The organism is Thermosynechococcus sp. GLH187, from assembly GCF_031583395.1.
In the GTDB taxonomy this organism is placed as follows: Bacteria; Cyanobacteriota; Cyanobacteriia; order Thermosynechococcales; family Thermosynechococcaceae; genus Thermosynechococcus.
On sequence record NZ_CP134175.1, the window covers coordinates 56,042 to 113,564 of the forward strand.

Sequence of the window (57,523 nt, forward strand, 5' to 3'; positions counted from 1 at the left end):
AACAGGAGGGTCAGGCCAAACTCCGCCTCTAGTTGCCGCAGCTCTTGGACGAGGCGATCGCGCTCTTGATCTAGGGCAGCCTGATTACGTCCTTTTAACCGTGCTTGGGTGGCTTTGATCTGCTCGTACTCACGGTAAAGCTCTGCCATCCGTGTTTGCGTCTCTTCATAAACCTGACGCACCTCATCTTGGGGTTCCACAACCTAGCCCCCATGACTGCGGGGATCATCACTGCGTTGGCGGGCGAGGGGACTCGTGAGTTGGGACATTTCACCCGTCAGTTGACCGTAGGGCAAGGGGAGGTTATTGCTGAGGGCTTCAAGATTTTTGGCCATCACTTCCTTGGGTTGCAGGCCGATCGCCACTGCTTGGGGTTCCAAGTGCCGATTCAGAAAGACAAAATGGGGAATGCCATCCACATTAAAGCGCTCAATTTCCGGTAGCCACTTGGTGTTGTCCACATTCAGCATGACGAAGTTCAGGCGATCGCGATATTGCGCCTTTAATTCCGCCAAATCCTTGGCCATGGCGCGACAGGTGCTACACCAGTTGGCGTAAAACTCCAAAAGTGTCGGCTTGCCATTGACTTGAGCCTCCTCCCAAGGGGTGGCTTGGCGGGCTTGCTCGGCGAGGGTGAGGGGTTGATTGCTACTGCGCAGACCCGCCAATAGGGCAAGACTAATGAGAATGGCGACAACAGCAATCACAAAATTCCGTAACCGTTGACCACTGGCTGCCGTTGCTGCTCCCATAGGGCATTCCTTGCACGTCTTAACACGTTGATCCTAGCGGATTTTCTTCCCAAGAGTTGCCCCATGTTGACGTAACACAGCGCTTTTCACAGGGATTGAACGGCTTTGAAAGGTTCAAACTTCTTTGACACTCATCCCGCTAACGCTAGGCGTATAGCAGGAGATTCCCCGTTCACAGAGTCATAGAACAAGCTCCTATCCGCTTTGTGTACCGTTTTTTAGAAACAGGCTATACCTTTGCTATGATAGATATTCTGGAACTTGGGCGGTTAACTCAGTTGGTAGAGTATCTCGTTTACACCGAGGCTGTCGGGGGTTCGAGTCCCTCACCGCCCATCCTAAAATCAATGCCTCAGGAATCTTCGCTATCTTTGATCTGAGATTGCCGCTGCTGGCGTAACCATGTGGCTTCATCCAAGCTGTCTTTGGCCACGACGATGTACTCATTCTCTTGGTGATCAATAATTAAAATCTCCTGACCATGCTGGGGGGTGACCGTTGCCCAAGGGGGGAGCACTGCCGGCAGAATCAGCCGATTGCGATTGGCATCCAAAACACTCACTTGGCCAATACCAGTACCACTGTGGGGAATATGGGCAGAACTGACGTGGCCACTGCACCCCAGCAGGCGATCGCGACTGGTATCTTCACTAAACTGCGCAAAAATTTGCCCCAAAGGCCGTGAACACAGCCCCCCAATTGTTAGCGCCAACAGCAGTGCCGCGATCGCAATCACCCCAGACCACACCACCCCCGGCCAACTGCCACTCAGGGTGTAAAAGAGAACATTAAAAAACCAGCCCAGCACGCCCAAAAGGCTAAAGTCTAAGGCGAGCAAGAGAATGAGGGGCGCTCTCCCCACCCCCAACCAATGCAAAATTGTCAGAAATGAGATGCCCTCCTCTAGATCGACCTCCACTTCCAAGGGATCGGCATCTCCCTCTAGCTCGACCTCTTCAGCGCCCACATCGCCAAAGATCACCGTCAAAAAGAGCAAGACCCCCATGCCCAAGACAATCCAGTAGGGAGTGTGAATCAAGTGAAATAGCATTGCCTTAGTACATAAAGGGATTTTCAGGCTCAGGAATCGGCGTTATCGTCTCAGCAACCAATACCAATTGGCGGCGGTCGTTGAGGGTTTCTGTGGTCATCCGACCTTCAACGCGAAACCACTGATCTTGGGGATAGGCTTGGCGCGATCGCCCCAATTTCACGGGCAGTCCCACAGGATAGGCATCCGCTGCACAACAGGTAATGACAAAACGGGTGAGCGTGAGATAAGTCTCTGGCAGTTGGGGACTATGAACCGCAAATCCCTCAATGCGAGCGGGCAACCCCCTATAGGCATCGGGTTCGGGATAGACATCAAGGGTGCGAATCCAGTCAATGAGCGTCCGCTCCTCAGGCCGTTGATTGAGGCGAAAGGCCACTGGACTATTGCGGGTCACTGTCAAGCCATCCTCGAGACCGCGATGAATGGCCGTGGCACTATTGAAAGGACGGGGCGTCATCACCAAACCCACGACTGCCGCGAAAATCAGAATACTGAGCGTCCAACGAGCCGGTAAGAGGGCAACATGCTGCACAGGTGTCACTCGCCCCCGCCATAACCGCCACCCTTGCCAACCACTCACAGCAACTAAAAGAAACCCAGCGGCGATCGCCAGCGCAAAATAGTTGGGGTGAATTAGTAACCCCAGTCGCCCCTGCCACCAATATCGAAGAAACAACATTCCCCAGAGGAGAAGTGCCCCAACCGTCCACCACTCTTGCTGTAGCCAGCGACGGCGCATCATCATGCGTTGGACACGCGGAGAATAGTGATTGGAGGAGCTAGAAAACATCGGGCGGTGGAAAATTCGCCATCCCTAAACATTCTAGGGGGAATCCTGCCACTGCGGGCTTAGCTCACGAAAGTTAAAGAGGGTGGCCTTGGGATGACATTGGGCACAACCATCGAGGGTGACGGGCTGCGGCACCGCAACACGGGGATGGAGGATACGAAAGAAGGGCGATCGCCCGACGCGAAAGGGAATTTGGGCATCGTTGGGCAGGGGTCGCGAATAGGTGCGCAAATAGTTCCACAGGGGAACCAGCTCTGGGCGGGGAATGGGTTCGAGGGTTGCGCCGTAGTGATTGGTATCTTGAATCAGTACCTGCCATGCCGGAGTGGGCAATGTTTCCGGGGGGACTGCGAGGTGACAACTGCCACAGCGCCGCAGATAGATTTGCGCTCCCAACTGGGCATTCAAGGGCAAAACATCGACGGTACCGCTCCAGTCGGGGGTGGCGATCGCTGCTAAGGCTGTACCCACTAGGGCACAGAGCATCAAAAGAACTGCCCCTACCCGCCAACGCCAGTGGTGTCTAATCTTGGATATACTCAAGCCCTTCATCCAAACAAAACTGTGCCCGCATCAGTTCTCGGCCGAGATAGGCCGCATGGTCAAACATCGTCACCAGTTGGCGATCCTTTTCAAAGAGTTCAATGCACAACTCCTTGGCTGTTCGACCGCTAAGTACTAGATCGGGTTCCCGCGTTACTTTCCCTTTGGTGGGAATGGGTTCTCCCGTATCGGGATCCACCGCTAAGCCCTTCTCATTGATGTCATTGGGATAGTGTTTCATCCAGATCAGTTCTTGCGCAGGGTCAATGTAGATAATGAAATACCCTGCCGGATCGAGATGAATAAATCGCTGCGATAGCTTGTTGTCAAGCGCCGTGCGTTCTGCTTTGCTCAACGCCTATCTTTCCTCTAATGGATCCACTCTATTATTGTACGGCGAACTCGACTGGAATCTGCGGGCCGAGCCTTGAGTTTTGGGACATTCGCGTTATAATGAGAATTGCGCAAAAATTTCGGCTCAGTAGCTCAGTGGTTAGAGCAGGGGACTCATAAGCCCAAGGTCGCAGGTTCAAATCCCGCCTGAGCCACTTCTTATGACGATTCAAACTATACGGTTGCTGCCTCTAGCTCGACTCCTTCTAGCAAGTCATTCACGGGGAAGCGATCGAGGAGGTAGCGTGCCTGCTGGGCGCTTTGGCGGAGTTGGGGACTGGTGTGGGGCGCATGGGGAATCTGGGAAAGAAAATCGAGGGTGCGCCGCAGCAACCGCACAATATCGCCGGCATCGAGATTGGTTTCAGTGCACAATTCATGCCACGGCGTGCCCAAGGCCCACTGCTCTACCAAGCCAATGAGATCCCACTCGTACCAGAGGGGAAAGATGATGTGATGGCGACGCTGCACCTGAAACAGTCGGCGGCGAATCGGACTAAGGGCGGCAAGGCGTTCTTCCACTTCACTGGGAATGGGGTAGTTGCACCAACTGTCGGAACGGGGCGTTTCAGTCACTAGAGCTGCGATCGCTGCCGCCAAGAGGTGGGGGGGCAAGTCATCGAGTTCACCAGAGGCCAAGGCCAGAGCCAACCACAGTTCATTTTCGCCGCGCAGAGCAGCGGCCATTTCCCCAAGGGGGGTGGGGGTTAGGTCGTTGAGGCCACCAAAGTCCTGCAGGGCAGCAATGAGGGCAAGAAATTGCTCCCAGTGGCGTTGGGACTGTTGCTGGAGCTTGTGCTGGCGATCGCGCAGTTCCGTTTGTAGCCGTTCTTCGCGACGAACTAAGCGTAGCAGCGAATGGACATTTTGCGGCAGACTGGCTTGGAGTTGCGTGAGTTTGGCCTCAAGGTCAGCGATTTTAGCGGCTTGAGCCGCCACTTCCGGCGCGGCTAAGACAGGTGGCAGATCCGGGAGGGTACCGAGGTAGTGATTCGCCTCATTGCAGGGATAACTTTCCCCTAGGCGCAGTTTCATTGCCTCTGGGGGCGGGGGGAGATTGCTACAGGGGGGGCGATCGGGATAGACAGCCAAAATGTCATCAATGCCAACGACCCGAAAGCGACCATCAGCCGCAAGGCACAGCCAGTGGGGCAACTGCCCGGAACCAGCAACGGGTTGACAGAGGACGGCGGCTAAGGGGGGATGGTCTCGCAGGGGGGATTTGATATGGAGCCATGTCCCCGGCGGCACCGCCATCATAAAGGGGAGGAGTTCTTGGGCACGTTCCTGCTCCGCCTGCTGTTCGAGGATTTTCAGGAGGCGTTGATCCTGTCGTAGCCGTTCCCGCAGCTTTTGATACTGCGCTAGTTGCTGCCGATCAATGCCTGTGAGGCGTTGTTGCACGGTTTGCAATTCCGTTTCCAGTTGGGCGATCGCCTGCCGTTGGGGCGTGAGTTGCAATGTGGCCAAGTATTGACCAAAACTGCGCTCCACCAATTCCCGCGCTTCTTCAAGGGTGTGGCGTTGGAGCAGGTTCAAGACCATGCCATAGCTGGGGGTAAATTGGCTAATGAGGGGATCCGGGGCGGCGGTGGCCAAAAATGCTGCTTCATGGGCGCCCTCAAAGGGGGTTTGCAGCGTCACCACATGACCCACGGTATCCATACCGCGGCGGCCGGCTCGCCCTGCCATTTGCAAAAATTCAGAGGCCGTCAGGAGGCGATGACCGCTGTCGGTGCGCTTCGAAAGGGTGGAAATGACGGTGGTGCGCGCGGGCATATTGATCCCTGCGGCCAGCGTTTCCGTGGCAAAGACGAGTTTGATCAGGCCTTCTTGAAAGAGGGTTTCCACAAGGGTTTTCACCACGGGTAGCACCCCGGCATGGTGAGCGGCAATCCCTTGGTAGAGGGGGGCAATCATTTGCGGGGCAACAATGTCCTGATGTTGTGCCAAAAAGGCCTCGACCCGCTCCGCTAGTGCTTGCTGTTCTGCCTTGGTGAGGAGATTCATGCCCAGGACCTCTTGAACCGCTTGGTCACAGCCGCGCCGACTAAAGATAAAGTAAATGGCCGGCAGCATCTCCCGCTGTTGCAGTTGGCTGACCACGTAGCGGATGCTCAAAAAGTCCCGCTTGCCGCCGCGTCGCCGCAGTTCGGGCTGGCCGTGGAGCTTCGGGTTGAGGCGTTTGCGTTGGCCGTCCAAGAGGGGGAAGAGTCCCTTGCTGTTGCAAAAGTAAAAGTGCAGCGGTATCGGTCGCCAGTCGGAGTAGATCAGTTCAGCATCCCCATGGACGGATTGAATCCAGTCGGTGAGTTGTTCGCCGTTGGCGATCGTGGCGGAGAGGGCGACTAGTTGAATTTCCTTGGGGCAGTAGATGATCGATTCTTCCCAAACGGTGCCCCGCTGGCGATCGTTCATGTAGTGGCATTCATCGAGCACCACCACTTCAACCCCCGCAAGGGAGGTACCCACTTCGCCAATGGGAGTGCCGTAGAGCATATTGCGGAAAATTTCCGTCGTCATCACCAGAATCGGGGCATCGCGGTTAATCGAGACATCCCCGGTCAAGAGGCCGACCTGCTCTGCACCAAACTGCTGCTGAAAGTCACGCCACTTCTGGTTTGAGAGTGCCTTGAGGGGGGTGGTGTAAAAAACCCGCTGCTGCCGCGTCAGGGCACGGTGAATCGCATACTCACCAATGAGGGTTTTACCTGACCCCGTAGGAGCACAGACCACCACAGAGCGACCGGCATCAAGGGCAGCGATCGCCGCTTCTTGAAAGGCATCCAGTTCAAAGGGGAGTTGGGCAAGGAAGTCTGCTAGGGCCGGCGATCGCTCACTCATGGGGTAGGTGTCGGCTCCTGCTGCACCAGAACTTCACCCCTGAGGAGCCGTGCCGCCGCATCCAGTAATTGCTCCTCGAGATAGGGCTTGGTAAAGTAGCCCCGTGCCCCCAGTTGTGCGGCCATCTTGCGGTGGCGATCGGCGCCCCGTGAGGTCAGCATGGCGATCGGCAGATGGTTGAGTTTGGGATCTTTTTGAATCCGCGAGAGCAACTCCAAGCCATCCATGCGTGGCATCTCAATGTCACAAAAGACTAAGTCACAGGGCAAGCCAGAGCGCAGTTTTTCCCACGCATCTTGACCATCCCGTGCCTGCTCAACGCGGTAGCCTGCCCGCGTAAAGGTCATTGAGAGCAACTCCCGCACTGTAATCGAGTCGTCGATAATCAGCACCAAGGGTTCGGAGGCTTCCTCGGGTTCCGCAACATCCATGGTGTGACCAAAGCCACGCCAGTCGCGATCCATGCGTCCTAGGGACAGGTCAATAATTTCCAGCACGTCGGCGATCGCCATCGCGCGACCATCCCCTTGAACTGTGACGCCCGCTACCCCCACCGGCTTCGGCACCGGTCCAGACAACTGCTTAATCACGATTTCCTGTTCGCCGATGACCTGATCCACCTCCATGGCCACGAGATCATCGCCGCTGCGCAGCACAACAATTGAGACCATGCCATCGTCTTGGCTGCTCCCGCCATAGACATTGCTGCGGCTAATATTGCGGCTGTACTTGAGCAAGTCCCCAAGTTTACGCACTGGCAGCAGGCGATCGTGCCACGAGAGGACACGTTGACCATCTTCTAGGGTTTGGATGCGCTCTTGGGGAATATCCAGCATATCCTCCACACCGTCAATGGGGAAAGCAATGCGGCAGTGGTTATCAATGCAGCAGAGGGCTTTGGTAATGCTCAGCGTCAGCGGCAAGCGGATCGTAAAGGTGGTGCCTTTGCCCACCGTAGAGTCAATGTTAATCGTGCCGCGAATGTCCTCCAGATTTTTGCGCACCACATCCATCCCCACACCGCGACCGGCAAGGGCATCGGCTTGATCTTTGGTGCTAAATCCCGACTGAAAGAGGAAGGCATAGACCTCTTGGCGCGACAGGTTGGGGGCATCCGCCTCCTTCAGGAGACCCTTCTCGATTGCCTTGCGTTTTACCCGTTCTGGGTCAATCCCCGCCCCATCGTCACTGACGGAGATAATCGCTTGACTGCCTTGATAGAAGGCTCGCACGCGAATCAGGCCTTTTTCAGGTTTGCCCAATCGCCGCCGCTCTTCGGGGGGTTCAATACCGTGATAGACGGCGTTATTGATCAGGTGGGTCATCGGGTCAAAGAGCTTTTCGAGAATGCCCTTGTCAATGAGGGTATCTTCCCCTTCAATCTTCAGTTCCACCTGTTTGCCAATGGTACTGGCAACGCGGCGCACGGCACCCGGCAAGCGGACAGACATTTCACGGAAGGGCACCATTCGTGAGCGGCTCAACCCCTCTTGAACTTGGGTAGTGACTTGACGAAACTGCCGTGCCACCTGCTCCACTTCATCAATCACGTACTGGATGTCATCCGCTGCCTCCCGCACCCGCACGATCCGCTCAATCACCTCCTGAGAGAGGGTGTGGAAACCGGTAAAGCGATCCATTTCCAAGGCATCAAACTCGACCCCCGTGGCGTGGGTTCCCCGTTCCCCTTGGCCATTGGCTGCCCGTGCTGTCGTTACGCCCAACAGTGAACTCTCAAGGAGCGATCGCTCGTAGAGGTCTTGCATTTGTTGGCTGACATCCCCAAGTTGTTGGACTTGGTAGAGCAAGTTATCAAGAAACTGCCGCAGGCGTTCTTGGGTGTCTTCGAGGCTATTGCGGTTGACCACCAACTCCCCAACGAGGTTACTCAAGGTATCGAGGTGGCGTACGGGTACCCGCATGGTTTGCTCCACCAAGGCGCTACCTTTTGGCCCTGCCCCGGCTCGGCGAGGAGTGGCCGCCTTCGCACTACTCCCTGCGGGTTGGGGAATTAATTTCTCTAAATCGGCAAAACTATCATCCGCAGTCGAGGGGGCTGTTGTGGCCGGCGGTGGGGTGGGTGCCGTAGGGGTGGCTTGACCCAAGAGTTGCTCGAGATCCTCAAAGGCCGGTGGCGCCACCGTCTCTAAAAGCTGATCCAATTCGTTGAACGTGGCAGCCTCAGCTGGGGTTGTACTCGTTGCACTTTGCTCAATCAACCCCTCCAATTCCTCTAGGACGCTTTCGGGGGTGGCAGGCACAGTGGCATCATTCATCAGTGCCTCCAGTTCAGCCATGCTGGCAGCTTCAGGGGAGGGAATGGATTCCTCCACCACCGCTTCGGGTTCCGTCATGCCTGCAGCTTCAGGAGAGGTGAAGGAGGCTTCCATGAGGGATTCTCGCTCGGTAATGCTACTAGCAGTCTCAGGAGCGGGTACAATCTCCTCCACTAGGGGTTCGGGTTCAGCAATATTTGCCGCTGTGACTTCAGGCATACTTGGCTCAGCGATCGCCGGTGCCTCGGATAGCGTTTCTGCCCAAGGATCATCAGGGCTTGGCGGAGCAATAAATTCCGCGAGGGCTTCTTCCGCCGCATTATCCACAACCAAGTTTTCTAGGACATCGTTGAGACCCGGCACCTCTTCGAGGAACTCAGCCACATCCTCAGCAACATCACTGAGAGCAGGGATCTCAAAGTCCTCTTCTAAGGGAAGCAGATCGGGAGCCTCAGTGGTTTCCACCTCACCCAAAAAGTCTTCTAGGGAAGCAACTGCCTCATCAAGAGCGGCCATCTCTGAGGGGGCTTCCTCGGCGAATTGTTCAAGAAATGCATCCAGACCAAGTTCGGCGGGTTCTGCGGCTGCACTCTCCTCAAGAGGACGGTCAAGTGTCAAGGGCGCCTCAAGGGCCTCAGCCATACTTTCGGCGATCGCTGGCGGCGTGAGGTCATCGAGGGGGGCTTCCTCCACCTCCGCAGAGACCAGCTCACCCGAGAGTTCTTCAATTTCATCGAGAATGGCATCAAGGCGGGGTTCTGCCTCAGGCAACTCCTCAGCAGCGGTTATGTTCAAAAAGTCGGAAATCTCCTCATCAAAGGCCGCTTCATCCCCCAGCTCTAAACTGGCCAAATCCCCCTCAAGGGTGTCCTCCAGCCAGGCCGTCGGCAGCGCTGTGGCATCACTAAAAATGTCACTCAATTCTTGGAAATCAGTCCCACTCTCCTCACCAAAAACAGTGACACCATCGCCACCGCTGCTCATTGGCTCCATTGGCTCGGAAATCTCTTCTTCAGGCACCCTCACCTCTAGCGGAGCAACCTCAGAGGCCATTTCAAGGGGTTGCAGTGGTTCCTCAAGGGTGACGGGAGCTGATTCTAAGACCACAGGCTCTGGCGCTTCTGGAACAACAGCCGGCGCTTCCTCAATCACAGGGGGCTGAAGCGCCACTAAACTGTCACTGGGACGAATCGCACTGCCTTGACCATTGAGCACCAAGTCGCGAGCCGCCATAATCTCTTTAATCACCACGGGTGCCAAGGCCGTGAGGGGCTGAGCTGTGTTACTCACCGCCTGTTGGGCGATCGCCAGCAGTTCAACCCACTGGGGCAGCGCAAAGGTTTCCCCCAATTGACCCAAATTAGAACAGGCCTCCGCCAATTCTTGCCGCACTTGGGGCGAATCGGGTTGCTTAAAGAGTTGCAACATTGCCCGCAAGCGATCGGGCACCTCCGTTTGAAAGACTAAGCGGTAGCTGGAGTCAGCAACGGGTTGCACCGGCGGCTTAACGGGTTCGGCCACAGGGGGAGAAGGCGCAGCTACAGGGGGCGCCACCTCTGCTCCTTGGGTCAGGTGGCTCAAGTGGGCTTGCAGTTGATTGAAGACTGGCTCCACCCGATTCAGCGTTGCCGTTGCTGTCTCCTCTGTCAAACCAAAGGGGCCTTGCAATTCATCGAGGAGTTCCCGCAGCGCATCAAAGGCTTGCAAAAAGAGTTGCTCTAGGGTTTCATCCACCGTTACGGGGTGTTCCCGCAGAATTTTGAAGTAGTCCTCCAGCTTGTGGGCGGTGTGCTGAATGCTATGGAGTCCGAGCATAGCCGCTCCCCCTTTGACGGAGTGGGCTGCCCGAAACATTTCACTCATCGCCTCGGGGTCATTGACCACCTGCTGGAGATTCATCAAACTGTCTTCAATGGTGGTCAGGTGTTCCTGCGCCTCCTCAATGAAGTAGCCAAGAATGCGCTTTTGTTGATCGCTTTGCATAGCCCCCTCCCGGATTGCTTAGGCTTGATCTTCAGTATTTTCAACGCGGAACCGTTCCACCGATGCCTGCAAGTTGCGCGCCACACTCACGAGACCTTGCAACGAGTCAGACACCCGCTGTGCCTCCTGAGAGGTGGCCTGCGCTGTCAACTCAATGGATTGCATCACCTGAGCCATGGCTCGCGCCGATTCTGTTTGCTCGACCGTAGCGTTGGTAATCGAGCGCACAAGGGTATCAATTTGCGAGGACACTTGGATGATGTCCTCAAGAGCATGCTTGGCCTGTTCTGCTCGCTTGGTGCCCTCAATCACCTGCTGTGTGCCCTCTTCCATGGCGGTCATCACCGCGCCGGTTTCACTTTGAATTTGCAACACAATCTGCTCAATTTCTTTCGAGGCTTTGGCTGAGCGGTCTGCCAGTTGGCGCACCTCATCGGCGACCACCGCAAACCCCCGACCTGCTTCCCCAGCTCGTGCGGCCTCAATACTGGCGTTCAAGGCCAACAGGTTCGTGCGGTTGGCGATCGACGAGATCACACCGACAATCTTGGCAATCTCTTGGGAAGATTCCGCTAGGCGCTTCACCTTGCGGGTGGTCTCGGCCACCGTTTCCCGAATTTGCAAAATACCCGCCACTGTGCGTTCCACCGCCTCACCACCACGGAGGGCTGTTTCTGAAGCATTGCGTGCCACCTCATTGGCTTCTTGGGCACTTTCGGCCACCCGCTGAATCGCATTGGTCATCATCTGCACCGAGTTCAGGGTGACGGCTAGCTCCTCCGCTTGCCGCAGAGCATCTGCTGAGAGACTACGGGCAAAAGTTTCGTTTTCTGCCGCACCGCGACTCACCTGCTGGGCGGCAATTTTCACCTGTTGCACAATCGTCCGCAGGTTGTGAATTGTCAGGTTAAAGGAGTCGGCCACTGCGCCGAGCACGTCCGCTGTCACTTCCGCTTGTACGGTCAGGTCACCGCGGGCAGCCCCCTCCACATCATCGAGGAGTCGGATCACTTGGCGCTGTAAATCATCCCGCTGCCGTTCGTTTTCCTCTGCTTTTTTCTGGGCATCAGCAGTAATTTGCTGGATGGTATCCGTCATTTGGTTAAAGCTTTGTGCCAAGAGTCCCAGTTCATCGTTACTGGTGACCGGCACCCGCGCCGTCATATCACCGGCAATCACGGCATTACACTGTGCCTGCAAATCCGTACAGAAGCGCTTGATGCGGCTGACACTGCGCTGCCCCATGGCATAGACGGCCACCCCGGCGGTGAGACCAGCAGCAGTACCACTCACTAAAGGCGCAGGGCCGGAGGCACTAAAGCCTAAACTAACGGCACCCGCAGCCAAGGCGGAAAGGACACCACTGGTTACGGCTGAGGTAATGTTTTGCTGGCCAAAGGAACTCGTGGCCGTTGAGGTTGCTGGGACTGTTCTAGCCACAGGACTAGGACTACGGGAAGGTGTTGGCGCAGTAGCCGCTGGTGCTGCAACGGGTACTTGCTCGGTAAAGGCTGACAGATCCTGACTTGCTGCAGGGGGTGGGGTTTCAGCGCGGCTAGCAGTGCTTTGACTCAGGTCGAGGCTAAAATCGGCCAAGTCCTCAAGACTTTGCTGGCTGAGATCAAATTCATCCGGTAAAACTGCAAAGGTCTCGGTGCCGGCATCGGCCATCACGGTGGCATCTGAGCCAACAGCCCCCATACCATGCACTTGAGGATTGGCAATGGTCATTTCATCATCAAATCCCGCACCGGAGAGATCTGCATTGCCAAAGGAGAGATCCTCTAGGTTAAAGTCGGCAATGGATTCAAAGGGTTCAGCACCACCAGAGCTCGCTTCCTCTTGCGCGATCGCTGGTGCCTCTGGCTCCCTAACGGTTTCACGTGCGGGAAACTCAGACATGGCGATCGTTTGCTCATCCTCAAAGGTAGCGGGGTCAAAGGCCTCAGGAGACAGGGGTTCTGCCACAATATCTGGGGCTTCAAAAGCCTCAAGGGAAGCTGAAAAGTCGCCAAAGAGATCGTCTTCCTCCTCGGCTGCATCAGAGGAACTTAATTCCGGCTGCGGCAACAATTCAATGGCATCTGCCGCCTCATTGGTCAACAAATCACTGATACCAGCGGCAGAGGTAGAGACTTCAGGAACATTGGTCTCAACGGATTCCGTCAGATTTGGCAAGAGGCTCTCTTCAGAAATGCTGGCTGCTGGGGCTTCCTCAATATCGCCAAAGAGACTTTCTGCCGACATATTTGCCGCTGGGGATTCCTCAAGACCGGGAAAAAGGCTCTCTTCAGAAGCGTTGGCTTCTCCCGATTCTGTAAGCCCCCCAAAGAGACTCTCTTCAGATACAGCTACTTCAGCAGCAAAGGCATCATCAAATGTTTCGAGGGCGGGGGGTGTCATTTCTTGAAACGGAGCCGCAGTACTTTCTGATGTCTCACCATCAAAAATAGGTCTGGCCGGTTCGGACGGGGTCAAAGGAGAACTTCCCATGAGCATTGTGACATCATCATCACTGATGGACTCTGTACCTAGGGGCTGCACGGATTCGCCGATGGGAATTTCTGGAATGTCCGCGACTGGCTCCTCCAAAGAATTGGCCGAAAAGGCAAAGGGATCCTGAACCGCCGCATCTTCGTCGAAGGGATTAAAGGCACCCTGTTCTAAACTGGCGCCAAATTCTTCCTCAATGCCGCCCACCTCAAGATCGTCAAAGGGGTTACTTGTCCCTAAATCGCTACCAAAGTCATCAAAGTGATCAAGACTCAATTCCTCTGAAGGGTTTGCGGCTTGGGGTTCCACAATGGGTGGCGTGGTTTGCAAAAAGGTATTGTCCCCCTGCAGTTGGGTGTGATCTCCTTGCAGGGGGGGGTGGTGTTCGCCGCCGTTTTTGGCAGGTTCAGCAGCGGGAATCAAATCCTTAATCTTGGCAAGGCTCTCGTTGGCCAAGTTGATCAATTCTGGATCCGTTGTGGCATTGAGAACCGCATGGTACTGCTCTTGAGCCTCGCTGTAGCGTTGTTGACAGCAGTAAATGTGCCCCCGCAGCAGCCGCAGGTTTGGATCGCCCGGTCGGGTGCCCACCAACTGGTCAGTGATTTTGGCTGCTTCTTCATAGTTGCCTTGCACATAAGCGGCAACCGCTTTTTGATATTCTTGGGTGTGTTGGGTGCTGCTGGATGCCATGGGCTTACTCCCAGAATGGACGATGACGAGGGGCAGAGAATTCTTAGGGACTACATCAAGGAAGCTTTAATTACTAAAGTATGCGCCAATCCTTGGGAAAGATAGCACGGGGGTGTTAATTTTCCTAAAGTGACTGGTGTTGATGGGTTCCATCGTGACACTTGCGGGCGAGTGTCATTGAGATTCTACTTTTTCTAGTTTAGAGTCCCCAACGAGCACTGCGTAAAATGGCGAGGGGATCCAAGAGCTTAACAATGTCCTGTTGCTCGGCATCAAAAACCCATTCGCCACGGACAAAGGGAGCCATCTGATCGCTGACATGGGTCGCGGGCTTAATGGTGTCATTGTTGAGCCACTCCATGCCTCGGACTTGATGAACTGCTAGCCCTACCATTAACTCATCATCTTCAATGGCAATAATCGATAGCTCAGAGCGATCGGTATTCAAGGGGGTGTCATCGCCAAGAAACTTACCGGTATCCGCGACCCAAATCACCTGCCCCCGCAAGTTCAAAATCCCCAGTAGCAGATTGGAGGTATTGGGCACTGGCGTAATGCGATCGGGAGTCACGGCCACAACTTCGCGTACCCCAATAGCCGGTAGGGCTAGGGTATCACCGCTAGGGATGGTAAAGAGGATATGTAAATCCCCCTCTGGGGTTCTGAGGTCATCGATATTGCCACTTTCGATGGGGGCATTGGTTGCGAGTAAGTCTGAGCTACTAAACATTTTTTTAGCCTCGCAAGAGTTGCTTGATGGTGCCAACCAATTCTTTGGGGTCAAAGGGCTTCGTAATATACGCATCAGCCCCCTGTTTCATGCCCCAATAGCGATCAAACTCCTCACCTTTGGAGCTACAGATCACCACGGGAATGGATTGGGTGCGGGGGTCGGACTTAATTTGGCGACAGACTTCATACCCATTCATGCGGGGCATGACAATGTCGAGGACAACCACATCGGGCGTGCTCTGCTGCAATTGCTCCATTGCCTCGACACCATCGGTGGCAACGGTTACTTCAAAGCCTGTTTTCGCCAGCAATTCGCTGATCATTTCCCGCTGGGGTGGACTATCTTCGACAACTAAGACTTTACTCATAGGGGGTTACACGTAGAATTCAGGGTTTGCTTTATATTCTAAAAGCCTAAGAGGTTGACAGGTTGATGATAGCTAACCTGCTAACGGGGCGTCTCAAGGCCTGATTTTGGTTCTAGCACGTCGCCAAAGGACTCGTCTGTTAAGGAGGTCACAGGTGGCGCTGCACCAATGTAATGGTGCGTAATTGTTAACAATTCTTGAGTTGAAAAGGGCTTGCTGAGGTAATCAGTGGCACCGGCCACTTTGGCGCGCAGGCGATCGCTCCAACCAACGAGGCTAGTCAGCATAATAATCGGCGTATAACGGAAGCGAGGGGTGTGCCGTAGAAGGGTGCAAAATTCGTAGCCATCCAATTCGGGCATGGCAATATCGAGGAAAATCAGGTCGGGGTTGAGTTGGAAAATGAGACTCAAGGCCGTTAAGGGGTGGGCGATCGCCGTGGCTTCATAACCTGCGGCTTGCAGGGTGGATTCAACCACTTGACGGACAGTGGCGGCATCATCCACACACACGACCCGGGGCGATCGCCGCCAAGAGAGGGGGGGAAATGTACGGGTGTGGCCATTGGTTCCCCAAGAACTGACTTGTAAGTACCCTTGATGGAGATAGGGCAGCAGGAGTTTGCCCACCGTCACGCCATCTCGTCCCAGTTGCCGACTCAGACGGCGCAAGGTGATCCGCTCGCGCACGAAGGGTTCCAGTTGGCGAAACCACTGATCCGCTGGATCGTTGCCTGTGGGTTTAATATCCGTCAGTTCGAGGGATTGATCAAGGGAACGCAACTCTGGATGCAGTTTTTTCCATTCCCGCAGATGACTCAGGCTGTCATTGAGCAGCATTGTCAGGGAGAGATTGTGCCATTGGGGGGTGAGGGGACTCGCACTATAAAACTTGAACCAAGCGCGATTGAGGCTAACAACGTCAAAGAGACTCTCCCGCAGCAGCGCCCGCCACACGCTATGGATTTGATTGAGCTTGCAGTGATCGAGGAGCCACCACAGGCATTCGTATTCCAGCCAACTGGCACCGGCTTTGCTTTCGATGAAGCTATCGGGACTCGGCCAAGGAATGCCCTGCCCATAGAGCAGATCCTGCAACCGCTCTAAACTGTGGCTGTGGCGATCGGCAATATAAACCAAGTGACCATGACTCAAAAAGAGAAGCCACGTATGACCGGCATCATCTTCGAGGTAGAGTTCCCCGGTGCGCTGGCCAAGGGCAAGGGTTTGGCACAGCGTGTAAATATCCGTATCGTTGAGGCATCCTTCCATGGCGCTATTATAGCGATCGCCAGCGGGCTGACCGCGACACCGGATAGTTCAGTCTCAGTTAGCGCTGGGTATAGCTAGAGAGCAATTGCACCAGTTGCTTCACAAGGGCTTCCTGATCGCGATTGATCTGGGGAAAGTTAAAGTCATCGCGAATATGAACCTCAAAGCCCGGCACCACCTCAATGCGCTTCCAAGATTCTGGTTGCGGTGAATGGCTCGGGGGCGGTACCTCGCGGCGGCTGACACTGGGACTGACGCGCATGGGTTCCCCATAGCGATGCTCAGAGCGGTCTTGTACCTGTTGCAAAAAGGCCAAAGCTGGGTTGATCGGGGGTGGATTCAATTGCAGATGAACCCCTTGCTCAAGGAGTGCCCGCAGTTCTGGGGTGCTCATGCGATACACCAGCTTGTAAATGGCACCTGCGGTATAGCCCTCCATCAACAGCCGCCGCACCACCAGCAATTGCACTAGGTGGCGATAGCCGTAGCGCCCTTCGCGGCCAATGCGAGCGGGACGGTCAATCAATTTGCAGGAGGTGTAATGGCGCACCAGACGCGGGTTGACCTCTTCCAAAACACGGTTTTTGGAATCCTCCTGGGGGAGGTGCTGGGGTAAGAGTTCGTTGGCGATTTCCACCAACTCATCTAATGACCATTGATCCTGAACGTGGATGAAATCTTGAATTGTTGCCATGATGAACAAACACAGCCTTTTTTGAACGAAAAAACAAAGAAGTCAGTTAGAGAGGGGTTTTCCTGTCCCAGATAGAGCGCAAGGGCGCCCCTAGAGCAGGAGTGAAACTATATTATCGTATTTTTTTGGTTCTGTATCATTTTGGGTCTAATTTAGTCTTACAATTATCAAGGAAAGTAAACACCTGAATATTACAAGTCTACAGAGAGTTCAACGCAACGCGAAGCTGCATTGTGACACCAAAACAATTTATTTGATGCTAGCATACAGCGTTTGGTGTTGAGTGAAGTTGTCCCAAAAATTACTGGGATTTTTGTGTTGTCAAGCAATTTGTTGCAGAGTTGTTACAAATTCAGGATAGGAGACGGCTGCCGCACTGGCGTTGTGAATGTGGCTGGTTCCTGTGGCATTGAGGGCAGCGATCGCCAGACTCATGGCCATGCGATGATCGCCGTAGGTTTCCACATGGGTGCCTTGCAAGGGTACGCCCCCCTGAATATCGAGGCCATCACTGAGTTCAGTGACCTTAGCGCCCATTTTTTGCAATTCTGTGGCTACGGCCTTGAGGCGATCGCTCTCCTTCACCCGCAGTTCTGCTGCATCCCGAATTTCGGTGATCCCCTCGGCAAAGGCAGCAGCTACAGCCAAAATCGGAATCTCATCAATCAAGCGGGGAATCAATTCACCGCCAATACGGGTTCCCTTGAGGGCTGCCGATCGCACCCGCAGATCTGCAACGGGTTCGCCTGTGACGAGCCGCTCATTTTCAAGGGTAATCTCGGCCCCCATTGCCCAAAGCACGTCGAGAATGCCGGTGCGGGTGGGGTTAACTCCCACATTGGTCAGTACTAGTTCTGAATCAGGGGTAATGGAGGCTGCCACCAACCAAAAGGCGGCTGAACTGATGTCGCCGGGCACAATCACCTTCTGACCCTTTAAGACCGCAGGTCCTTCAAGACTCACCGTACAGGTGGCCTCATCCACGCTCAAACAGGCACCAAAGGCCTGAAGCATACGTTCACTGTGATCCCGTGAGCGGTGGGGTTCGCGAATAATGGTGGTGCCTTCGGTGTGGAGGGCGGCGAGCAATAGCGCTGATTTCACCTGAGCGGAGGCAATGGGACTGTAGTAGGTGATTGGCTCTAAGGGCTGCCCCAAAACGGCCAAGGGGGCACGGCTGTGGTGTTGACGCCCCCAAATCTGGGCACCCATCTGCATCAAGGGTGTGACGACCCGTGCCATGGGGCGCGATCGCAATGAGGCATCCCCAGTCATCGTAAAAAAGCGACCTGTTTGCGCTGCCAATACCCCCAACAACAACCGCATCGTTGTACCAGAGTTGCCGGCATTCAGGACATCCACGGGTTCTTGGAGATGGCCAATTCCCAAGCCTTGAACTGTGACTGCTGTGGCATTGAGATCTGAAATCTCGGCACCAAGGGCACGAAAACAGGCGGCGGTACTACAGGTATCTTCACCCACGAGCAGGCCTTCAATATGGGTAGTGCCCTCTGCCATTGCTCCCAACATCAGGGCACGGTGGGAAATGGATTTATCTCCCGGTACTTGGAGGGTGCCCTGCAGGGGATGGCCATCGGCCTGAATTTGCCAAGTGTCGTCGGATGTAATCTGAATAACCGCCATGGGATATTTGGATAAAACCGCGTTCTCGATTGTCCCACGTCTGTTGCGCTATAGCCCCATTGAGCGCTTCAGTTCCTCAAGGGCAGTTTGCAGTTCCAAGCGGCGAAACTCAGCTTCAATTGGGTCATTGAGGTCACTGGTCATGCGTGGTGGCGGTGGGGGCGGTGGTGGGGGCGCACTGGCGGTAGGCACACGGTTCATGATTTCTCGCCGGCGATCGCGAATCTTTTGCAGCAGCTGCTGGGTAACGGGGATTTGATTGAGGGCGTCGAGGCGTTGCGTCCACAATTGTTCCCCCCGTTGGCGCAATTCGGCCTCCCGTTGTCGTGCCAATTCGGCCAGATCAGGACGCTGAGCGGCCGTAGCGGTGTGGGTACGATCGCGCCAGCGGCGAATCTCGGAAACAAGGCCTAAAATTTGCTGTTCGCAGGTATTGACTTCCTGTTGCAGCCGCAGTAGCCGCTCTTGGGTTTCCCGTTCTTGATCCTCTAGCTCAAGGAGCAGTAGATTGAGTTCAAGCTGCGGATTGGCACGAATAAAGTCCTCGAGTTTTTGCTCTAGGAATGCATTCAAGTCGCGGAAAAAGCTCATGAGTGCCCCTTTTTTTAAAAACTTTGGCCAACAGTGAGGGAGCGCACTTCCCCTTGACGCCGTAGCACCGCCCGCTGATTTTGAATCTGTACCAGTTGCCAGCCGTCGTTGCCAATTGTATCGCCCACACTCAAGCGCAGTGTTTGGCCATTGCTTTGAAAAAGAGCCACTGAGCGATCGCCCAGTTCGAGGATGCCAACTAAGGTATGTTGGGGGGGCGCCGGTGTAGGGGCAGGGGGTACCGGTGTGGCTGCCGGCGTAGGAGCTGTCACCGTTGGTAAATTGGGCAGGGTCACCGTTGGCGCGCTGGGGGCTTGGTAGACGGGAACGTAAATGCGTTCAACCGTCGGGGTGGGGGTTGAGGGGGTGGGAACCGAATTGCTGGCGATCGCTGGCGATGCAGGGGTTGGGGGGGCGGCCCGTTGGCTGAGCAGCTGAAGGGAGGTTTGCAGATACTCAGCGAAGGCAATGTCCGCAGGGCTGGTGGTTGTGGTCACCGTAGCGTCAGGGGCAACTGCAACTGGTTGGCGATTCAGACTGATCCAAAGGCCAACTCCTAGGACAAAGGAGGCAATGCCAACCCCCATCAAAAAGCGATCGCCCCAAGAAAAGGTCTGCTCTGGTTCCGATCGGTGCAGCCAGCGAGAAGGTTCCGCCGGTGGTGGGGGCGGAGGAGGAGTTGTCGCTTCAAAGGGGACGAGGAGGGAAGGTTCCGGTTCTAAAACCGCTGCTAGGGATTCTGGCTCATTGAGGTCGGCCTCCACAGCGGCAAAGACTTCATCCAGCAAGCGGTTGGCTTGGACATCTGTCAGACAGGTTTCCATGGTATAGGGGTCTGTCCTCTGCGGATCATCGCTCCGTGTCATCACCCATGCCTCACAATAATCACCAAAAACGCCCAACCTTGCCTATTTCTTTTACGATGGATGACTAAATTCTATGCAATCCCTCTCCTATTGGCCACCACTGCCGCTGCACTCTGGCGTGATCCACACGGTCTTTACTGCCTATGTCCAACGCTGGGGGTGCCTCTACCCTTGGCAACCGCAAACCAGCCATGTTTTCCATGGGGCGGCGGGCGTGCCCCTGTACGGTGAGGGGTATCGGCTTGGCCAAGCACGCGGAACCATCATTGCCACCTACGGCATTACGGGTGATCTCAAGAATCAATGGTACTTGCATACCCTTGCCCATTGGGCGATCGCCCGCCGCTTTGATGTGGTGCTCTTCGACTGGCGTGCCCATGGCCGCAGTGCTGAACTTTCTCCGGCGTTGACCAGTGATGGGCTTTACGAAGGCCAAGACTTTGTCGCGATCGCCCAACAGTGCCAAGAACTGGGCTATAGGCCGCCCTACTGGTTTGTTGGCTATTCCTTGGGGGGGCAGTTAGCCCTTTGGGGGGCGTGGTATGCCCAACAGCAAGGGACAAAAGAGATTGGGGGGGCGGCTGTGATTTGCCCCAACCTTGACTCCAACCGCTCCCTTGCCCACCTCGGCACGACTTTTTGGGGACGGCAATTTGAACGCGCCATCAGCCGTCAACTCCAACACTTAGCTCGCCACCTGCATCGCCTTCATCCTCAAATCTTTGATCTCAACACCGTTGCCCAGATTGACACCATTGCCGGTTTTGATGCCGCCCTCGTCATTGACCGCCTTGGCTTTGGCAGTGTGGCCGAGTATTACGCTGCCAGCAGTCCCTTGCCGCTGCTGCCGCAACTGACAATACCCCTATGGATTCTCTATGCCGCCGATGATCCCCTATTTGATCCCAATCTGGTGCCAGAACTCCTAGCCATTGCCGAGGCCAACCCTGCCCTCACCCTGCTGATGACAGAGCAAGGGGGTCACGTGGGCTTTACCAGCGATCGCAAGTGTCAACGCCTCTGGAGCGATCCCGACTACTGCTGGGGGATTCATCGGCTCTTGGATTGGCTAGGGCAGCAACCTAGATAACCTACGAAAGTATAAAGGCGGCACCCGGATTCGAACCGGGGGATAAAGGTTTTGCAGACCTCTGCCTTACCACTTGGCTATGCCGCCCTATTTGGCAATTTCCCATTATAGCCGATAGCGCTCTTCCCATCCTTGATTGTTTTAGCTTACTGACCAGATTGCTCAAGGTAACGCTGGATGGCTTCACGGGTCACTGCCGCCAGAGACATGCCCTTGGCCGCTGCTAATTCCTTAAGCTGCTGGTATTGATCGGCACGCACATCCACGCGGTAGCGCTTTGTCGCGGTAGCTGGAATATAGGTAGCGGCAAATTCCCGCAAGGCAGCCAAGCCGACGCGGTGGCAAAAGTCCCCAAAGGATTCGCCCTTGTGCCGGCGATCGCGATAAAAAACTAGCAATGGCTCTAGGGCTGTTTCCAGTTCGGCAATCGGTAACCGCTCAATATAGACCTCTGCTAAGCGGGTTTGATCGGGACTCCCCCCCAACCAAGTCTGATAGGCGCCGGGGACAATGCCAACAAAGCCCAATTCCGCCAAGTAGGGGCGGGCACAGCCATTGGGGCACCCCGTCATCCGAATCACAAAGTGCTCTTCTTGGAGTCCCAGCCGATCCATGAGGCGACGAATCCGCTCCAGTACCCCCGGAATTGCCCGTTCCGACTCGGTAATGGCCAAGCCACAGGTAGGCAACGCCGGGCAGGCCATGCTATAGCGTTCGAGGGGATCAATGGCATTGACATCACGCACCCCGTGCTGCTCAAGGATGTGCTGAATTGCATCCTGTTGATCGGGAGAAACATCACACAGGAGCAGATTTTGGTGAGGCGTGACCCGCAGGGGGAGCTGAAAGTCTTGGACGATTTTCTTGAGGGCCGACTTGAGTTTGAAGTTCCCCTGATCAAGGATGCGGCCATTGGCAATGGAGAGGCCATAGAAGAATTTGCCATCTCCTTGGGGGTGCCAGCCCAAAAAGTCCTGATAGCGCCACGGCGGCAGCGGGCGAAAGGGTTCGAGGGGTTTGCCAAAGTATTCTTCCACCTTGGCCTTGAATTTTTCGACTCCCCAATCGTGGATCAGGTATTTCAAACGGGCGTGGCGCCGATTATAGCGATCGCCATAGTCCCGCTGGGTGGCCACGATCGCCTTCACCGCCTCATAGACATCTGCCGCTCGGACAAAGCCAATTTCATCAGCCATGCGGGCAAAGGTTTCTTCTTTGTTGTGGGTGCGCCCCAAACCACCACCAGCATAGATATTGAAGCCCTCAAGATGGCCTTGGGCATCTGTAATCACCACCAGTGTCAAATCTTGGGAGAAGAGATCTACGGAGTTATCCCCCGGCACCGTGACACAGCACTTAAATTTGCGGGGCATATAGTGATCGCCGTAGATCGGCTCTTCGTTATTGGGAAAGATCGTGCCATTGCCATTGCGCTGCCGTGCCGCCTTGACATCGGGGTGCTCTTCGGCGGAGATCACCTTTTCACCATCGAGCCAAATCTCGTAGTAGGCACCGGTTTGTGGGGTCAGCAGATCGGCAATGCGGTGGGCATACTCATAGGCAAGGGCATATTCCGGGCGATCGCGAAAGGGGGCGGGTGGCGCCATGACATTGCGGTTCAAATCACCGCAGGCGCCCAATGTGGATCCCATGCTGCGAATAATGGCTGCGATCGCTGCTTTCAGATTCTTCTTGAGAATGCCGTGCAACTGGAATCCTTGCCGCGTTGTTGCCCGCAGGGTGTGGTTGCCATACTCATCCGCCAAGCGATCCAAGGTTAAATAGAGCTGCGGCGGAATATACCCTCCTGGACTGCGGGTACGCAGCATGAACTGGTAGTCTTTCTCCTGACCCTTGACGCGGTTATCGCGGTTGTCCTGCTGATAGGAGCCGTGGAACTTGAGGATCTGCACCCCCTCTTCGCTAAAACGATTCGTTGGTTCTAGCAGTTCTGTGGCTAGGGGTTCCCGCAGATGTTGGCTTTGTTCCTTGAGAGCCTCAATTTTTGAGCGTTTCAGGGCAGCATCAGCAGAGGGGGGCGAAGCAACCATAGTGTTCTTTTTTCCAGCAGGTGAAAGTAACTAAAATGACGACAGCCAAAAGTCCCTAATCTTGATCGGGAAAGTGAGCTATCTCATTTTAGCGAACCTGTGGAACGATTAACAGGAGGGTTCTTCCTTGGAGGCACAGTCCTTTTGCCAGCAGCGTTCGAGGTAAGCATCGTAATACTGCCGCCAGAACCGTTTGGGATTGAGGGTAAAGCCCGGACTAAATAGCCGTTGGTTCAAATACTGCCAGAGGGGAAAGGCGAGGACACGACGCGTAGCCATAAGCACACCGTGAGCGTGAGCGATTCAAAAACTTCAACTTACCTTGATCATAGACGAGGGTTCTGGGGGGCAAGGGTCTCTGCCAAGTTTCTTAACGCGCGAGAAACCGTCCGAGGGGCGGAAAATGTTAAAATCTGTAAAGTTTTCTGGGATCACCGATGCGGGTTGTCATTGTTGGTGCAGGATTAGCCGGCTTAGCCGCCGCAGTGGATTTGGTGGATGCCGGTCACAGTGTTGAAATCTATGAATCCCGTCCCTTTGTGGGGGGCAAAGTCAGCAGTTGGCAAGATGCCGATGGAAACCACATTGAGATGGGGCTGCATGTCTTCTTTTACAACTACGCCAATCTCTTCGAACTGATGACCAAGGTGGGGGCGATCGCCAACCTACTACCTAAGGAACATACCCACACCTTTATTAATCGCGGTGGTCAGGTGGGAGAACTGGATTTTCGCTTTCCCTTGGGTGCCCCCTTCAACGGTCTCAAGGCCTTCTTTACCACCAATCAACTCTCTGCTGCCGATAAATTCTTTAATGCCATTGCCCTTGGCACCAGTCCTGTGGTGCGGGGTCTGGTGGATTATGAAGGGGCAATGCGCCAAATTCGCGCCTTAGATCGGGTCAGTTTTGCGGAGTGGTTTCGCCGCCATGGCGGTTCAGAAAACAGTCTCAAGCGCCTTTGGAATCCCATTTCCTATGCCCTTGGCTTCATTGATACCGAGCAGATGTCCGCTCGCTGTATGCTGACGATCTTTATGATGTTTGCCGCCAAAACCACTGCCTCACGGCTCAATATGCTCAAGGGATCACCGGCAGAATACCTGCTCAAACCCTTGGTGAACTACATTGAAGCGCGGGGGGCTAAGATTCATCTGCGGCGACGGGTGAAGGAAATTCGCTTTCGCGGCGAGGATCCGAGCACTTGGCAGGTGGAAGGGTTGGTGATTCCCCTAGGCGAAAAACTAGAAACAGTTACAGCGGATGCCTATCTGTGTGCCTGTGATGTGCCGGGGATTCAGCGCCTGATTCCGGCGGCGTGGCGATCGCACCCAACCTTTGACAACATCTTTAAGCTCGAGGCCGTGCCTGTGGCCACGGTACAACTGCGATTTGATGGCTGGGTTACGGAACTGCAAGACCCCAGTAAGCAAAAACAGGTGGCGGCAACGGGTATTGATAACCTGCTCTACACTGCCGATGCTGACTTTTCCTGCTTTGCGGATCTGGCCCTCACTAGTCCAGCGGACTACTATCGCGAAGGTCAAGGCTCCTTACTGCAAGTGGTGCTTACTCCCGGTGATCCCTTCATCAAAGCCAGCAATGAAGAAATTGCCCAACATGTGCTGCGCCAAGTCCATGAACTTTTCCCCTCGTCGCGCCATCTGAACATGACATGGTACAGTGTCGTCAAATTAGCGCAGTCCCTCTATCGCGAAGCCCCCGGCATGGATCCCTATCGTCCGCCCCAAAAAACACCCGTTCCTAACTTTTACTTGGCGGGCAGCTATACGCAGCAGGACTACATTGACAGCATGGAGGGCGCGACAATGTCCGGACGACAAGCCGCCCAAGCGATTTTGGCAGGAGGTCATGGATGAGTTGGTTAGAGCATACGGTTCAGATTGAAGTGGCAGCCGATGTCGATCGCGTCTGGGCACTGTGGTCGGATCTGGAGAAAATGCCCCTGTGGATGAAGTGGATTGAATCTGTGGTCATCACTGAAGAAGACCCTACCCTATCGCGCTGGACATTGACCACGGGCAACTGGCACTTTAGCTGGCGATCGCGCATTTGCCGCCAAGTGAAGCACCAAATGATTCAGTGGGAGTCCGTGGATGGGCTGCCCAATCGGGGTGCAATTCGCTTTTACGATCGCCATGGCAGCACCATTGTGAAGCTGTCGGTGTCCTATGCCATTCCGGGAATTTTGGGACAAATGATGGATCGCCTTTTCCTTGGCCGCGTAGTTGAAAGTACATTGCAAGCAGATCTCGAACGCTTTCGTGAATATGCCCAACAAATGCAGCCCACACAGGTTTCCTGAGGTTGACTCAAAGTTGGGATAGACCAAAAGAGATCGCGATCGCCAGCAGGGCTGCACCGGGAAACGTGAGTACCCATGCCATGAAAATTTGCGCCCACACTTGCCAGTTCACTTCCCCTTGATGGCGATAGCCAGCACCCGTAATCGCACCCACCACGACTTGTGTCGTACTGACGGGAAAGCCCACCAGACTTGCGGCTCCCACAGTCAAGGCGGCACTGAGATTCGCTAAGCAGCCACTCACAGGGTCAAGGGGTGTAATTTTCTCCCCCGTAGTGCGGATAATGCGTTCGCCGCCGCCATAGGTACCGATCGCGATCGCCAAGGCACAGGCAGCCATCACCCAGAAGGGCACACCCGCCTCCGGTGACAGTTGTCCCCAACTCACAAGGGCAAGGGTGATCACCCCCATTGTTTTCTGGGCATCGTTGGCACCGTGGGCAACGGCCATCAATGTTCCGGAGAGAATCTGCAACCGTTGCCAGTGCTCTGGGGGGAGTTCTCCTTGCCATTGCAACCACTTTTCGACTAGGGTCATCAAACCAAGGCCGATGGCGATCGCCACCAAGGGGGACACGACCATGGGAATCACCACCGCCTCAACAATCCCCTGCCAATAGATGATTTGTGGTGACACTTGAAAGAGGGCTGCCCCCACCAAGCCACCAATGAGGGCATGGGAAGAACTACTGGGTAAACCCCAATACCAAGTGAGCAAATTCCAGCCCATCGCGCCGAGGAGTGCGGCACTAATCACGCCAAACCAATGGGCACCCAAGGCACTGCTGTTGAGAATGCCGGCTTCAATTGTTAGCGCCACCCGCGTACTCAAGAAGGCACCACCAAAATTAGCCGCAGCAGCAAGGATGAGCGCCGATCGCAGGGAAAGGGCACGGGTGGCCACCACCGTTGCAATGGCATTGGCGGCATCATGGAAGCCATTGGTGACATCAAAAAGGAGGGCGATCGCAATCAACCCCCCCTTGAAATCAATGGCCATGCCCTAGGCAGAGGCACTCACTTGATCTTTGTCCTTGGCGAGGAATTTCTCCAGTTCGGCAAGGGCGTCGGCATCTACCTTCGTTTGCATGGGGCAGAACTTCGGCCCGCACATGGAGCAAAACTCAGCCGTTTTATAGATATCTGCCGGTAGGGTTTCGTCGTGGTATTCCCGTGCCCGATCCGGATCGAGAGCCAGTTCAAATTGGCGGTTCCAGTCAAAGTTATACCGTGCCCGCGACAGTTCATCATCGCGATCGCGCGCCCCCGGACGATGACGGGCAATATCCGCTGCGTGAGCCGCAATTTTGTAGGCAATCAAGCCATTGCGCACATCTTCAGCATTGGGTAAGCCAAGGTGCTCTTTGGGGGTCACATAGCAAAGCATGGCCGTGCCGTACCAACCCGCCATCGCCGCGCCAATGGCACTGGTAATGTGGTCATAGCCGGGGGCAATATCCGTGACCAAGGGCCCAAGGACATAGAAAGGAGCCTCAGAGCATTCTTCCATCTGCTTGCGCACATTGAATTCAATTTGATCCATGGGCACGTGGCCGGGGCCTTCCACCATCACTTGGACATCGTGTTCCCAAGCCTTGCGGGTGAGTTGACCGAGGGTTTTCAATTCCGCCAATTGAGCTTCATCAGAGGCATCATGGAGACACCCTGGCCGCAGCGAGTCCCCGAGGGAGAAGGAAACATCGTATTTTTTGAAGATCTCAATAATGTCGCGGAAGTGGGTGTAGAGGGGATTTTGTTTGTGGTGATACAGCATCCACTTGGCGAGAATGCCGCCGCCGCGCGACACAATTCCAGTGATGCGGTTTTTCACCAAAGGCAGATATTCAATGAGAATCCCCGCATGGATCGTCATGTAGTCCACCCCCTGCTGGGCGTGCTTTTCAATCACATGCAGAAAGTCATCGGGGGTAAGCCGCTCAACGCTACCGTGGACGCTTTCAAGGGCTTGATAGACGGGCACCGTTCCAATGGGCACGGGTGAGGCATTAATAATGGCGGTGCGAATGGCATCCAAATCCCCCCCACCCGTGGACAGATCCATCACCGTGTCGGCGCCGTATTTAATCGCTAGCCGTAGCTTTTCGAGTTCCTCCTCTAGACTGGAGGAGTTGGGAGAGGCACCAATGTTGGCATTGACTTTGCACTTGGCAGCAATCCCGATCGCCATCGGCTCGAGGTTGGGGTGATTGATATTGGCGGGAATAATCATCCGCCCACGGGCGACCTCATCGCGAATCAATTCCGCAGGTAGGTTTTCCCGCCGCGCCACATAGTGCATTTCTTCGGTGATAATCCCTTGGCGGGCATAATGCATTTGGGTAACATTGTCATGCCCTTTGCGGGCAGCAATCCATTCGCTACGCACCATTGATAGAATCCTCTCTAGACAGCTTCCCTGCGCCAGCATGATCTGGTTCAGGTTCTAAGGGTTTGCTCTCAGCCTGCTCTGACCGCAGACACCCCTAGCATGTCGTTCATTCTATCACTTTGCTTTTGGGGGGTGGGGATCAGTCTAATCAGTCTAAAACGTCAATGCGCACAGACCCGACACCGACACCAATGAGGCCAATGGCAGCCGCAGCCCCCCGCGAGAGGTCAATTTCCCGTCCCCCCGTAAAAGGCCCGCGATCGTTAATGCGCACCACTACTGAGCGGCCATTCTGGAGATTTGTCACCCGTACCCGTGTCCCAAAGGGCAGTGTGCGATGAGCCGCCGTCAGGGCGTCCTGATCAAATCGCTCGCCATTGGCAGTGCGGGCACCATGGAAGCCGGGGCCATACCACGAGGCAATACCCGTCAACTGCATCCGAATCGGTCCCATGGCCACAACGGTATTTGGTCTACCCTCTACGCTGGTTAGGGCAGGGGCATTCCCCAGTTGGCGGCGGATCAGGTTAGCAATGCGCAGGGCGTTTTCATCATTGCGTTGTGAACTATTGGGAAGCGTGACTTGATGGTTCAGAGTCAGGAGAGGTTCTTTGTCGGCGTAGATGCGGTATTGCTGTTGTTGGGCATCCCAACCCACGCGCACAAGGTTGGCATCAAAGCCCTGTTCGTGGAGCTGATTGAGGCGAGCGGTGAGAATGGTTGCCTGTTGGGCTGCTTCTGAGAGGGTGGTTTGCTCTGGTATCCCGGCGCCGTTGGCGGCAGCGACTTTGACGCCCTCTGTAGCTGCTACCCGTTGACCCAAGAAGGTGAGTACGGGAATCCCCCGCAAATAGACGGTTACGGCTTCGCGGCCTTGCTGTTGGTGACGATGCAGACTGGCGATCGCCCGCGTTGCTGTTGGGGTCGTGGATTGACGTTCCCCCACTTTGGTGGCAACGACAGCGGAAGAGGGGGCTGAACCTGACTCTATGGCTGGTGTGGTTGTGGTTGCACGGCTACTGGAAAGGATTCCCAACACAGCCAACGTGCTTGTTGTCAGACCCACATAAAGCGTTTTTTTCATAGGCGTCCGTTAAAAAGGGCATCCATACGGCTGGACAGTAGGGCACCAACATCACACAGGGGTTACCCCTACTGGTGCCGTGTTCGCTCTCATCGCGGAACTGTTTCAACCTACCACGAAGGCCTAGAATCAAGCATCAGGGGCATTTTGTTCATGGTAAACATTTTGAAAAAGAATAAAAAAGCGCTGAAGGCGGTGAAACCTACGCAGACTGGCATATTAACGGAATTTACAGTTGACGAAAGAAAATAAGAAAATTTTATAAACTTTTAACAAATCGTTTTTAATTTCTGAAGATTTCTGTGACTCAGATCACCAAAAATAAAAATTTATCTAAAAGAGAAAATTTGCTTTTTGCGACCTTTTCTGTGTGCCATAGGACGATTTCTCACCCAATTTTGTTTCCCGTTTTACCCCTTTTGGGATGCGCCTCTAGCCACTTCATAAAGTGCATTGCCCAAGGAATGGCTCTCTCCTCTAGCGCATAAAACGGGGATATAGTCCGTAGGGAGCCGAACCATGGAAGATAGGGATGACTTGCGGCGTCGTCTTGAAAACTTAGAAGCCGCTGTGGCTGCCCTGCAGCGATCGCTCGAGATTCTGCAAAGAGCCATTCTCCGTGAAGACCTCTCCTCTTCTGGAGTTCCAGAACCTGCAACACCATCAACGCCACCTGAGGAACCGACGGCGATCGCTCCTGCCCCTGCGACTGAATTACAACCCCCAGCGCCTGAATCTCCAGCGGTGCCACCGTTACGCCCAGTGAGGCCTTCCCAAGCTGACTGGCTACAAAATTGGGAACTGTGGCTCAACCGTCTCGGCATCGGCCTGCTGCTGTTGGGGATTGGCTTCCTCTTTCGGTACGCCGTTGAATTGGGCTGGATTACCGATGCAGTTCTTGTGGCCATGGGCTTTATCATCGGTACAGTGCTGATGGGGTTGGGCTGGCGGTTGCAGCAGCGAGCCATCTTTAGCCAGTTTTTGCAGGGGGGCGGTCTGGCGACCTATTACCTGACGATCTTTGCGGCCTATCAGTTTTTGACCGTCATGCCTTGGGGTGTGGCCTTCCCGTTGATGGTGTTAGTGACCCTAGGAGCATTTTTCATCTCGTTGCGCCAAAATCGAGCCATTTTTGCGGTGATTGGCGTGGTTGGCGGCTTAGCAACCCCTTTGCTGCTCTACAACACAGAGATGAGTCGTCCCTTGGCCTTGGCCAGTTATACCTTTTTAATTCTCTTGGGCAGTTGGGCAATTTACGCAGTGAAGGGCTGGCGATCGCTCCTGCTGTCAGCTTTTTGGTTGGGATGGCTGATGTTAACGGTGTCTATTACTGCTCAACGGCTTGATCGGGTCGTGGCATTACAGATCATTCTGGCGTTGACTTGGCTGGGCTTTACGGTATTACCCCCTTGGTATCAGGGACGCGATCGCGACAGGGCAGGGGAGCTGTATCGCCCTCAGGAGACCTCCCCACCGCCCTATGGTCAGACGATCGCCCTCTTTAATCCGCTGATTGCTTTGGGCTTAAGTGCCTTCCTCTGGGATTGGTCGGCAACGCTAACGGGTCGGGTCTTGATCCTATTTGGCGGCCTTTACCTAGTGACTAGTGTACTGTGGCAACGCATTCCCCAACCTTGGCGCTGGGTCTATAGCTTGACGGGACTCGTGCTCATTGCCCTTGGCATTGTTGTTCGTTACTACAGCAATCGCTTTATCCTCGCACCGCTGGCGATCGAGGGGCTGATTTTGCATTATTTGAGCCAACACTATGCCTCGCGCACCCTGCGGGTTATTGCCCATCTTTGGTGGGGACTGCTCGGCCTTGGTTTTGTTGGGCAACTGCTGTTTACTGCCGCCGATCGCCCCCCGCTGTTGAATCTGGCTTTTTTCTCCCATTTGGTGGTGCTTGGCGCCGCAGCAGTCAGTATCCGTTTTTTGCCCCCACCCACCCGCCCCCTCTACTGGATATTGGGCTATGGGGTGACGATGATCTGGATGCAGCACGAACTGGCGCCCTTTGGTACGGGGGCAGCCACCCTTGTCTGGGGACTCTTTGGCGTCGGACTGCTGATCTATGGGTTGCGACGGGACACCTCAGCGGTGCGCACGGTGGCTCTAATCACGCTGATCATTACTTTGGTGCGGCTTTTCTTCGTTGATCTCATCCATCTTGCGCCGGTGTGGCGAGTACTCCTATTTATGGGGTTTGGTTTGATTTTTTTGCTGCTGAGCTATTTTTTCCGCGCCCTGTGGCGGCGATCGCCCGTGGAATCCTCTAGGATCAGTGAAGAAACCCCAACAAATGAGTCCGAAGAAACCCCATGACCCGCATTGCTGATCTGCGCCGTGATTACCGTCGTCAACGTCTCCTCGAAAGTGAGGCGGCTGAGGATGCGATCGAACAGTTTCGCCTCTGGTTTACGGATGCGGTCAACGCTGAATTACCGGAACCCAATGCGATGACGCTGGCCACCGTTGGCCTCGATGGCATGCCTGCTGCACGACTGGTCTTGCTCAAAGATGTGGACGATCGCGGGTTTGTCTTTTTTACGAACTATCGCAGTCGCAAAGGTCTAGAATTAGCCGCCCATCCCAAGGCTGCCCTTGTCTTTTGGTGGGCAGAGCTAGAACGGCAGGTGCGCATTGAAGGCACTGTTGAGCAAATTAGTGCAGCGGAGTCCGATGCCTACTTCCAGAGTCGTCCTTTGGGTAGCCGTTGGGGGGCATGGGCATCCCAGCAGAGTGAGGTTTTAGAATCCTACGCCGATTTGGAAGCCCGCCTTGCGGAAGTGGAAGCCCGCTATGGCGAAAATGTCCCTCGGCCAGAGCATTGGGGGGGCTATCGCGTTCTACCGACCCTGATTGAATTTTGGCAAGGGCGACCCAATCGCCTCCACGATCGCCTGTGCTATCGGCGCCAAGGAGACCACTGGCAGCGGGTGCGCCTCTACCCCTAGGATAGGGATATCTTTAGAGATTGGCTGAGATGCCCATGATTGCCGGTGAACTTATCCCCGCAGAGGGAACCATTGAACTCAATGCTGGCCGGCTAACGGTGACGTTAACGGTGGCCAATACGGGCGATCGCCTAATTCAGGGGGGATCTCACTACCACTTTTACGAAGTCAATCCAGCCCTCCAATTTGATCGTGAACAGGCACGAGGAATGCGCTTAGATATTGCCGCTGGCACCGCCATTCGTTTTGAGCCGGGGGATGAGCGGGTGGTGCAACTGGTGGCCTTTGGTGGCAGTCGCCAAATCTATGGCTTTCGCGGCGAAGTCAACGGTGCGCTCTAGTCGGGATTCCAAGCATCCTGTAGATTAAACAGTATGGATGACAATGATTTCCCCCTTCTCGACACTTCGGAAGATGCACTAGCGGCGCTGCCGAGTGAGGAGAGCGATCGCCCCGATCCCGAAGCCATGTTGCCTCTGCTGACCTCCGCCGATGTGACGGAGCGGATGTTGGCGGCTCGCGCCTTTTGCGAATTGCAGGATGAACGCGCCACACCCTATCTCATTAATCTCCTGCAAGAACCCTGTCCCCTTGTCCGTGTCAGTGCCGCCTATGCCCTTGGCCGTAACCCCAGTTTGGCAGCGGTGGATGCCCTCATTCAGCAATTGGAGCGGGACTGGAATGGCTATGTCCGCAAAGGCATTGTTTGGGCGCTGGGTAACTGTGGCGTCCGCTTTCCCCTGCCAGAAATTTATCGGCGCACCCTTGATCCCTTGATTCGTGCCCTGCAAACGGATATTTCTGCCGTGCGTCTCTGGGCGGCGAGTTCCTTGGGTCAGGTGGCAGAAGCTAGTGAAGAGGCGGCGACGGTTGCCATTCCTGCCCTTGCCCTTGCCTTGGCTCAGGATGCAATTGCCGCTGTGCGCAGTAACTGTGCTTGGGCCTTAGGTCATGCCTGCCGCAAAATTCCCCTTGGGCCTCTTTACACCCAAGCGATTGATCAACTCATTGCCGCTCTCCAAGACAGTGATATGGGGGTTCAAGAAGATGCCAAGGCGGCTCTTTTTAAGTTAGGAGATGCCCGCGGCCTGCAAGCGATCGCAGACCTTCAAGTAGAAGCCTTTAGCTAGGAGAGGCTGACACGATGGCCGAACCATTGGTGGAATTACGCGGTGTCTGCAAAGCCTTTGGCCATCAGCAGGTGCTGAATGATGTGGATTTGGCCATCTATCCCGATGATGCCTTAGTGATTTTGGGGCCTTCGGGAACCGGTAAGTCAACCCTTTTGCGGATTATTGCTGGCTTAGTCGCTCCCGATAAAGGCGAAGTGTATGTTGCAGGAGAACGCCGTCAAGGATTACGGCAAGAAGGTCTCTGTCGGATGCGGATGAGCATGGTCTTTCAGCAATCTGCCCTTTTTGACTCCCTCACGGTTGCTGAGAATGTCGGCTTTTACCTGTACCAGCATACGCGTTTGCCGGAGGCACGCATTCGCGAAATTGTCAGTGAAAAACTAGCGATGGTCGGCCTCGCTGGCATGGAAGACCTCTACCCAGCGCAGTTGTCTGGGGGGATGCGCAAGCGAGTCAGCTTTGCCCGCGCCATTGTGGATAATCCCGAAGATCCCAATGACAACCCCTACCTGCTGCTTTACGATGAGCCAACGGCAGGGCTAGATCCCATTGCCTCAACAGTGATTGAGGATTTGATTCGCGAATTACGGGAGAAGACGGGGCATGCCTACGTTGTCGTTACCCACCAAAACAGTACCATTGAGCGCACGGGCGATCGCCTGATTCTCCTCTATCAAGGGCGCATTTGCTGGCAGGGCACCCATGCCGAAGCCCGCACGACCGATAATCCCTACCTGCGGCAGTTTCTCAGCGGCGATGTCAATGGCCCCATTCGGATCATTGATCAAGTGGGTACCGCTGCTCTATAAATAACGTAATAAATCAAGGAATCAATAATCGTGGCTTTACACATCGCATGGCTTGGCAAAAAATCTCCCCCCTGCGGCAATGTCACCTATAGTCGTGAAATTACCAATGGGCTATTGGATCGCGGGTACCAAGTGAGCTTTCTGCATTTTGCCCAAGAGGATGAACAGGAAGCTGAGAACGAAGGGGAGATGCCAGATGTGACGCTCCCTTGCCTGTATAAATCGCAAGTCTATACCCTGCCCTCCCTGCGAGCCAACAAAGTTCTGGTTGAGTCCCTTAAAAAACTCAAACCCGATATTGTCCACGCCTCATTGACCCTCTCCCCCCTCGATTTCTTTCTGCCCGACATTTGTGAAGAGTTAAACATTCCCTTGGTTGCCACGTTTCATCCTGCCTACAGCGAAAAGTATCGTACCCTAACGACGGGCACCGCCTTGATGACTTACCAACTGTATGCCCCCTTTTTGGCTCGCTATGACCGCGTGATTGTCTTTTCCCAATCGCAAAAGGAACTACTGATTCGTCTTGGGGTTGGTGCTGAGACGCTGCGGGTGATTCCCAATGGCGTCGATACGCGAAAATATACACCGGGACCTTCTACGACCAAAGAGGACTTTAAGGCACGCTACCTCTATATCTATCAAGGCCGGATGGCTATTGAGAAGAATGTTGAAGCGCTGCTGCGCTCTTGGTGTGCAGCGGAAATGCCGGCGGATTGTAAGTTGCTAATGGTGGGTGGCGGTGCCCTGATGCCCTCCTTGATGGCCAATTATGGTCCAGATCAAAATATTCTCTGGCTTGGCTCGATCGTTAATGATCAAGAGCGGCTACAAATTTTACGCGGCTGTGATGTGTTCATTTTGCCCTCGCAAATTGAGGGGTTATCCCTGTCGCTCCTAGAGGCAATGGCCTGTGGCTTGGCCTGCTTGGCTACCGATGTGGGTGCCGATGGTGAAGTGCTCACTGGGGCAGGCATTGTCTTGAATCCCCAGTATGTGAAAACCCAGTTGCAAACGCTGCTGCCCATTTTTTATCAACACCCGGAAATGATTCGCCTCCTAGGGGACAAAGCCCGCAAACGGGTGCTGGAGCACTATAGCCTCAGTCACAACTTGGATCGCCTAGAGGCCTGCTACCAAGAACTAATGGCTTCGTATTCTTTGGCGCGCCCGGCGGCCAAGGTGAAAAGCTAGCTCCCTCTAGTCTGGCAAACGCTCAAAGCGAGCATTGAGACAACACCATTCGTGCCGTCGCCAGACACTGCCCAAGCTCCAGCCCTGTTGTTCCAGTTGCGCCGCTACGCGATCCGCTTGATCCAAAAGAATGCCACTAAAGATGCCCCAGCCCTTGGGTTTCACAATTGCTGGCAAGTGGGGCAGAATCTCGATAATCACGGGTGCCAAAATGTTGCAGACAAGGCCATCCACCAGTTCGAGGACTTGTTCCCAACTCCCTTGCTTGACAATCAACTGGTCGGCTCTGATGCCATTGAGTTCAGCATTGCGTTGAGTCGCAGTCACCGCCAGATCCGAGGTGTCCACGGCATAGGCTTTGTTTGCCCCTAGCAAGAGGCTGGCGATCGCCAGAATGCCGCTACCACAGCCAATATCAGCCATCACCGTGGGTGGCAGCGGCTCAAAGGTTTGATCCAATTGCATCTCTAGAGCCTCAAGGCAAAGCTGCGTGGTTTCATGGGTGCCGGTGCCAAAGGCCATGCCAGGATCCAGTTTGATCACCAAGCGGGTGTTGTCAAGGGGTGGGGTTTCCCAAGCCGGACAAATCAGCAGGCGATCGCCCACCGGTATTGGATGCCAATAGGCTTGCCAACTATGGGCCCAATCCTGTTCATTCACCAACTGCCAGTGGAGTTTTGGCGAGAGGTAGCCCTGCGCCACCACATCTTGCTCAATCCAAACCCCTAGGGCAGCAATGTCCAGTAGGGTCACCTGCTGCTGCGGCACATAGCCTTGGATCAACACCCGCCCCTGCTGTTGCTGGGTTGCCGTACCTTGACAGCCAAAGGATTGAAGGCGCCAATAGACCAGCTCTTCCGCCTCAGCTTGACAAGTGACGGTAATTTCCCACCAACGCTGTACCACAACCGTGCCTACAGATTCACGATATAGGCATCACGAATACCGGGGACTTTCAAGATTTCCTCCAAGAGGCCTTCGGGTAGGGGATCGTCCAAGCTAATCACCATCACCGCGTTACCGCGTACCATCTTGCGTCCCACTTGCATACTGGCAATGTTGACATTAAAGCTCCCTAACTGGGTGCCAATTTTACCAATAATGCCTGGCATATCGCGGTGTAGCGTCAGCAACATATAACGGGTTGGCGCCACACTAATGGGAAAGTCATCAATACTGGTGATGCGCAATTCACTGTGAGCCAGCAAGGCACCAGACACCGAGCGGGTTTCCGAGGGGCTTTTAGCAATCAACGCTAGGGATCCCGCATAGTCACGCTGTGATTCATCGCGGGTTTCGACCACGCGAATTCCCCGTTCTTTAGCTTCTAACCCAGCATTCACGTAGTTCACCCGTTCCCGCAGCGCTGGTGAGAGTAGCCCCTTCAAAGCGGCAATCACAATCGGTTGACTGTCATTGGTGGCCAATTCCCCTTGCAAACGGACTTCCAGAGACTCGACCCGACCACCCGCCAATTGCCCCACAAGATTACCAAGAGTTTCCGCCAACTGCATGTAGGGCGCCAGTTTCTCAAGAACCTCCGGACGCAGACCCGGAATATTTACCGCCGATCGCGCCGGCAACCCTAGGAGCACATCGCGAATCTGCTCGGCAACATCAATGGCCACATTCACCTGTGCTTCTTCCGTGGAAGCCCCTAGGTGGGGAGTCAAGATGGCTTCCATCCCCAAGGCACGCAGCGGAGACTCCGCCTCAAGGGGTTCAGTTTCAAAGACATCGAGGGCAGCCCCCGCCAGCTTACCCGTCTTGAGCGCCTCCACAAGCGCTGCCTCATCAATAATGCCCCCCCGCGCACAGTTAATGATGCGGGCTGTGGGCTTCATCTTGGCAATGGTTTTGGCGTTAATCAGATGCTGCGTTTCTGGGGTCTTCGGCAAGTGCAGCGTAATAAAGTCGGATTCCGCAAAGAGAACATCCAACTCCACGAGGCGGCAGCCCAGTTGTTCGGCGCGTTCCGTAGATAGATAGGGATCGTAAGCAAGAAGCTTCATGCCCATAGCACGGGCAACGGTGGCCACGTGGGAGCCGATTTTTCCTAGGCCAATAATGCCCAAGGTTTTCTTATAAATCTCTACGCCCGTAAAGCGTTTGCGATCCCATTGACCTGCTTTCACCGCAGCATTCGCATCGGGAATATGACGGGCAAGGGAGAGCATCATCGCCAAGGTGTGCTCCGCAGCAGCAATGGTGTTGCCCTCTGGGGAGTTGACCACCATGATCCCTTTACGGGTGGCCGCAGGCACATCGATGTTATCTACACCAACCCCTGCCCGACCAATAATCTTCAGTTGGTTGGCGGCCTCAATGACCTCCTTTGTGACCTTGGTTCCCGATCGAATCATCAGGGCATCGTACTCGGGAATGATTTTGATCAGTTCTGCCTCTGAGAGGCCAAGTTTGACATCGACTTGTGCCACTTGGGCAAGTAAATCAAGCCCCACCTGTTCAATGGGATCGGAAACCAGAACTTTGGGCATAGGTAAACACTAGGTATAATGCCAGAACAGTTATGCTATCACATTTTATTTCGCTAAGGGTAGGGGTAGAATGCGTTTCAGCAAAACTCTTCCTAATAGGGGGGCGATCGTTCCTCCCTTCCTGTTTTTCTTGGTTGCGCTCAGATTAGAATGGCTCACCCAGAAAGAGTTGCGACAGCAGTAGAACCACACCCGCTGCTGCAGCAATCTCTACACCGGCTGCAACTGTGCGCGCCCACTGCTCATCATCCTCTTTTTCTTTGATGGCCAAGAGCAGGAAAAACTGATCTTCATCACTTAAATTTTGAACAAAGGATTCTGAAAGCATTTCCAAGGGTAGAGTTTTGAAATAGTCAATCTGACGACGAATGTAACTAGATTGCTCCTGTAATCGTCGTTCTTTTTTCTGCGCAGCAGCGGCCTTTGCTGCTTCAGTTTCCTTTTTAATCTCACAAATAATTTTATATTTTCGGGGACTCACTGTTTTTGTCAGCATTGCCCCCAAGGTTCCCCAAAAGCAGAAGAAAGCCCACAGGTATCCCAGAAAGCCCAAAAGACCGCCTACACTCCCTACCAATAGGCCAACCAACAAGAGAATCCCCCCCTGAATAACGTTGCCCCATTTGGTTGCTGGATCGACTGTATCCAAATCGTCAATCTTGAGGCCGTGGCAAGCTAGCTTTTGCCGCTGTTGTTGGTCAATAGCATTGATTGATTGCTGATACTGCCGTTGAATGGCCTGCCGCTCTGTCTCCAGTTTCCGAGCTACGGCTTCCATACGAGCGGGATCGAAAATGGAGCGGGCAGTTCTAACATCTGTTGCTGGTTGGGTAGGTGGGGGCGGGCGATCGCCCTGCTCCATGAGGTAGGCATAGGCTTCGTTGATTTGCTTGAAGTGCTCCTCGACGATTTGCCGCGCCTTTTTGGGGGTCTCAGGAGGCAGTTTATCAGGGTGGCACTCTTGGCAGAGGCGGCGATAGGCTGCTTTGATCTGCTCTTTGGAAGCACCCGGCTGCAAGCCAAGAATGTCGTAGTAGTCGGTCATGGCTTCTTAGGTATTTATTCAAGCTCAAAAGGTCAAGAAGATTTGAAAGGAAATAGTTGCAAACATCTTCCAGACGTATTCAAGTGTTTCAGAAACTTGAGTCGTGGATTTTTGGTGACCCCAAAAATCGTAATAACTTGATAGTTCTCTAAGTCAGCCACCCAAACTGGCGAGGGTTTGCCAGTGGAACCACAGAGATTTTTGTCGTAGTTACCATTTACCTTAAGGCTAGGGTCATGAAGAAGGGCAAGGCCGTAGGGCTTTTCTCCGCTGGGATCACCACTGCAAACGACGATACGGCAGTTTGCATCAATTGCTTCTGCCCATTGGTCGGTAGTAACAGTGCCAATGGATAATGGTTGAGTCGGGTTGATTGGGTGATTACTAAGCTGCCCTAAAGCTTCATAAAACCTTTGAAGTCGCTGTTGAAAAATTTCTTTGAATTCCTTGGCACTGCTGGGGAGTTCCCAAAAGGGAGCCTCGTCTTCAGGAATCAGATTAGAACCACGCCACCAGGGTGCTTGGTTACGGGTTTTACGAGAGTAGCAAGGGCGACGTGCCCCTTGACCAATGCCACCCAAGTGAAACATGAGCCACATCAAGTTGCTTGCCAGCTCTTTTAGCGTTTCTTTGTGGGCATCAGGAACTTCAGAAGAAAAGTCTAATACCAGTGTCCCCTGTTCTTCTCCATAGGGATCGTTTTTACCTTCCTCATTAGGGCGTGCCTCAGGTTGGGTCACCCTCCCATTAATCACCCGTACCCGCAGGTAGCCATGTTTGGGTTGCGGCTGAATTGCGCCAAAAATCATTCCCTCAAGGCGTTGGACTTCTGCTGGGGGCAACACCCCCCGCGCAAAGGCACGAAACCAGTACCGTAGCATTGACTTGAAGGCTGTGGCTCGCACCTCGGCCTCTGGTTGTCCCCGCATTTGCCATTGTTGATTTCTATCATTCCATCTCCATCCAGTAAATTCTTGGCGACCGTGGATGAGTTGGCCTTGAACAGTAAAATCCACACTAAAGAAGCCACGCCCCACCTGTTTTTGGGGTTCGACTAAAACGCCGTAGCCTGCATTCACTTGCGAACCAATCCCTTGGGTTAGGCCACGAATCAACCACTCCTTGACCTGATGGAGCATTTCAGGAGAACAGTGCTTTGTGGGCTTGATACCAATGAGAAACGAGGTTTCCCGCAGTGAAAAGAAAACGTTCGGATTGGCAGAGTACTTGAGGTCGCCATTATTCCATGACCAAAGGTTGTTGGCCATGTCCACTGCTAGCCCCCCATTCTTCTGTTTAGGCAAGGGGTAGGCATCGAGGAAAATAATTTTGCCAGCTTTTTCGCTAGAGTCGCTGCTCTCAAGATGGCCAAAGTAAGACTGGCCGACCAGTTTATCCGCTTCAGCCCAAGGTACGCCTTCGTTTTGCATCACCTCCCGAATGGCTTGGGCACGAGCAACGCCCCGCAAGGTACTGGAGGGAATATAGGGAATGCCTAGGTTATCAAAGGCAGGCAGAAGGATACTTTCAGGACCACGGTGGCCACCAACACGGATGCGCCATGGGCAGGTGACTGCAAAACAATTGTTTTTGCCGGCAATTTGGCGAGTGCGCTCTGTTAAGACCTGCAAACGTTGGCGATAGTCACCCTGCTCTGCCACTGTCATTAGTTCCACTTTCGTACCATCTTTGGCGGGGCTAGCGGGCGATCGCATCCAGCGCAGATACTCGACAAACCCTGCACTTCGATGGGGGGTGGGATTTGGATCAAGGGGATGTTCGAGCCATGGGGGGGGTGGAGTGTTCCCACTGTTCCCGCCCTTTTGGGAACCACCACTATTGCCTCTGCCACCTTTACCACTACCGCTATTGCCAGCGTTTCTTGAATTGGGACGCTGTGTTGCTTTATGAGTTTGAGGTCGCTGTAATGCAGGGTTATTTGTCATGTTGTACTCCTCCTAGTCTGCATTGCCGATGTCAACGTAAAGGGCGGTTGTCCAGAAGCTAAATTCACGGGCAATTTGTAACCCTAAGCCGGTTAAGCCAAGGTAGGATTCTGTGTCAAGTTTCTTGAGGGTCTCCAAGCCTTTGTCATCCGCCAAATTCTGAACATGCGCTGTTTCTTCAAGGGCACGGAAAAAAGCTTTGACAACCTCCTTCTTCCCCTCTTGACTGAGAGCGGCTTCCTCCGCTTTTAGGCGCATCAGTCCCCAAGTGGCCAAGTAGGTGTAGAGTTCAACGGCTTGGCTTTTTTGCTCCCGCAGCCGAGTGTCGTCTTTTGTATCATTCCGCAGTTTACTCAAGGCTTCATAGACTGGCTGTGCCATTGTGCGTGGATCAAAGGCCATAGCTAACTCCCAAGGGTTACAAGTTGGACAAAGCCGCGACCAAGGCTTTCTTGACCACCAATTTGGAGAATTGGGTGGCTATCGAAAACATCCCGCAGATCGCTTTCCACTTTTTCTGCGGCGCCATTGAGTTGGGCAACCGTCCCCCACGGGAAGTACATCAATGTATCGGGGGGAATGGCTTCCTCGTAGCGAAAACCGCCTTCAACGGTTTTGTGTTGATCGAGTTTCACCTTGACCTGTCGCCACAGGCTGGTTTCAATGAGGGTTTTGCAGTGCTGATCGGGTAGAACCAAGACCTGTTGAATTTGGGTTTGCTCGCGGATCGGAATCCACTCTTGCCATTCCTCCCAAGACTTGAGCTGATCGTCTTTGAGAATCGCGTCCTTGAGATAAACAGGTTTGCTGGTGTCTAAACTGGTGCTGTAGGCAGCGACTGTTCCTGAGGACTGACCAGTGAGGCGTTGCCAACGATGCAGCAGCATGGGGCAGCTAATCCAGATCACGCCATGGCTGAGGGAGGGAACCGGTACCCACAGGAGTGAACCATCGCCGACCCACACTTGCCCTTGGGTAAGGTTGGTGTTTTCGCCGCCCATGACATCTTCAATGGTGTTGCCCCAAAGGCGGTTGCGGTCTTTGTGGGGGGTACTGGCACGCAAGCGACCCCGAATCGTGCTGGAGGGAATGTAGGGCAACTCTGTGTGGGACTCCCGCGCAATGCCGAGAAGGTTGCCCTCTTGGGTGGTGCCACCCGTGTGGAGGGGGGAGAGAAGGTAGAGGTAGGCAAGGTTAAACATTGTTGATCATCCAGTCTCTTTGAGGTCAACGTGTATCGGTGCTCACCTATTTATCCATTCGTATTCGGGTGGTTATGCAGTGCCCCAGAGCAATTGGCCGTAGTGAAGTTTTTCAAAGGTGGTGCGAGCTTTGGGGGCTACACCGCCGAGGAGTTGTTGGGGCTGGGGAGAGGGAGGCTGAGCAAAGCGATAGATAGTTCCCGGCCTGACATAGGCACGCTGTGCGGAATAGCCCAATTGGGGTTGCCCATTGCGACGGGTAAAGGTACTGAGACCACCAGCTAAAAGGGGGCGATCGCCCACCACACCAATCAGATGCTCTTGCCAATCATGGGGATACAGTCCATAAACAGGTGCGTCAGCCACCACGGGCGCCAAGCCGGGAGTCAGCACGTAGGCTAGGGTTTCTTGACCGGTGCCTTGAAACCGCTCTAGGTCTGCAAAGGGAGGTTTCTTTAGGGCATGCACCTGGGCTTGATGACCCTCACCCCCAATGCGCACGACTCCCTCTAGATTGGCAACACTGATGCCGGCCACAAAGCCCCAGCCCAGATGCATCCGGTTGGCCACTTCCGTAAAGTAGCCGGCTTCGTCCTCCACATTGCGACTTTCGGTTTGCATTTTGATGTGGGGGAGGACTTGGGTTGACCACGGCAAATCATGGAAGTGCTCTTTGGCGTTGAGCTGATCCAGCTTTCCTTGGAGATAGAGGACAAGAGCATCCAAGCGCATCAGGGGAGCCGGTCGGCCTTGGGCTTGCTCATTCTCCCTGAGGGTCGGTTCCACAATAGGGCGTAACTTTCCCGGCAACGGATGGCGGACATCTTTCCAAGCAGGGTCGTCGGTGGCAGTGGGTTGAGTGCGGGCAAAGCCCTTGACTTTACTGAGGTCGGCACGATCATTGATGTCGACTTCCTCGTTGCTTTTGTTGCCAATGCACACCAAATCCTTGGGCGTGTCTACCCAGACTTGGTTTTTGGCATCAATGAGGAAAGGCCCAAGAAACTCCAGATTTTGCGCGTAGGAGTCACACAGAGAGCGTAAGGCTTGAAAGACCGTAATTGGCAGGGGCGGAAAGAGACTTTTTGCCCAAGAGCCTTCTCCCGGTTGAAAGGGTCGGGAGTCACGAAAAAGGAGGACATCTAGGGGATCTAGACGATACCAACTTAATTCAGTCATGATAATCAACCTCATGTGTCTTTCGTTATCCTTGAAGCAGAATAGTTTTGCCCAAATGAGTTTTAGAACTCTCTGCTTTCATCGATCGCCATCCTGATTACTCCTTGGGGGTACAAACCGTTTATCAATGAAGAAGGCCATGAGCCGCAACAGGTTGAGCAGGTCTTGCAGATCCGTTCCTAGCTGACCTTCATGCTGGAGTGCCCAGTCTTCCCATTGATTGCAACACCGACAAAGCTGCTCAATCAGTTCTGAAGGGATGTCTTTTTCGCGGCGATTGGCAATGCTAGCGATCGCCTTCTCAATGACCCGCTCTTTGCTCAACCAACAGTGTTGGGGCAACTCTGTCACGAGTCGGTACAGCAGCGGACTCACATCGTCATTTGCTTGCTCAAGTAGTCGGCTCCAAGCCTCTAGCAGTTCACCCTTCAACACTGCTTCGAGGACATTGCCAGACCCATAGAGCACCCGGAAACAGAGGCCATCTTTGCCGGGGAGTTTTTTCGCCCGTTCCTTTTCGGCTTGCCAGAGGTTTTCTAGAACCGTGGGCAGAGGAACACTCTTGTAGGCAATGACCACGCCCATACTCATTGTTGCCCCTTTGCCCATCGTAAACAGGCGACGCATGTCCAAGACCTTAGCCGCTGTCTTGCCCTGAACCGTTTGCCAGTAGTCGCCGTGGGGTTCAAATTCGCCGGCTGGATCCGTACCGCCACACCATGCTTGACGTAGGAGATGAATCGCCGAGAGGGCATCCTCTAGGGGCAAGACGGCCATGACATCATCGCCACCGCTATAGACCACACGGCCACAGTGACGTTGCTCCACTAAGTAGGGCACCAGACGATTCGAGAAATCTAGCAGGGCACGGTTGAGTCCCACATGGGTGGCAGGTCCCATGCGTTTGGGGGTCTGGTTGAGCAGTGTTTGCCACTCATCAGGGTTTTTGATGTAGCTCTTTCTTTGCTGAATGTCTTGAATAATGTTCGTAGCAACATACTCACGATACTTCTTCAGGTTGCGACCGCGGACGTAGTTGCCCATGCTGTCGCCATCGGCCAAGAGAATACACCACCAGTCAGCAGGGGAGCGATCGCCCCAACCCACTCGTTTTTGTGTCTGATTCACCGCCCTCCGAAGTTCGGCCAGCTCCTGTTTACTGTCAAGACCTAAGGCTTCTGCCAACCACTTGGCCGAGAACATGACACCGTTGTAATTCCCTAGCCCGGCATCTACTTGGGGAATCTGGGTTGGGCGGCAAGTGGTGCTGTTAAAGCGAGCGTGAGCGGCAGTAAATTCTTGCTTCAATTCTTGCCAATACCGCTTGACCTGATCGGGATACTTCACCATAAAGCGAGCGGCAGCGATACTGCTGGCATTGGGAAAGCGCACCAAGTTTTCATAGTCCTCCTCAGGGCACGCAACTCCCAAAGACTCAGCGACACCGCCATGTTTCCATGCCATTCGCTTGGTGACTTCAATCGCATTCAAGCGCTCACTGCCATTAAATAGCCCCGGAAAGGCTTGGCTCATCACATACCAAAACAGGCGCAGGGAACTCACTGGCAGGCCATGCCCCTCGCGAAAGGGATCGCGGTACAGGAGATTGGGGTGCAGGGCACTGTAGGCCCCAGAAATCGAGGAGCGCTCACCCGGCGAAGCGGGAAACTGCCAGCTGCGAGTGTTTTTGACAGCGGAGAGAGCCGAACCAAGGCGTTGTTGCAGCAATGGCCACCATGTACCCACGTTAATCGTGGCATACACCTTTTCCTCAACCTGAGTGGGCAGGGGATCCTCGGCTTTTGCTAACGTGGTTTGGGCGGTTTTCCAAGTTGGGTAGGTAGATGCTCCACGCTGGCAGGTTAGAGGTTGGGTTGGCTCCCCAAGGGGCAAAGCGATCCAGTAGCTTTCCCAAAAGTTTTCCAGTTGGGCTTGCCAAAGGGCATTCCACTCCCAGCGTCCTCCCTGCTGCCAACTGAGAAACTCTTTCTTTAACTCCTCTTGTTCTGCTGCAGGAAACTGTGTATCAATCCACGCTTCAATGTGAGCAATCCAGTGACAATCTTCATAGCCACTCCGTACCTTGGTTTTGATGGCTTGGCGCACATTTTTGCCAAGGTTGAGCCATGTTTCCCGCAAATGGTCTTGAAGCTCTTTGCCAATCGTGTCTTTGTCTTGTTCAGGAATGAGTGCTGTAATCACGTTGGGAAAACCCGCTGTCACCAAGCTGGAGGACGGCTGCCCTTGTGCCTCAACTGGTTTGGGGATACCAAATTCCGCAAAGTAGGGTTCAAAGTCTGGGTATTTTTGCAGCAGAAAGGCATCAATGATCGTTTGGTTGTAGAGATTGGGGGTAATCACAACATCAGGGCCATAGCGTTCAGCAAGGAACCAGCAGGCCTTGGCACTTAGGTAGTGGAGTAGATAGGAACCTGACCAAAAGTCCAGCAGCTTGCGTGAGGATTTAATGAATTCCTGCACGGGGGAAAAGGAAAACATCAACAGCCATGGGTGCTGCGGTTTATCCCCATTGCTGGCGTTTCGGGGAAAGAGGGTACCGGCAAGGGCAGCGGTAATCGAGGTGTGGGCTTCGAGGGGGCAGTCGGGAATGCGCGTGTCTGAGGGTAACAGCAAGACATCTTTGGCATAGACCGCTTGATCTTTGATGCGGCGATCGCCAGCAATGGCTTCGCCATAAAATCGCCAAAACCACCAGAAGACCTTTTCAGCATCGGTTTCTTGGCGAATCTTGCTCCAGATGGACTGCGCCTCAATTTCAGCTAAATTCTCATCGCTGAGACTCGCTGCAAAGGCAAAGTTCAAATCACTTTTGGCACCAGTAATCGGGTGACGAATTTCCACTTGGGTGATATTTGCAGTGGTTGTTGGGGGGGTGCTCATGCCGCGCTGAAAGCTCAGGCGATCGCTGGCCGAGGCAATATGGTCTGCGGTAATACCGCCGTGATGCTTCCACCAATTTTCCAAATCCTGGGCATGTTGATTCAGGCAAGACACCTGTTGCCATGGGCCTTTGAGAGCTTTGTTGCCGTACAACGCCTTGAGGTAGGGGTCGTGGAGGAGGGCAAAGAGTTTGCGTTCGTAGTACATGGATGGCCTTCCTAGAACAATTGACTCCACTGCGAATCGGCGACCGTGCGCCTTGGGCGATCGCAGCTAATGTTTTATCCAGTGTCGTGAGTTGGGATATGCAGTGGAAGCAAAATAAAAATTCTTTTGTAATATTTAACAGTTTTTTCTACTAGCTATAAGAATTGAAACATTTGGGTCTTGCTTCCGAGAGATCTGCCAAGTTGCCTCCAACCCTGATGCTTTCGTTGAATCCCTTAGCGTTTCTCAGGAAGCGGGTTTGAGTATTTTCTAGTATTTCAGATGAAAATGACAATCCCTACCTAGGGGCGGGGCATTCAGAAGCTCCCCACTGGCCTCAAACCCTGATTTTAAGGGGACTCACTGCAAACTAACCTAGAAGCGATCGCCCGCCTCAAGAACTTTTTCAAGTTCGTCTGCCACCTCAAGAACCACGCGGATACTGGTGTAAAGGGCTTCGGGGTCACAGTCAGCAGCAACCTTCGTACAAAATACAGCGATATACCTATTGTCAGCAAGGGGACGCAACTCCCAAGCGCCAATTTTCTTATTGGCATTTTCAATTAACAGATAATTGGCTATCTCTTGGTCAAGAAAGCCCTCGCAACTGTAGCCCACAGACCAGACATCCCGAATTTCATAGCTTCCCAGCTGCTGGGTTTTGGAGTCAATAAAGGCCTGTTGCGTTCGACCGTTGGATAGCTCAAAGACAACGCGGTAATCACCATCCTCATCCACTTGATAGCGGATTCCCAGGCGATCCAAAACGCGACTGACACGGACATCTGCTTCGACTCGCCGCTGACCAAACATCTTGAGATTCTCACTATAGGGGTGATTTGTGTCATTGATAATACAGGTTAACTGATCAGGTTTTGATCGCCACAGGGAGGGTTTTACGAATGTTCATATGTGCGGCAGGGACGCGGGCATGGTATTGTGGCTAAGTAGCTCAAAATTCCCACTTTCTGCGAGGGGGCTCGCTGACCCAAGTTAGCCAAAGGGATGCCATGTTGTCAAAGGGCTTTGAGGTTGAACTCTACACGGGTAAGCCCACGGGCGAGATTGTGGGACTGTCGGATCGCATTGTGAGGGACTTACCGGGGTTTGTGCGTGAACCCGATAGCCGCAATGTTGAATTTACAACCCCGCCGGTCTTTCTATATGACCAAGCCCTCTGTGACTTGCTGCGCCCCCGCTTTCGGCTGCGCGCTTATTTGCAATCCCTAGGGGATTTAACGCTGGTTCCCGGTAGCACCCTGAGTCTAGGGGACAGTCAACGCTTTTATCGCTCTGACCCCCAGAATCCCTACCACACCTACATTGAGCAAACCTATGGCACAAGGGTTGTCACCGCCAGTGTCCACATCAACATTGGCCTGCGGGATCCAGAAGAGTTGATCCGTGCCTGTCGGCTAGTGCGGCTGGAGGCGTCCCTGTTTCTGGCGCTCAGTGCTGCGTCGCCGTTTCTTGATGGCAAGGTAACGGGCTATCACTCCACCCGTTGGGCAATCTTTCCGAAGACCCCACCCCAAGTGCCCCTATTTACTAGCCATGCCCACTTCATTGAGTGGACAGAGCAGCAACTCCAACGCGGCACGATGCAAAATGTGCGGCACTTGTGGAGTGCTGTGCGCCCCAATGGCGATCGCCGACCCTATGATCTCAACCGCCTTGAACTGCGAATTTGTGATCTAGTTACGGATGCCATTTCCCTACTGGCGATGACCGCTCTTCTAGAGGCGCGGCTCCTGCAATTGCTGGATACCCCTGATCTTGACCCCCTGCGGTGGGGGGATGGCGAGATGTTGGCACAACTAGCCGATGAAAACGAGCAGATTGCTGCAAAAAACAGCCTAGAGGCCGTGCTGACCCACTGGCGCGATCGCCGGCAACTAACGGCAGCCGCTTGGGTAGCCGAACTCTACGAAGAGGTTTGGCCGATCGCCAAGGCACAGGGCTTTAGCTGCTTTCTGGCACCGATTAAGAAAATCCTGCGACAGGGAAACACCGCCCAGCAATGGCTGGCTCACTATGCAGCGGGGCAATCGATCCCTGAGATTATGGCCACCGCCGTACAGGAAATGGCCGCTACGGAACAGGAATTTGCCGATCAACTCTGTCAACCAGTGGCGGCAGTGCGGGGCTAGGCATGGCGCATTTGTTCATTAGTACCGGCGAAGTCTCTGGGGATTTGCAGGGCGCCCTGTTGGTCAAGGCACTCTATCGCCTCGCAGCAGAGCGGGGGATTCCCTTAGAAATTTCTGCCCTTGGGGGCGATCGCATGGCCGCTGCGGGGGCAAAGCTACTCTTTAATACCGGAGGAATTGGCTCCGTGGGGCTACTAGAAGCCCTGCCATTGATCAAGCCAACGATCGCGCTCCAACTCAAGGCTCGCCGCTATTTACGGCAGCATCCCCCTGATTTAGTGGTTTTAATTGACTACATTGGTGGCAATGTCGCCATGGGGCGGTTTATCCGCAAACATTTTTCTATTCCCATGGTTTACTACATCGCTCCCCAAGAGTGGGTCTGGTCCCATAGTTTGAAGGCCACTCGGCAAATTGTTGCCCTCAGCGATCGCCTGATTGCCATTTTTCCAGAAGAAGCCACCTATTACCGCCGTCATGGTGCCAATGTGGTCTGGGTGGGGCATCCCCTCTTGGATCGCATTGCTGCGGCTCCCAGTCGCGAAGTGGCACGCCAAAGTTTGGGCATTGCTGCCGATGAGCTGGCGATCGCCCTGTTGCCCTTGTCCCGCAAACAGGAAATCAAGTCCCTCTTGCCTCTAATTTTGGGGGCTGCCACAAATATCGCCAAAGCCTATCCTGAAGCCCGCTTTTGGTTACCCCTTTCGCTGCGGCAGTATCGCTCAGCCATTGAAGCAGTTCTCAAGGAATATCCCATTCGCGTCACATTGGCGGAAGACTCCCTGCAAGTTCTAGCGGCCGCAGATCTGGCGATCGCTAAATCCGGCACGGTGAATTTAGAAACCGCGCTGTTGAATGTGCCTCAAGTCGTGATCTACCGCGTCCATCCCCTGAGTTTGTGGCTTTATCGGCGTTTCCTGAAGTTTGACCTCAAATTTGTCTCTCCCCCCAATTTACTCGTGAATAGAGACATCGTCCCCGAACTCCTTCAGGAACGAGCCACTGTTGCCAACATTACCGCTGCTGCCCTTGCGCTATTGGATCATCCTGAAAAACGCCTAGCCATGCAGGCAGGCTATGCCAAAATGCGAGCTGCGATGGGGACTCCCGGCGTGGTCGATCGCGCTGCCACCGAGATTCTTGATCTGCTGAGCAACAAAAAAGTGCAGGATCCGCTGTCCCGCACTTAGGGAAGTCATGAACTCCTTTAGAGCTTTAGAGCGTTGCCAAGTTTAATGGGTTACTGCTGGGGTTTCATGGGGCGATTGCCCGGCCGCCGCTGCTGCATTTGGGCGGCCAAGGCTTGCCGTTGCTGCGGTGTGAGAATGCCCCGCATGGCCAGCATGCTTTCAAAGCGGAGAGAGGCGAGTTGGTTTTCCAGTTGGCGCACCTGTTGGTGCTTGCTGCGGATTTGATCCTCCGAGGCATTGCCACTCATCATCTGCCGCAGTTCTGTCTTGGCGGTGCGCAGTTGGTTGCGAGTTTGTTCCATTTGGCCTTGGTATTGTTGCTGCACGGCTTGTAAACGTTGCCGCTGTTCAGGTGTGAGGTTTAGGTTGTCCAGATTGGCTCTCCAGCGAGGTCCGCCATAACCGGGGTCAGCGACGCTCGGGGGAGCGATCGCCAGTAGGGGGCTGAGGCTACCACATATAAGAAGCGTGGCTAAAGATTTTTTCAACATAGCTGTGTTCTCCTTTGTCAAAACTTAACTTGTCAAAACTCAACAAAGAGTAAAAGTAGGGTGGACAGAATTTAGTCGAAGATGGCGGGTTCTGCGTCCTGAAACATTGCTTGCCAATTGGTGGTGATGAAGATAGCCACTGCATCCGGGGACGTCTGCTTTGCCACTTGAGTTGAGGGTTTGAGGAACCACACACTGGTGGCGGTGGCGATCACCCCAGCCCCCAAAAGAGACACGATTTGCCAGCGTCGCTTACTCAGTTGATGTTGATGCAGAGCCGCTTGGACAATGCGCTGCTCCAAATGGGGGTGGGGGGGCGGGGGCGTCCCCGCATAGGTTTGTAAAAATTTAACCAAGGGTGTATCCTCCACAGGTGGGGGTTCACGTTTCATAAAGTGATTCCAGCCTCCGTAAAGTAAGTCCGCAATGTGCCTCGGGCACGAAAGAGGCGGGATTTCACTGTACCCACGGGAATCCGCAGAATTTCAGCAATTTCTTTTTGGGGCAAGCCCTGCAGATCATGCAGGACCAAAACACTGCGGTACTCCAAGGGCAGGGTGGCTAAACCGCGCTGAACTAAATCTTCGTAATGCAATTGTCGTAGATCCAGTCCAGGAGTGAGTGGCTCACTTTGAGACAGGTATTGCTGATGTCGCGATTTGCGCGTTGCCAGTTGGCGGCGATAGTCGCAAGCCACATTCCAGGCAATCCGATAGAGCCATGTTGAAAACTTTGCCTCATGTTTGAGACCCTTTAGCCCCTTCCATGCCCGCAAGAAAACCTCCTGCACTAAATCATCAAGGGCAACCGCACCGCACAACTGAAACAGGAGCGATCGCACCCGTTGCTGATGCCGTTGATAGAGTTCCCGAAACCCATTTGGATGTCCGGAAAGGCACTGCTCAATAATCCGCCGATCGGGATCGATCACTTGGGGTCGGGTCACGATAGCCGTTGATGCTGTTGCCGCTGATAGGGGTAAAGATACACTCATGCGAGGTATCACTCCATTAACGTAATTATCTATTTAGACGGGGCATCGAAAAGAGCGGTTCAAGACCCTTGGCACCACGGTTCGCTAGAATTTGGTAAACAATTGCGGCTACTGGCTGGACTATACTAAACGTCGGATGCTCTGACAGGGAACTGATCGTGAATATCGCTGAAATTTTTAACCGTGGTGGCTTGGCCATGTGGCCACTACTGATTCTCTCGATCTTGACCTTAGGCACCATTTTTGAGCGGCTTTGGTTTTGGAGCATTGTTCTCCGAGGAGAGACGAAACTGGCCGAGCAGATTCTGGATGCCGCTCGCCACGATTGGCAAGAAGCCATTGAATTAGCAGCCAATGCCTGTGACCAACCGATTGGTCGCTTCCTCTATACCCCTTTACAACTGATTGACACCAACCCAGAAATCTTTCGCCTAGCCCTAGAAGCTGCGGCTGATGAGGAGCTGAGTGCCATGCGGCGGGGAGAAAAGGTCTTGGAAGCAACGATTACGATGGCACCTCTACTGGGTTTGTTGGGAACGGTGTTAGGTCTGATTAGTGCCCTCAGTTCTATTCGCTTGGGGGATATTGGCACACCTGCAACCATGGGCGTGGGTCTCGGGATTAGTGAGGCCTTGATTAGTACCGCCTCTGGCCTGGTGGTGGCAATCATTGCCCTTGCCTTTCAGCGGCTCTTTCAAGCGTTTCTCTTGCAGCAGGCACAAATTTTTCGCCGCACCGGCAATGAATTAGAACTCACCTATCGCCAAGCATGGCTAGAGCAGCGGATCAAAGGGGAACCTGAAAAAACATTGTTCTAACTCAAGCTATTTTTGCCCCTTTGACAGTTCTGAAGGGGAAAATCCTACGGGTAGGGGGAACCAAAATCGTTATAATCGCTGTTGAGATTTCATTAGCGAGGCATCATGCGCGTTTACGTGTTGCTCTACAACCCGGGGACTGAAAATGAGGGCATTCATTCTCTGCAACTGGGCGATCGCAACCTGATTCTGATGTTTGAAAGCGAAGACGATGCCAGTCGCTATGCCATGCTTTTAGAGGCACAGGATTTTCATCCCCCCAGCGTTGTCCCCATTGATGCCAAGGAAATTGAAGAATTTTGCGAATCCTCAGGCTACACCTGTCACTTGGTTCCCGAAGGATTTGTGCCGACAAACGATGCTGAGCGTCTTTTCTTGGCACCCCCTGAACGCAATGTCGAAGAAACCGACTGGGAACTAGAAAATCGCGTGCCCCCCGCTGCTGAGAGTGAGTTCTCCGAAAGTGAACTGAATCAGTTGCGCCAACAACTTGAAAAGCTGCTGTAGATGGTGCGGGTCTGTGCCTGTCTAATTGTCAAAAATGAGGCAGCCCATTTGGCACGCTGTCTGGGCAGTGTCCAGCTTTGGGTAGATGAGATCGTTGTGGTAGATACTGGGTCAACGGATGAGACGATCGCGATCGCCCGCCAGTTTACAGAGCGCATTTTTACCTTCCCTTGGCAGGATGATTTTGCCGCTGCCCGCAATTACTCTCTAGAGCAGGCCACGGGCGATTGGATTTTGGTCATTGATGCTGATGAGGTGCTTGTGGCAGTGCAGGAGCCGCCTGTGCCCCTCGGCCAACAACTTGAGGGCAGCACTTTCAGTGCTTATCAACTCCTACGACGGGAAATCGGCACGGGGCAGCAATTTTCTGACTTTGCCATTGTGCGACTCTTTCGCAACCTGCCGACGCTGCGCTATCAGGGACGCTTCCATGAGCAGTTGGTTTCGACAGCCGCAGAACCGCTGACCATTGGTACTCTGGAAACGCTGCGCATTGACCACTATGGCTATCAACCCGCACAAATTCAAGCCAAGATGCGCGATCGCAACATCCCGATTTTGGAACGCATCCGCGCTAGTGAAGGTCTGCCTTTGAATCTCCTCTTTGCCTTGGCGGATATGTACCACGCTGTGAATAACCCCACGGCTGCGGATGACTGCTACCAAGAACTTTTTGAGCGGCTCTTGCCCCATCTCCTCATCAGCCAACTGCCTGAGAATGCCCCTGGCGCCCTGCCCGAAATTCTGAATCAACTGGGGCGGCGTCTGCTGGCTATGGGGGATCACGAAACATTGCAACTCCTCTGTCAGCAAAGTCTGGTGTGGTTTCCCACCTATCCTCCCCTCAATGATTTGGCCGGGCGCTGGCTGATGGCTTTAGGATTTCCTTTGGGAGCAACGGCCTACTTTGAGTATTGCCTTGAACTGGGGCGCACCAATGGCTACAGCAAGCAGATGATTTTTCCCTTGGGCTATGTGCGGGAGATTGCAGCCGAACAACTAGGGCGTGCCTATGAAACCTTGGGCGATCGCGAGCGGGCGGCGGCGGCCTTTGCCCAAGCAACAGCTTTTCGCCAAGAAAGGGGCAATCACCAATAGAAAATAAAAAAAGTGCCGCTGTTAGCAACGGCACCGCAGTTTGGGTTTCGGTGATCCAACCTTAGGCAAATTGCTGCCACTCTTCTTCCAGCAGACTGATGAGATCTTCATTGCCCTGACTCCGAGCCACTTGCAGCCGCCGCTCAAGAGTTTTCAGAATTGCATGGCGATGGGCTTCGGCCAAGGAGTCACGCTTACGCTGGGGAAGTACTGAAGGGGCAGTACTCGTCGTCGGAGCGGTTGTGGTAACTGGTGTACCGTTCGTTTGGTAGGTCACCCCCCGCCAGCAGAGGACATGATTGGGTTGAGGAACCGGTTCAGCCGCTTTGTGCCCTACCCATTGCACCCCCCGGTAGAAACCCTTGGCACCCGATTCAACAAGGGGAATGTGCTGCTCAGAAGTTTCGTATTTAACGCCGCGATAGATTACTTGCATAATTAAATCAAGGCTTCTAGGTGAATACTATTGACTCGTTATCAAGCTTTAGGTGATCTGCGTTAGGAAACAACTTGCTTCTAACTTTCTGTATTCTATTATACGATTTTTCGATCTTCATTGGGTAGAAGCCGGTTTTTTTAACAAATCTTTAGCCCTCCCACAGTCCTCCTATGAACGTGTTGTCACTCCCTGCCAATGCCAGTCACCTTCTAAGGACGTTGCGTCCAGGTCAACGGGAAATCAGTGAATGGCAAGGGGGTCTCTTGGCGGTATCGGCAGTGCCCGGAGCAGGCAAATCCCATGGCATGGCCGTAGGAGCAGCGATCGCCATCGCTCGCGAAAAACTCCATCAGCAGCGGCAACTGGTCGTAGTCACCTATAGTCGTTCGGCAGCGGCCAATATCAAGGTGCGGATTCGCCAGTACCTGCGGGAAATGGGCTTGCCCCGCAATGGTTTTAGTGTGCAGACGCTCCACAGTTTGGCCTTGAAAATTGCCACCAGTCACCCCACAGCGGGTCTGCGTTGGAGTGGCGAGAATTTAATGAGTGAGCATGAGCAGCGACGCCTGTGTGTTACCTGTGTTAAGGAATGGGCGCGATCGCACCCCGATATTCTCGAGCAACTGATCCAAGGCTGCGATACCAGTCCCCTGAGTGACGTTGAACACGATGGTCGCAGAAGTGCGCTTTTGACTGACATCTTGGTGAAGTTGGCACAAACCGTTATTAGCAGTGCCCGCAGTATGGCGTTGACGCCCCATGATCTGCGGCAGTTGTCCCAGCAGTTGCGCTCCCAAAGTGCAGCCGCAGCAGAACCCTACCCCTTTTTAGAAATTGGTGCGGACCTTTTGGAACTATACCAGCACCATTTAGCGCAGCGAGAGCAAATTGACTATGATGAGATGATTTTGGCAGCGGTACAACTCCTAGAGGGCGATCGCCAGTGCCGCCAAGAATGGCAACAGCGGGTGTATGCCGTCTTTGAAGATGAGGCGCAGGACTCGACCCCCTTGCAATCGCGGTTACTGCGACTTCTCGCCGAGGACAACACCACAGGGCAAGTGAATTTTGTGCGGGTGGGGGATCCCAATCAAGCCATTAACTCCACATTTACGGCGGCAGACCCGCTCTTTTTCAATGAATTCTGTGACGAATGTGCCCGGCAGCAGGCCTTCTATAAAATGACCCAAGCGGGGCGATCCACTGAGTTGGTGATTCGAGCTGCTAACTATTTGGTGCGATGGGTCAATCGTGCGCTAAAGGATCAGGAACTCCCCTTTCGAGAGCAAGCCATTCAGCCCGTCTCGACGGATCCGCAACCGGGGGCGAACCCACCCCCCTGGGGAGAAGGGGTAGAAATTGCTCGACCAGCTACTATTTTCGAGACCGTGCGCGAGCTGGCAGCACGTATTTCTGAGGTTTTAGCAGAGTATCCTGAGGCCTCAATTGCGGTACTGGTGCGTACCAACCGCCAAGGGGAATTTGTCGCGGATCTGTTGCGATCGCCCGCTAGCTTCAGCATTAATACCGACCTTGCCGCTCAGGGGATTCCGATTCTCGATGTATCGGGCATTGAACGGCGATCGCAGGTGCCCAAGGAATTGCTGGACATTCTTTATTTTCTCCACTGTCCCTATTCTCCCGAAGCGGTCAAAGCAGCCCTGACTGTTCTTCAGGAGCGCAAACGCATTTCTGTCCAAAATTTGGATCGCTTAGCCGCCCAGCCAGAGGTGTTTCTCTACCCTGGTCCTTTAGACCCCCCTGCCGAGGAACCAGTACTCAAGGCACGGCACTACTGTCAACGTCTCCTCAAAGCCCGCCTAGAGCTATCTCTATTTCCTTTGATCACGTACTGCGCTCAGGAATTGGGCTATGATGCCGCTGAATTGGCCACCAGCGATCGCCTGATCTGCCACTTGGCACAGCAGGAACCAACGCAACTGTGGGAGCGTATCCATCCCCGTTGGCAGGAGTTGGTGGCAGCGGATCGCTTTGACGCTGTTGAGATGGAAGACCTCCATAGCCGCTTAGTGCGATCGGGGCAAGTGACGATTATGACGATGCATCGCGCCAAGGGTCTGGATTGGGATGCCGTTTTTGTTCCCTTTTTAGAGGCAAGAACCCTCCCCGGTGAGAGCTGGGTGGCGGCCAATGCCAAGTTCCTCAGTCCAGAGGTGGATTTTACGGATGTGGTGCGATCGCAACTGCGTGCCTACGGCCATCAGCAACCCCTTCCTGACTGGCAAACCGCCTATCAAAAAGCCAAAGAGGCCAAAGTTGCTGAGGAATACCGCCTGCTTTACGTGGCCATGACCCGTGCTAAGCGTTTACTGTGGCTCGCCGCCGCCCACCAAGCCCCCTTTAACTGGCAGACCTTTGACTGGCGAGGGTTTTATCAACTGCAAGACAGTGACCCTTGTCCTTTCTTACCTGCCCTAGAGCAGAAGCTAAAGAAACATGCCAAGGCTACTCGCGGCGATCGCTAAGGCTATCACGCCCCGGCAAGCGTTCCATGGCTGCCAAGACGGCCCGTTCTGCTGCCAGAATATCCCGCTCCGCGCCCCCCAAAAAGAGTCGGCCAAAGCTGCCCACGGCTGAAATCTGCAAGATATTAATGAGTGCTGCCTTTTCCGCTTCATTGGCGGCCAGTGCGGCATAGGCGGCAGGTTCCACTTCAAACACATAGAGGGTTTGCCCCGCCAAAATCATATTGCCCCGCCGCGAACGGTTAATTAGTTGGGTGTGGTGGGCATCAATATTGCGAATGACTTGACTCGAAATCACCCGTGGCCGCAAGCAATCCTGTACCCGAGCGCCAATGGCATCTAAAATTGCTTGCCCTGCTGCGCGTACTTCCCCCTGATTGCCCGAATGCACCTCCAATAGTCCGTAGAGTCGCTCGATAAACAAAACTCCCGGCCGCACCACCGCAGACTTCAAGGCAATATCCAAAAGGCGATTGACATCAATCCCCGGTGAAATCTCCACCCAGAGGGAGCAATCCCCCGGCAAAGGCAAAAACCCTTGAGCCACGGTTCCCAAGTAGGCCGCGTGTTGCGGTTGAATCGAGTCGAGATAGACATAACTGCGCAGATCAACGCCCAAGGTGGTGGATTCCTAACGCGCCAGTACCCATGATCGCCGAAAATGCCCTAGGACAATAGCCATTGAAGGCGTGGATCCGTAAAGTCCTCAATGCAGACCTCTGCTCCTGCGGCTTGCAGTGCCGTTTCCGATTGGGTGGTCAGGACTCCCCAGCAGAGCATCCCTGCCCGCACCGCTGCCATCACCCCTGCCACGGCATCCTCAAAGACAAGACAATGCTGCGGCAACACCTGCAACCGCTCCGCCACTAGGAGATAGCATTCTGGATCGGGCTTGCCCCGCTGCACATCCTGCTCCATCACCACCGTATCGAAACAGTTGCCCACCCCCTCACAGGAGAGCACCAATTCCACATTGGCAGCACAGGCCGAGGTGCCTAGGCCCAAGCGATAGCCCTTTTCCTTAGCACTTTTGAGAAAGGGCAACAGCCCCGGCAACAGTTCCAAATGGGGTGCCAAGAGTTCGCGAAACACTGCCTCTTTGCCGGCGCCCCAGCGTTCGACTTCTGCTTCAGTGACCGATCGCCCCAGGAGTTCTGGCAGGAGTTCGGCATTGCGTTTACCCCCCATTTGCCGCAACTGTTCCAAATTGATCTGCTGCCGCAGTTCAGGGGTGCGATCGACATAGACCCGCCAAGCTTCAAGATGGTAGGGCATGGTATGGCAGACGACGCCATCCATATCGAAAATCAGGGCACGTTGTGAGGGTTCAACCGCCAAGAAATTGGATAAATCAG

Annotated in this window: 51 protein-coding genes, 3 tRNA genes and 1 riboswitch (2 of these 55 cut by a window edge); of the genes, 17 read left to right on the forward strand and 37 right to left on the reverse strand. The window is 54.2% G+C overall.

The annotated features are described in order from the left end of the window. Positions 1-200, reverse strand: partial view of a hypothetical protein gene (locus tag RHI63_RS00280; RefSeq protein WP_206200573.1) — the 5' portion only. 127 nt of this gene lie to the left of the window's left edge; the window shows 200 of its 327 coding nt (coding positions 1-200); its start codon is at positions 198-200; its stop codon lies off the left edge, out of view. A 3-nt stretch (positions 201-203) separates the two neighbouring features. After that, complete coding sequence (locus tag RHI63_RS00285; RefSeq protein WP_206200574.1) at positions 204-752, reverse strand: thioredoxin family protein; 549 nt, start codon at positions 750-752, stop codon at positions 204-206. Positions 753-1,015: 263 nt separating this feature from the next. Here RHI63_RS00285 and RHI63_RS00290 point away from each other — a divergent pair. Then, positions 1,016-1,088 (forward strand) — tRNA-Val (locus RHI63_RS00290). 16 nt (positions 1,089-1,104) lie between these two features. Here RHI63_RS00290 and RHI63_RS00295 read toward each other — a convergent pair. The 4 genes from RHI63_RS00295 to RHI63_RS00310 are packed head-to-tail and all read right to left on the reverse strand — an operon-like array spanning position 1,105 to position 3,494. Further along, positions 1,105-1,803, reverse strand: coding sequence for an OB-fold-containig protein (locus RHI63_RS00295; protein ID WP_206200575.1), 699 nt, complete (start codon positions 1,801-1,803; stop codon positions 1,105-1,107). A 4-nt stretch (positions 1,804-1,807) separates the two neighbouring features. Then, positions 1,808-2,596, reverse strand: a complete 789-nt coding sequence (locus tag RHI63_RS00300) for a TIGR03943 family putative permease subunit (protein ID WP_206200576.1) — start codon at positions 2,594-2,596, stop codon at positions 1,808-1,810. Positions 2,597-2,629: 33 nt separating this feature from the next. After that, positions 2,630-3,082 carry a diheme cytochrome c gene (locus RHI63_RS00305; protein WP_225901605.1) on the reverse strand — a complete coding sequence of 151 codons (453 nt, stop codon included), beginning with the start codon at positions 3,080-3,082 and terminating at the stop codon, positions 2,630-2,632. 37 nt (positions 3,083-3,119) lie between these two features. Beyond that, a complete protein-coding gene (locus RHI63_RS00310) occupies positions 3,120-3,494 on the reverse strand; it encodes a DUF4346 domain-containing protein (RefSeq protein ID WP_149817099.1) in 375 nt (124 codons plus the stop codon). Between the two features lie 120 nt (positions 3,495-3,614). Here RHI63_RS00310 and RHI63_RS00315 point away from each other — a divergent pair. Beyond that, positions 3,615-3,687, forward strand: a tRNA-Met gene (locus tag RHI63_RS00315). Between the two features lie 19 nt (positions 3,688-3,706). Here the strand turns inward: RHI63_RS00315 and RHI63_RS00320 are convergent. The 10 genes from RHI63_RS00320 to RHI63_RS00365 form a co-directional block, all read right to left on the reverse strand. Beyond that, entirely contained in the window at positions 3,707-6,376 is a 2,670-nt protein-coding gene (locus tag RHI63_RS00320) for an RNA helicase (RefSeq protein ID WP_206200578.1), read from the reverse strand. Beyond that, positions 6,373-10,635: a response regulator gene (locus RHI63_RS00325; RefSeq protein ID WP_310821690.1), complete on the reverse strand. Its 4,263-nt coding sequence runs from the start codon at positions 10,633-10,635 to the stop codon at positions 6,373-6,375. Before RHI63_RS00325 ends, RHI63_RS00320 begins: the two co-directional genes overlap by 4 nt. Before the next feature lie 18 nt (positions 10,636-10,653). After that, the gene (locus tag RHI63_RS00330; RefSeq protein WP_310744668.1) at positions 10,654-13,821 is read right to left on the reverse strand and encodes a methyl-accepting chemotaxis protein; all 3,168 of its coding nucleotides are present in this window, start codon (positions 13,819-13,821) and stop codon (positions 10,654-10,656) included. 199 nt (positions 13,822-14,020) lie between these two features. After that, positions 14,021-14,551 carry a chemotaxis protein CheW gene (locus RHI63_RS00335; protein ID WP_149817107.1) on the reverse strand — a complete coding sequence of 177 codons (531 nt, stop codon included), beginning with the start codon at positions 14,549-14,551 and terminating at the stop codon, positions 14,021-14,023. 4 nt (positions 14,552-14,555) lie between these two features. After that, positions 14,556-14,921, reverse strand: coding sequence for a response regulator transcription factor (locus RHI63_RS00340; RefSeq protein WP_149817109.1), 366 nt, complete (start codon positions 14,919-14,921; stop codon positions 14,556-14,558). A gap of 80 nt (positions 14,922-15,001) precedes the next feature. Then, positions 15,002-16,192: a response regulator gene (locus tag RHI63_RS00345; protein WP_206200580.1), complete on the reverse strand. Its 1,191-nt coding sequence runs from the start codon at positions 16,190-16,192 to the stop codon at positions 15,002-15,004. Positions 16,193-16,250: 58 nt separating this feature from the next. Beyond that, positions 16,251-16,886 (reverse strand): MerR family transcriptional regulator, encoded by a 636-nt coding sequence (locus RHI63_RS00350; RefSeq protein WP_149817113.1) that lies wholly within the window; start codon positions 16,884-16,886, stop codon positions 16,251-16,253. A gap of 321 nt (positions 16,887-17,207) precedes the next feature. Then, positions 17,208-18,530, reverse strand: coding sequence for a 3-phosphoshikimate 1-carboxyvinyltransferase (aroA, locus tag RHI63_RS00355; protein ID WP_206200581.1), 1,323 nt, complete (start codon positions 18,528-18,530; stop codon positions 17,208-17,210). A 48-nt stretch (positions 18,531-18,578) separates the two neighbouring features. After that, positions 18,579-19,121: a hypothetical protein gene (locus RHI63_RS00360; RefSeq protein ID WP_310821691.1), complete on the reverse strand. Its 543-nt coding sequence runs from the start codon at positions 19,119-19,121 to the stop codon at positions 18,579-18,581. Between the two features lie 14 nt (positions 19,122-19,135). Then, positions 19,136-19,987 carry a hypothetical protein gene (locus RHI63_RS00365; RefSeq protein ID WP_310800315.1) on the reverse strand — a complete coding sequence of 284 codons (852 nt, stop codon included), beginning with the start codon at positions 19,985-19,987 and terminating at the stop codon, positions 19,136-19,138. A gap of 73 nt (positions 19,988-20,060) precedes the next feature. On the opposite strand from RHI63_RS00365, the gene RHI63_RS00370 reads away from it, so the two are divergent. Beyond that, positions 20,061-21,077, forward strand: coding sequence for an alpha/beta fold hydrolase (locus RHI63_RS00370; protein ID WP_310821692.1), 1,017 nt, complete (start codon positions 20,061-20,063; stop codon positions 21,075-21,077). Between the two features lie 15 nt (positions 21,078-21,092). Here RHI63_RS00370 and RHI63_RS00375 read toward each other — a convergent pair. The 3 genes from RHI63_RS00375 to RHI63_RS00385 all read right to left on the reverse strand — a co-directional run bounded on the left by RHI63_RS00375 (position 21,093) and on the right by RHI63_RS00385 (position 23,407). Further along, a tRNA-Cys gene (locus RHI63_RS00375) sits at positions 21,093-21,164 on the reverse strand. A gap of 59 nt (positions 21,165-21,223) precedes the next feature. Next, a complete protein-coding gene (sir, locus tag RHI63_RS00380; protein ID WP_206200585.1) occupies positions 21,224-23,128 on the reverse strand; it encodes a sulfite reductase, ferredoxin dependent in 1,905 nt (634 codons plus the stop codon). Between the two features lie 108 nt (positions 23,129-23,236). Then, on the reverse strand, positions 23,237-23,407 hold the full coding sequence (locus RHI63_RS00385; protein WP_190278128.1) for a hypothetical protein: 171 nt from the start codon (positions 23,405-23,407) through the stop codon (positions 23,237-23,239). A gap of 158 nt (positions 23,408-23,565) precedes the next feature. Between RHI63_RS00385 and zds the strand changes: the two genes are divergently transcribed. Together zds and RHI63_RS00395 are read left to right on the forward strand one after the other, a co-directional pair. Beyond that, entirely contained in the window at positions 23,566-25,005 is a 1,440-nt protein-coding gene (zds, locus tag RHI63_RS00390; RefSeq protein ID WP_310821694.1) for a 9,9'-di-cis-zeta-carotene desaturase, read from the forward strand. Then, positions 25,002-25,451, forward strand: coding sequence for an SRPBCC family protein (locus RHI63_RS00395; RefSeq protein ID WP_206200587.1), 450 nt, complete (start codon positions 25,002-25,004; stop codon positions 25,449-25,451). Before zds ends, RHI63_RS00395 begins: the two co-directional genes overlap by 4 nt. 7 nt (positions 25,452-25,458) lie before the next feature. Here the strand turns inward: RHI63_RS00395 and RHI63_RS00400 are convergent, their stop codons facing one another. The 3 genes from RHI63_RS00400 to RHI63_RS00410 all read right to left on the reverse strand — a co-directional run bounded on the left by RHI63_RS00400 (position 25,459) and on the right by RHI63_RS00410 (position 28,924). Next, positions 25,459-26,451 (reverse strand): inorganic phosphate transporter, encoded by a 993-nt coding sequence (locus RHI63_RS00400; protein ID WP_302676949.1) that lies wholly within the window; start codon positions 26,449-26,451, stop codon positions 25,459-25,461. A gap of 3 nt (positions 26,452-26,454) precedes the next feature. After that, complete coding sequence (gene thiC / locus RHI63_RS00405; protein WP_302679175.1) at positions 26,455-27,837, reverse strand: phosphomethylpyrimidine synthase; 1,383 nt, start codon at positions 27,835-27,837, stop codon at positions 26,455-26,457. Between the two features lie 10 nt (positions 27,838-27,847). Then, positions 27,848-27,946: riboswitch (TPP riboswitch) on the reverse strand. Between the two features lie 42 nt (positions 27,947-27,988). Beyond that, positions 27,989-28,924, reverse strand: coding sequence for a septal ring lytic transglycosylase RlpA family protein (locus RHI63_RS00410; RefSeq protein WP_304941100.1), 936 nt, complete (start codon positions 28,922-28,924; stop codon positions 27,989-27,991). Positions 28,925-29,443: 519 nt separating this feature from the next. Here RHI63_RS00410 and RHI63_RS00415 point away from each other — a divergent pair. The 6 genes from RHI63_RS00415 to RHI63_RS00440 are packed head-to-tail and all read left to right on the forward strand — an operon-like array spanning position 29,444 to position 35,017. Continuing rightward, on the forward strand, positions 29,444-31,249 hold the full coding sequence (locus RHI63_RS00415) for a DUF2339 domain-containing protein (protein WP_310821695.1): 1,806 nt from the start codon (positions 29,444-29,446) through the stop codon (positions 31,247-31,249). Next, on the forward strand, positions 31,246-31,881 hold the full coding sequence (gene pdxH, locus RHI63_RS00420) for a pyridoxamine 5'-phosphate oxidase (protein ID WP_206200590.1): 636 nt from the start codon (positions 31,246-31,248) through the stop codon (positions 31,879-31,881). Before RHI63_RS00415 ends, pdxH begins: the two co-directional genes overlap by 4 nt. 35 nt (positions 31,882-31,916) lie before the next feature. Further along, positions 31,917-32,222 (forward strand): urease subunit beta, encoded by a 306-nt coding sequence (locus RHI63_RS00425; protein ID WP_310743536.1) that lies wholly within the window; start codon positions 31,917-31,919, stop codon positions 32,220-32,222. A gap of 33 nt (positions 32,223-32,255) precedes the next feature. Next, positions 32,256-33,011 carry a HEAT repeat domain-containing protein gene (locus RHI63_RS00430; protein WP_206200591.1) on the forward strand — a complete coding sequence of 252 codons (756 nt, stop codon included), beginning with the start codon at positions 32,256-32,258 and terminating at the stop codon, positions 33,009-33,011. Between the two features lie 14 nt (positions 33,012-33,025). After that, entirely contained in the window at positions 33,026-33,823 is a 798-nt protein-coding gene (locus tag RHI63_RS00435) for an ABC transporter ATP-binding protein (protein ID WP_206200592.1), read from the forward strand. A 30-nt stretch (positions 33,824-33,853) separates the two neighbouring features. Continuing rightward, complete coding sequence (locus RHI63_RS00440; RefSeq protein ID WP_302678555.1) at positions 33,854-35,017, forward strand: glycosyltransferase family 4 protein; 1,164 nt, start codon at positions 33,854-33,856, stop codon at positions 35,015-35,017. Positions 35,018-35,023: 6 nt separating this feature from the next. Here the strand turns inward: RHI63_RS00440 and prmA are convergent, their stop codons facing one another. The 9 genes from prmA to RHI63_RS00485 form a co-directional block, all read right to left on the reverse strand. After that, on the reverse strand, positions 35,024-35,923 hold the full coding sequence (gene prmA, locus RHI63_RS00445; protein WP_206200594.1) for a 50S ribosomal protein L11 methyltransferase: 900 nt from the start codon (positions 35,921-35,923) through the stop codon (positions 35,024-35,026). Positions 35,924-35,931: 8 nt separating this feature from the next. Next, entirely contained in the window at positions 35,932-37,515 is a 1,584-nt protein-coding gene (serA, locus tag RHI63_RS00450; protein ID WP_206200595.1) for a phosphoglycerate dehydrogenase, read from the reverse strand. 145 nt (positions 37,516-37,660) lie between these two features. Next, positions 37,661-38,560, reverse strand: coding sequence for a J domain-containing protein (locus RHI63_RS00455; protein WP_206200596.1), 900 nt, complete (start codon positions 38,558-38,560; stop codon positions 37,661-37,663). 32 nt (positions 38,561-38,592) lie between these two features. Further along, positions 38,593-40,506, reverse strand: a complete 1,914-nt coding sequence (locus RHI63_RS00460; RefSeq protein ID WP_310743191.1) for an RAMP superfamily CRISPR-associated protein — start codon at positions 40,504-40,506, stop codon at positions 38,593-38,595. Between the two features lie 12 nt (positions 40,507-40,518). Further along, positions 40,519-40,908 (reverse strand): hypothetical protein, encoded by a 390-nt coding sequence (locus RHI63_RS00465; protein WP_310744672.1) that lies wholly within the window; start codon positions 40,906-40,908, stop codon positions 40,519-40,521. A 2-nt stretch (positions 40,909-40,910) separates the two neighbouring features. Continuing rightward, positions 40,911-41,708, reverse strand: coding sequence for a type III-B CRISPR module RAMP protein Cmr4 (cmr4, locus tag RHI63_RS00470; RefSeq protein WP_310821696.1), 798 nt, complete (start codon positions 41,706-41,708; stop codon positions 40,911-40,913). Between the two features lie 72 nt (positions 41,709-41,780). Beyond that, positions 41,781-42,887, reverse strand: a complete 1,107-nt coding sequence (locus RHI63_RS00475; RefSeq protein ID WP_310821697.1) for a type III-B CRISPR module-associated Cmr3 family protein — start codon at positions 42,885-42,887, stop codon at positions 41,781-41,783. 78 nt (positions 42,888-42,965) lie between these two features. Beyond that, on the reverse strand, positions 42,966-45,995 hold the full coding sequence (gene cas10, locus RHI63_RS00480) for a type III-B CRISPR-associated protein Cas10/Cmr2 (RefSeq protein WP_310821699.1): 3,030 nt from the start codon (positions 45,993-45,995) through the stop codon (positions 42,966-42,968). Between the two features lie 375 nt (positions 45,996-46,370). Next, entirely contained in the window at positions 46,371-46,808 is a 438-nt protein-coding gene (locus RHI63_RS00485; protein WP_206200602.1) for a hypothetical protein, read from the reverse strand. Positions 46,809-47,005: 197 nt separating this feature from the next. On the opposite strand from RHI63_RS00485, the gene gshA reads away from it, so the two are divergent. After that, complete coding sequence (gshA, locus tag RHI63_RS00490; RefSeq protein ID WP_310743925.1) at positions 47,006-48,145, forward strand: glutamate--cysteine ligase; 1,140 nt, start codon at positions 47,006-47,008, stop codon at positions 48,143-48,145. A gap of 2 nt (positions 48,146-48,147) precedes the next feature. Next, positions 48,148-49,335: a lipid-A-disaccharide synthase gene (gene lpxB, locus RHI63_RS00495; protein ID WP_206200604.1), complete on the forward strand. Its 1,188-nt coding sequence runs from the start codon at positions 48,148-48,150 to the stop codon at positions 49,333-49,335. Positions 49,336-49,385: 50 nt separating this feature from the next. Here the strand turns inward: lpxB and RHI63_RS00500 are convergent, their stop codons facing one another. The 3 genes from RHI63_RS00500 to RHI63_RS00510 form a co-directional block, all read right to left on the reverse strand. Continuing rightward, entirely contained in the window at positions 49,386-49,826 is a 441-nt protein-coding gene (locus tag RHI63_RS00500; RefSeq protein ID WP_310744674.1) for a Spy/CpxP family protein refolding chaperone, read from the reverse strand. A gap of 71 nt (positions 49,827-49,897) precedes the next feature. Next, positions 49,898-50,218, reverse strand: a complete 321-nt coding sequence (locus RHI63_RS00505) for a hypothetical protein (RefSeq protein ID WP_206200606.1) — start codon at positions 50,216-50,218, stop codon at positions 49,898-49,900. After that, positions 50,215-50,820, reverse strand: a complete 606-nt coding sequence (locus RHI63_RS00510; protein ID WP_149817174.1) for a sigma-70 family RNA polymerase sigma factor — start codon at positions 50,818-50,820, stop codon at positions 50,215-50,217. The genes RHI63_RS00505 and RHI63_RS00510 overlap by 4 nt, the downstream gene beginning before the upstream one ends. Positions 50,821-50,978: 158 nt before the next feature. Here RHI63_RS00510 and RHI63_RS00515 point away from each other — a divergent pair, with 158 nt between their 5' ends. The 3 genes from RHI63_RS00515 to RHI63_RS00525 all read left to right on the forward strand — a co-directional run bounded on the left by RHI63_RS00515 (position 50,979) and on the right by RHI63_RS00525 (position 53,243). Further along, complete coding sequence (locus RHI63_RS00515) at positions 50,979-51,638, forward strand: MotA/TolQ/ExbB proton channel family protein (protein WP_206200607.1); 660 nt, start codon at positions 50,979-50,981, stop codon at positions 51,636-51,638. A gap of 105 nt (positions 51,639-51,743) precedes the next feature. Continuing rightward, on the forward strand, positions 51,744-52,145 hold the full coding sequence (locus RHI63_RS00520; RefSeq protein WP_206200608.1) for a DUF3110 domain-containing protein: 402 nt from the start codon (positions 51,744-51,746) through the stop codon (positions 52,143-52,145). Then, complete coding sequence (locus RHI63_RS00525) at positions 52,146-53,243, forward strand: glycosyltransferase family 2 protein (RefSeq protein WP_310744676.1); 1,098 nt, start codon at positions 52,146-52,148, stop codon at positions 53,241-53,243. It begins immediately after the preceding gene. Positions 53,244-53,304: 61 nt separating this feature from the next. Here the strand turns inward: RHI63_RS00525 and RHI63_RS00530 are convergent, their stop codons facing one another. Beyond that, the gene (locus tag RHI63_RS00530; protein WP_206200610.1) at positions 53,305-53,679 is read right to left on the reverse strand and encodes a DUF4278 domain-containing protein; all 375 of its coding nucleotides are present in this window, start codon (positions 53,677-53,679) and stop codon (positions 53,305-53,307) included. A gap of 173 nt (positions 53,680-53,852) precedes the next feature. On the opposite strand from RHI63_RS00530, the gene RHI63_RS00535 reads away from it, so the two are divergent. Continuing rightward, a complete protein-coding gene (locus RHI63_RS00535; RefSeq protein WP_310800325.1) occupies positions 53,853-56,168 on the forward strand; it encodes an ATP-dependent helicase in 2,316 nt (771 codons plus the stop codon). Here the strand turns inward: RHI63_RS00535 and RHI63_RS00540 are convergent. Both RHI63_RS00540 and RHI63_RS00545 read right to left on the reverse strand, forming a co-directional pair. Beyond that, on the reverse strand, positions 56,149-56,787 hold the full coding sequence (locus RHI63_RS00540; RefSeq protein ID WP_149817184.1) for a hypothetical protein: 639 nt from the start codon (positions 56,785-56,787) through the stop codon (positions 56,149-56,151). The genes RHI63_RS00535 and RHI63_RS00540 overlap by 20 nt on opposite strands. A gap of 47 nt (positions 56,788-56,834) precedes the next feature. After that, a protein-coding gene (locus RHI63_RS00545; RefSeq protein WP_206200612.1) for an HAD family phosphatase crosses the window boundary here: on the reverse strand, positions 56,835-57,523 show its 3' portion. Its footprint extends 4 nt past the window's final position; 689 of the gene's 693 nt are visible here — the last part of the coding sequence; the start codon falls outside the window, past its right edge — the gene reads right to left on this strand; it ends in the stop codon at positions 56,835-56,837.

What these genes read in the sequence shown, in the direction of transcription:
- RHI63_RS00285 (WP_206200574.1), bottom strand. Translation starts at nt 752, where the DNA reads ATGGGAGCAGCAACGGCAGCCAGTGGTCAACGGTTACGGAATTTTGTG.
- RHI63_RS00295 (WP_206200575.1), bottom strand. Translation starts at nt 1,803, where the DNA reads ATGCTATTTCACTTGATTCACACTCCCTACTGGATTGTCTTGGGCATG.
- RHI63_RS00300 (WP_206200576.1), bottom strand. Translation starts at nt 2,596, where the DNA reads ATGTTTTCTAGCTCCTCCAATCACTATTCTCCGCGTGTCCAACGCATG.
- RHI63_RS00305 (WP_225901605.1), bottom strand. Translation starts at nt 3,082, where the DNA reads ATGCTCTGTGCCCTAGTGGGTACAGCCTTAGCAGCGATCGCCACCCCC.
- RHI63_RS00320 (WP_206200578.1), bottom strand. Translation starts at nt 6,376, where the DNA reads ATGAGTGAGCGATCGCCGGCCCTAGCAGACTTCCTTGCCCAACTCCCC.
- RHI63_RS00325 (WP_310821690.1), bottom strand. Translation starts at nt 10,635, where the DNA reads ATGCAAAGCGATCAACAAAAGCGCATTCTTGGCTACTTCATTGAGGAG.
- RHI63_RS00330 (WP_310744668.1), bottom strand. Translation starts at nt 13,821, where the DNA reads ATGGCATCCAGCAGCACCCAACACACCCAAGAATATCAAAAAGCGGTT.
- RHI63_RS00335 (WP_149817107.1), bottom strand. Translation starts at nt 14,551, where the DNA reads ATGTTTAGTAGCTCAGACTTACTCGCAACCAATGCCCCCATCGAAAGT.
- RHI63_RS00340 (WP_149817109.1), bottom strand. Translation starts at nt 14,921, where the DNA reads ATGAGTAAAGTCTTAGTTGTCGAAGATAGTCCACCCCAGCGGGAAATG.
- RHI63_RS00345 (WP_206200580.1), bottom strand. Translation starts at nt 16,192, where the DNA reads ATGGAAGGATGCCTCAACGATACGGATATTTACACGCTGTGCCAAACC.
- RHI63_RS00350 (WP_149817113.1), bottom strand. Translation starts at nt 16,886, where the DNA reads ATGGCAACAATTCAAGATTTCATCCACGTTCAGGATCAATGGTCATTA.
- aroA (WP_206200581.1), bottom strand. Translation starts at nt 18,530, where the DNA reads ATGGCGGTTATTCAGATTACATCCGACGACACTTGGCAAATTCAGGCC.
- RHI63_RS00360 (WP_310821691.1), bottom strand. Translation starts at nt 19,121, where the DNA reads ATGAGCTTTTTCCGCGACTTGAATGCATTCCTAGAGCAAAAACTCGAG.
- RHI63_RS00365 (WP_310800315.1), bottom strand. Translation starts at nt 19,987, where the DNA reads ATGACACGGAGCGATGATCCGCAGAGGACAGACCCCTATACCATGGAA.
- RHI63_RS00370 (WP_310821692.1), top strand. Translation starts at nt 20,061, where the DNA reads ATGCAATCCCTCTCCTATTGGCCACCACTGCCGCTGCACTCTGGCGTG.
- sir (WP_206200585.1), bottom strand. Translation starts at nt 23,128, where the DNA reads ATGGTTGCTTCGCCCCCCTCTGCTGATGCTGCCCTGAAACGCTCAAAA.
- RHI63_RS00385 (WP_190278128.1), bottom strand. Translation starts at nt 23,407, where the DNA reads ATGGCTACGCGTCGTGTCCTCGCCTTTCCCCTCTGGCAGTATTTGAAC.
- zds (WP_310821694.1), top strand. Translation starts at nt 23,566, where the DNA reads ATGCGGGTTGTCATTGTTGGTGCAGGATTAGCCGGCTTAGCCGCCGCA.
- RHI63_RS00395 (WP_206200587.1), top strand. Translation starts at nt 25,002, where the DNA reads ATGAGTTGGTTAGAGCATACGGTTCAGATTGAAGTGGCAGCCGATGTC.
- RHI63_RS00400 (WP_302676949.1), bottom strand. Translation starts at nt 26,451, where the DNA reads ATGGCCATTGATTTCAAGGGGGGGTTGATTGCGATCGCCCTCCTTTTT.
- RHI63_RS00410 (WP_304941100.1), bottom strand. Translation starts at nt 28,924, where the DNA reads ATGAAAAAAACGCTTTATGTGGGTCTGACAACAAGCACGTTGGCTGTG.
- RHI63_RS00415 (WP_310821695.1), top strand. Translation starts at nt 29,444, where the DNA reads ATGGAAGATAGGGATGACTTGCGGCGTCGTCTTGAAAACTTAGAAGCC.
- pdxH (WP_206200590.1), top strand. Translation starts at nt 31,246, where the DNA reads ATGACCCGCATTGCTGATCTGCGCCGTGATTACCGTCGTCAACGTCTC.
- RHI63_RS00425 (WP_310743536.1), top strand. Translation starts at nt 31,917, where the DNA reads ATGATTGCCGGTGAACTTATCCCCGCAGAGGGAACCATTGAACTCAAT.
- RHI63_RS00430 (WP_206200591.1), top strand. Translation starts at nt 32,256, where the DNA reads ATGGATGACAATGATTTCCCCCTTCTCGACACTTCGGAAGATGCACTA.
- RHI63_RS00435 (WP_206200592.1), top strand. Translation starts at nt 33,026, where the DNA reads ATGGCCGAACCATTGGTGGAATTACGCGGTGTCTGCAAAGCCTTTGGC.
- serA (WP_206200595.1), bottom strand. Translation starts at nt 37,515, where the DNA reads ATGCCCAAAGTTCTGGTTTCCGATCCCATTGAACAGGTGGGGCTTGAT.
- RHI63_RS00455 (WP_206200596.1), bottom strand. Translation starts at nt 38,560, where the DNA reads ATGACCGACTACTACGACATTCTTGGCTTGCAGCCGGGTGCTTCCAAA.
- RHI63_RS00460 (WP_310743191.1), bottom strand. Translation starts at nt 40,506, where the DNA reads ATGACAAATAACCCTGCATTACAGCGACCTCAAACTCATAAAGCAACA.
- RHI63_RS00465 (WP_310744672.1), bottom strand. Translation starts at nt 40,908, where the DNA reads ATGGCCTTTGATCCACGCACAATGGCACAGCCAGTCTATGAAGCCTTG.
- cmr4 (WP_310821696.1), bottom strand. Translation starts at nt 41,708, where the DNA reads ATGTTTAACCTTGCCTACCTCTACCTTCTCTCCCCCCTCCACACGGGT.
- RHI63_RS00475 (WP_310821697.1), bottom strand. Translation starts at nt 42,887, where the DNA reads ATGACTGAATTAAGTTGGTATCGTCTAGATCCCCTAGATGTCCTCCTT.
- cas10 (WP_310821699.1), bottom strand. Translation starts at nt 45,995, where the DNA reads ATGTACTACGAACGCAAACTCTTTGCCCTCCTCCACGACCCCTACCTC.
- RHI63_RS00485 (WP_206200602.1), bottom strand. Translation starts at nt 46,808, where the DNA reads ATGTTTGGTCAGCGGCGAGTCGAAGCAGATGTCCGTGTCAGTCGCGTT.
- gshA (WP_310743925.1), top strand. Translation starts at nt 47,006, where the DNA reads ATGTTGTCAAAGGGCTTTGAGGTTGAACTCTACACGGGTAAGCCCACG.
- lpxB (WP_206200604.1), top strand. Translation starts at nt 48,148, where the DNA reads ATGGCGCATTTGTTCATTAGTACCGGCGAAGTCTCTGGGGATTTGCAG.
- RHI63_RS00500 (WP_310744674.1), bottom strand. Translation starts at nt 49,826, where the DNA reads ATGTTGAAAAAATCTTTAGCCACGCTTCTTATATGTGGTAGCCTCAGC.
- RHI63_RS00505 (WP_206200606.1), bottom strand. Translation starts at nt 50,218, where the DNA reads ATGAAACGTGAACCCCCACCTGTGGAGGATACACCCTTGGTTAAATTT.
- RHI63_RS00510 (WP_149817174.1), bottom strand. Translation starts at nt 50,820, where the DNA reads ATGAGTGTATCTTTACCCCTATCAGCGGCAACAGCATCAACGGCTATC.
- RHI63_RS00520 (WP_206200608.1), top strand. Translation starts at nt 51,744, where the DNA reads ATGCGCGTTTACGTGTTGCTCTACAACCCGGGGACTGAAAATGAGGGC.
- RHI63_RS00525 (WP_310744676.1), top strand. Translation starts at nt 52,146, where the DNA reads ATGGTGCGGGTCTGTGCCTGTCTAATTGTCAAAAATGAGGCAGCCCAT.
- RHI63_RS00530 (WP_206200610.1), bottom strand. Translation starts at nt 53,679, where the DNA reads ATGCAAGTAATCTATCGCGGCGTTAAATACGAAACTTCTGAGCAGCAC.
- RHI63_RS00535 (WP_310800325.1), top strand. Translation starts at nt 53,853, where the DNA reads ATGAACGTGTTGTCACTCCCTGCCAATGCCAGTCACCTTCTAAGGACG.